General features: G+C 64.8%; 53 protein-coding genes and 2 pseudogenes (2 of these 55 running past the window's edge). 25 read left to right on the top strand and 30 right to left on the bottom strand.

What is annotated here, in order from left to right; all coding sequences use genetic code 11:
* A protein-coding gene (locus tag ACYVF5_RS14640) for a sugar ABC transporter ATP-binding protein (protein ID WP_460947699.1) crosses the window boundary here: on the bottom strand, window positions 1-545 show its 5' portion. It extends 961 nt beyond the left edge of the window; 545 of the gene's 1506 nt are visible here — the first part of the coding sequence; its start codon is at window positions 543-545; its stop codon lies beyond the left edge, outside the window.
* A 3-nt stretch (window positions 546-548) separates the two neighbouring features.
* Window positions 549-1694, bottom strand: a complete 1146-nt coding sequence (locus ACYVF5_RS14635; protein ID WP_460947697.1) for a sugar ABC transporter substrate-binding protein — start codon at window positions 1692-1694, stop codon at window positions 549-551.
* A 360-nt stretch (window positions 1695-2054) separates the two neighbouring features.
* Between ACYVF5_RS14635 and ACYVF5_RS14630 the strand changes: the two genes are divergently transcribed.
* From ACYVF5_RS14630 to ACYVF5_RS14620, 3 genes are all read left to right on the top strand, one after another.
* A complete protein-coding gene (locus ACYVF5_RS14630) occupies window positions 2055-3017 on the top strand; it encodes a cyclase family protein (protein ID WP_460947695.1) in 963 nt (320 codons plus the stop codon).
* A gap of 69 nt (window positions 3018-3086) precedes the next feature.
* Window positions 3087-3743: a GntR family transcriptional regulator gene (locus ACYVF5_RS14625; protein ID WP_460947693.1), complete on the top strand. Its 657-nt coding sequence runs from the start codon at window positions 3087-3089 to the stop codon at window positions 3741-3743.
* Window positions 3744-3816: 73 nt separating this feature from the next.
* Window positions 3817-4341, top strand: a complete 525-nt coding sequence (locus ACYVF5_RS14620; protein WP_460947691.1) for a VOC family protein — start codon at window positions 3817-3819, stop codon at window positions 4339-4341.
* 33 nt (window positions 4342-4374) lie between these two features.
* Here ACYVF5_RS14620 and ACYVF5_RS14615 read toward each other — a convergent pair whose 3' ends face one another.
* Entirely contained in the window at window positions 4375-5391 is a 1017-nt protein-coding gene (locus ACYVF5_RS14615) for a LacI family DNA-binding transcriptional regulator (RefSeq protein WP_460947689.1), read from the bottom strand.
* Window positions 5392-5553: 162 nt separating this feature from the next.
* On the opposite strand from ACYVF5_RS14615, the pseudogene ACYVF5_RS14610 reads away from it, so the two are divergent.
* The 6 genes and pseudogenes from ACYVF5_RS14610 (at window position 5554) to ACYVF5_RS14585 (ending at window position 12610) form a co-directional block, all read left to right on the top strand.
* Window positions 5554-6807, top strand: a pseudogene (locus tag ACYVF5_RS14610) (sugar ABC transporter substrate-binding protein).
* Between the two features lie 101 nt (window positions 6808-6908).
* On the top strand, window positions 6909-8087 hold the full coding sequence (locus ACYVF5_RS14605; RefSeq protein WP_460948400.1) for a carbohydrate ABC transporter permease: 1179 nt from the start codon (window positions 6909-6911) through the stop codon (window positions 8085-8087).
* Window positions 8084-9058, top strand: coding sequence for a carbohydrate ABC transporter permease (locus tag ACYVF5_RS14600; protein WP_460947687.1), 975 nt, complete (start codon window positions 8084-8086; stop codon window positions 9056-9058). Before ACYVF5_RS14605 ends, ACYVF5_RS14600 begins: the two co-directional genes overlap by 4 nt.
* Complete coding sequence (locus ACYVF5_RS14595) at window positions 9055-11046, top strand: glycogen debranching N-terminal domain-containing protein (protein WP_460947685.1); 1992 nt, start codon at window positions 9055-9057, stop codon at window positions 11044-11046. The genes ACYVF5_RS14600 and ACYVF5_RS14595 overlap by 4 nt, the downstream gene beginning before the upstream one ends.
* Window positions 11047-11384: 338 nt before the next feature.
* The gene (locus ACYVF5_RS14590) at window positions 11385-11750 is read left to right on the top strand and encodes a PadR family transcriptional regulator (protein ID WP_460947683.1); all 366 of its coding nucleotides are present in this window, start codon (window positions 11385-11387) and stop codon (window positions 11748-11750) included.
* Complete coding sequence (locus ACYVF5_RS14585; RefSeq protein WP_460947681.1) at window positions 11747-12610, top strand: permease prefix domain 1-containing protein; 864 nt, start codon at window positions 11747-11749, stop codon at window positions 12608-12610. Before ACYVF5_RS14590 ends, ACYVF5_RS14585 begins: the two co-directional genes overlap by 4 nt.
* Window positions 12611-12636: 26 nt before the next feature.
* On the opposite strand, the gene ACYVF5_RS14580 is transcribed toward ACYVF5_RS14585, so the two are convergent.
* The 4 genes from ACYVF5_RS14580 to ACYVF5_RS14565 all read right to left on the bottom strand — a co-directional run bounded on the left by ACYVF5_RS14580 (window position 12637) and on the right by ACYVF5_RS14565 (window position 14845).
* Window positions 12637-13236, bottom strand: coding sequence for a superoxide dismutase (locus tag ACYVF5_RS14580; protein WP_460947679.1), 600 nt, complete (start codon window positions 13234-13236; stop codon window positions 12637-12639).
* Window positions 13237-13275: 39 nt separating this feature from the next.
* Window positions 13276-13821, bottom strand: a complete 546-nt coding sequence (locus tag ACYVF5_RS14575; RefSeq protein WP_460947677.1) for a flavin reductase family protein — start codon at window positions 13819-13821, stop codon at window positions 13276-13278.
* A complete protein-coding gene (fdxA, locus tag ACYVF5_RS14570) occupies window positions 13818-14144 on the bottom strand; it encodes a ferredoxin (RefSeq protein WP_460948398.1) in 327 nt (108 codons plus the stop codon). Before fdxA ends, ACYVF5_RS14575 begins: the two co-directional genes overlap by 4 nt.
* 71 nt (window positions 14145-14215) lie before the next feature.
* The gene (locus tag ACYVF5_RS14565) at window positions 14216-14845 is read right to left on the bottom strand and encodes a helix-turn-helix domain-containing protein (RefSeq protein ID WP_460947675.1); all 630 of its coding nucleotides are present in this window, start codon (window positions 14843-14845) and stop codon (window positions 14216-14218) included.
* A gap of 41 nt (window positions 14846-14886) precedes the next feature.
* Between ACYVF5_RS14565 and ACYVF5_RS14560 the strand changes: the two genes are divergently transcribed.
* Entirely contained in the window at window positions 14887-16023 is a 1137-nt protein-coding gene (locus tag ACYVF5_RS14560) for an NAD(P)/FAD-dependent oxidoreductase (protein ID WP_460947673.1), read from the top strand.
* Window positions 16024-16028: 5 nt separating this feature from the next.
* On the top strand, window positions 16029-16691 hold the full coding sequence (locus ACYVF5_RS14555) for an SAM-dependent methyltransferase (protein ID WP_460947671.1): 663 nt from the start codon (window positions 16029-16031) through the stop codon (window positions 16689-16691).
* Window positions 16692-17041: 350 nt separating this feature from the next.
* Here ACYVF5_RS14555 and ACYVF5_RS14550 read toward each other — a convergent pair whose 3' ends face one another.
* A complete protein-coding gene (locus tag ACYVF5_RS14550; RefSeq protein ID WP_460947669.1) occupies window positions 17042-17248 on the bottom strand; it encodes a hypothetical protein in 207 nt (68 codons plus the stop codon).
* A 335-nt stretch (window positions 17249-17583) separates the two neighbouring features.
* Window positions 17584-19695: a glycoside hydrolase family 36 protein gene (locus tag ACYVF5_RS14545; protein ID WP_460947667.1), complete on the bottom strand. Its 2112-nt coding sequence runs from the start codon at window positions 19693-19695 to the stop codon at window positions 17584-17586.
* A gap of 252 nt (window positions 19696-19947) precedes the next feature.
* On the opposite strand from ACYVF5_RS14545, the gene ACYVF5_RS14540 reads away from it, so the two are divergent.
* The 5 genes from ACYVF5_RS14540 to ACYVF5_RS14520 all read left to right on the top strand — a co-directional run bounded on the left by ACYVF5_RS14540 (window position 19948) and on the right by ACYVF5_RS14520 (window position 24714).
* Window positions 19948-21213, top strand: a complete 1266-nt coding sequence (locus ACYVF5_RS14540; RefSeq protein ID WP_460947665.1) for an ABC transporter substrate-binding protein — start codon at window positions 19948-19950, stop codon at window positions 21211-21213.
* Window positions 21214-21288: 75 nt separating this feature from the next.
* On the top strand, window positions 21289-22152 hold the full coding sequence (locus ACYVF5_RS14535) for a carbohydrate ABC transporter permease (RefSeq protein WP_460947663.1): 864 nt from the start codon (window positions 21289-21291) through the stop codon (window positions 22150-22152).
* Between the two features lie 54 nt (window positions 22153-22206).
* Window positions 22207-23004: a carbohydrate ABC transporter permease gene (locus tag ACYVF5_RS14530; protein ID WP_460947661.1), complete on the top strand. Its 798-nt coding sequence runs from the start codon at window positions 22207-22209 to the stop codon at window positions 23002-23004.
* 46 nt (window positions 23005-23050) lie between these two features.
* The gene (locus tag ACYVF5_RS14525; RefSeq protein WP_460947659.1) at window positions 23051-24079 is read left to right on the top strand and encodes a LacI family DNA-binding transcriptional regulator; all 1029 of its coding nucleotides are present in this window, start codon (window positions 23051-23053) and stop codon (window positions 24077-24079) included.
* An 89-nt stretch (window positions 24080-24168) separates the two neighbouring features.
* A complete protein-coding gene (locus ACYVF5_RS14520; RefSeq protein WP_460947657.1) occupies window positions 24169-24714 on the top strand; it encodes a hypothetical protein in 546 nt (181 codons plus the stop codon).
* A gap of 455 nt (window positions 24715-25169) precedes the next feature.
* On the opposite strand, the gene ACYVF5_RS14515 is transcribed toward ACYVF5_RS14520, so the two are convergent.
* On the bottom strand, window positions 25170-26360 hold the full coding sequence (locus ACYVF5_RS14515) for a Fic family protein (RefSeq protein ID WP_460947655.1): 1191 nt from the start codon (window positions 26358-26360) through the stop codon (window positions 25170-25172).
* A gap of 135 nt (window positions 26361-26495) precedes the next feature.
* On the opposite strand from ACYVF5_RS14515, the gene ACYVF5_RS14510 reads away from it, so the two are divergent.
* The gene (locus ACYVF5_RS14510) at window positions 26496-26993 is read left to right on the top strand and encodes a hypothetical protein (RefSeq protein ID WP_460947653.1); all 498 of its coding nucleotides are present in this window, start codon (window positions 26496-26498) and stop codon (window positions 26991-26993) included.
* Window positions 26994-27003: 10 nt separating this feature from the next.
* On the top strand, window positions 27004-28095 hold the full coding sequence (locus tag ACYVF5_RS14505) for a type I restriction endonuclease (RefSeq protein WP_460947651.1): 1092 nt from the start codon (window positions 27004-27006) through the stop codon (window positions 28093-28095).
* Window positions 28096-28219: 124 nt separating this feature from the next.
* Here ACYVF5_RS14505 and ACYVF5_RS14500 read toward each other — a convergent pair whose 3' ends face one another.
* Entirely contained in the window at window positions 28220-29122 is a 903-nt protein-coding gene (locus ACYVF5_RS14500; RefSeq protein WP_460947649.1) for a G5 domain-containing protein, read from the bottom strand.
* 271 nt (window positions 29123-29393) lie between these two features.
* Here ACYVF5_RS14500 and ACYVF5_RS14495 point away from each other — a divergent pair.
* Window positions 29394-29528 (top strand): annotated as a pseudogene (locus ACYVF5_RS14495) (DUF4236 domain-containing protein); the annotation flags it as partial.
* A 261-nt stretch (window positions 29529-29789) separates the two neighbouring features.
* A complete protein-coding gene (locus ACYVF5_RS14490; RefSeq protein WP_460948413.1) occupies window positions 29790-30503 on the top strand; it encodes a hypothetical protein in 714 nt (237 codons plus the stop codon).
* 208 nt (window positions 30504-30711) lie between these two features.
* Here ACYVF5_RS14490 and ACYVF5_RS14485 read toward each other — a convergent pair whose 3' ends face one another.
* From ACYVF5_RS14485 to ACYVF5_RS14435, 11 genes are all read right to left on the bottom strand, one after another.
* Window positions 30712-31572 (bottom strand): serine hydrolase domain-containing protein, encoded by an 861-nt coding sequence (locus ACYVF5_RS14485; protein WP_460947647.1) that lies wholly within the window; start codon window positions 31570-31572, stop codon window positions 30712-30714.
* Between the two features lie 22 nt (window positions 31573-31594).
* Entirely contained in the window at window positions 31595-32443 is an 849-nt protein-coding gene (locus ACYVF5_RS14480; protein WP_460947645.1) for a M23 family metallopeptidase, read from the bottom strand.
* Window positions 32440-32979 (bottom strand): ArsR/SmtB family transcription factor, encoded by a 540-nt coding sequence (locus ACYVF5_RS14475; RefSeq protein WP_460947643.1) that lies wholly within the window; start codon window positions 32977-32979, stop codon window positions 32440-32442. Before ACYVF5_RS14475 ends, ACYVF5_RS14480 begins: the two co-directional genes overlap by 4 nt.
* A 235-nt stretch (window positions 32980-33214) precedes the next feature.
* Window positions 33215-33745, bottom strand: coding sequence for a hypothetical protein (locus tag ACYVF5_RS14470; RefSeq protein ID WP_460947641.1), 531 nt, complete (start codon window positions 33743-33745; stop codon window positions 33215-33217).
* Window positions 33746-34053: 308 nt separating this feature from the next.
* Complete coding sequence (gene arfA, locus ACYVF5_RS14465) at window positions 34054-35565, bottom strand: arabinosylfuranosidase ArfA (RefSeq protein ID WP_460947639.1); 1512 nt, start codon at window positions 35563-35565, stop codon at window positions 34054-34056.
* 123 nt (window positions 35566-35688) lie between these two features.
* Window positions 35689-37269 carry a CBM35 domain-containing protein gene (locus tag ACYVF5_RS14460; RefSeq protein WP_460947637.1) on the bottom strand — a complete coding sequence of 527 codons (1581 nt, stop codon included), beginning with the start codon at window positions 37267-37269 and terminating at the stop codon, window positions 35689-35691.
* Window positions 37270-37327: 58 nt separating this feature from the next.
* Window positions 37328-38578 (bottom strand): family 1 glycosylhydrolase, encoded by a 1251-nt coding sequence (locus ACYVF5_RS14455; RefSeq protein ID WP_460947635.1) that lies wholly within the window; start codon window positions 38576-38578, stop codon window positions 37328-37330.
* A gap of 18 nt (window positions 38579-38596) precedes the next feature.
* Window positions 38597-39481 (bottom strand): carbohydrate ABC transporter permease, encoded by an 885-nt coding sequence (locus ACYVF5_RS14450; RefSeq protein WP_460947633.1) that lies wholly within the window; start codon window positions 39479-39481, stop codon window positions 38597-38599.
* 2 nt (window positions 39482-39483) lie between these two features.
* Entirely contained in the window at window positions 39484-40413 is a 930-nt protein-coding gene (locus ACYVF5_RS14445) for a carbohydrate ABC transporter permease (protein WP_460947631.1), read from the bottom strand.
* Between the two features lie 17 nt (window positions 40414-40430).
* On the bottom strand, window positions 40431-41696 hold the full coding sequence (locus tag ACYVF5_RS14440) for an ABC transporter substrate-binding protein (protein ID WP_460947629.1): 1266 nt from the start codon (window positions 41694-41696) through the stop codon (window positions 40431-40433).
* A 176-nt stretch (window positions 41697-41872) separates the two neighbouring features.
* Window positions 41873-42889 carry a LacI family DNA-binding transcriptional regulator gene (locus ACYVF5_RS14435; RefSeq protein WP_460947627.1) on the bottom strand — a complete coding sequence of 339 codons (1017 nt, stop codon included), beginning with the start codon at window positions 42887-42889 and terminating at the stop codon, window positions 41873-41875.
* 275 nt (window positions 42890-43164) lie between these two features.
* On the opposite strand from ACYVF5_RS14435, the gene alr reads away from it, so the two are divergent.
* From alr to ACYVF5_RS14415, 4 genes are all read left to right on the top strand, one after another.
* A complete protein-coding gene (gene alr, locus ACYVF5_RS14430; RefSeq protein WP_460947625.1) occupies window positions 43165-44289 on the top strand; it encodes an alanine racemase in 1125 nt (374 codons plus the stop codon).
* 389 nt (window positions 44290-44678) lie between these two features.
* On the top strand, window positions 44679-45707 hold the full coding sequence (locus ACYVF5_RS14425; RefSeq protein ID WP_460947622.1) for a D-alanine--D-alanine ligase family protein: 1029 nt from the start codon (window positions 44679-44681) through the stop codon (window positions 45705-45707).
* A 2-nt stretch (window positions 45708-45709) separates the two neighbouring features.
* Window positions 45710-47047: a sensor histidine kinase gene (locus ACYVF5_RS14420; protein WP_460947620.1), complete on the top strand. Its 1338-nt coding sequence runs from the start codon at window positions 45710-45712 to the stop codon at window positions 47045-47047.
* Entirely contained in the window at window positions 47044-47706 is a 663-nt protein-coding gene (locus ACYVF5_RS14415; RefSeq protein ID WP_460947618.1) for a response regulator, read from the top strand. Before ACYVF5_RS14420 ends, ACYVF5_RS14415 begins: the two co-directional genes overlap by 4 nt.
* Window positions 47707-47791: 85 nt before the next feature.
* Here ACYVF5_RS14415 and ACYVF5_RS14410 read toward each other — a convergent pair whose 3' ends face one another.
* From ACYVF5_RS14410 to ACYVF5_RS14375, 8 genes are all read right to left on the bottom strand, one after another.
* Window positions 47792-48727, bottom strand: coding sequence for a cyclase family protein (locus tag ACYVF5_RS14410; RefSeq protein WP_460947616.1), 936 nt, complete (start codon window positions 48725-48727; stop codon window positions 47792-47794).
* Window positions 48728-48819: 92 nt separating this feature from the next.
* On the bottom strand, window positions 48820-49842 hold the full coding sequence (locus ACYVF5_RS14405) for a substrate-binding domain-containing protein (protein ID WP_460947614.1): 1023 nt from the start codon (window positions 49840-49842) through the stop codon (window positions 48820-48822).
* Window positions 49839-50879: an ABC transporter permease gene (locus ACYVF5_RS14400; protein WP_460947612.1), complete on the bottom strand. Its 1041-nt coding sequence runs from the start codon at window positions 50877-50879 to the stop codon at window positions 49839-49841. The genes ACYVF5_RS14405 and ACYVF5_RS14400 overlap by 4 nt, the downstream gene beginning before the upstream one ends.
* On the bottom strand, window positions 50869-51855 hold the full coding sequence (locus ACYVF5_RS14395; RefSeq protein WP_460947610.1) for an ABC transporter permease: 987 nt from the start codon (window positions 51853-51855) through the stop codon (window positions 50869-50871). Before ACYVF5_RS14395 ends, ACYVF5_RS14400 begins: the two co-directional genes overlap by 11 nt.
* A gap of 2 nt (window positions 51856-51857) precedes the next feature.
* A complete protein-coding gene (locus ACYVF5_RS14390) occupies window positions 51858-53360 on the bottom strand; it encodes a sugar ABC transporter ATP-binding protein (RefSeq protein WP_460947608.1) in 1503 nt (500 codons plus the stop codon).
* 125 nt (window positions 53361-53485) lie between these two features.
* Window positions 53486-54172 carry a GntR family transcriptional regulator gene (locus ACYVF5_RS14385; RefSeq protein ID WP_460947606.1) on the bottom strand — a complete coding sequence of 229 codons (687 nt, stop codon included), beginning with the start codon at window positions 54170-54172 and terminating at the stop codon, window positions 53486-53488.
* 108 nt (window positions 54173-54280) lie between these two features.
* Window positions 54281-55042 carry an SDR family NAD(P)-dependent oxidoreductase gene (locus ACYVF5_RS14380; protein WP_460947604.1) on the bottom strand — a complete coding sequence of 254 codons (762 nt, stop codon included), beginning with the start codon at window positions 55040-55042 and terminating at the stop codon, window positions 54281-54283.
* Between the two features lie 2 nt (window positions 55043-55044).
* Window positions 55045-55863, bottom strand: coding sequence for a sugar phosphate isomerase/epimerase family protein (locus tag ACYVF5_RS14375; protein ID WP_460947602.1), 819 nt, complete (start codon window positions 55861-55863; stop codon window positions 55045-55047).
* A 178-nt stretch (window positions 55864-56041) separates the two neighbouring features.
* Between ACYVF5_RS14375 and ACYVF5_RS14370 the strand changes: the two genes are divergently transcribed.
* A protein-coding gene (locus ACYVF5_RS14370; RefSeq protein WP_460947600.1) for a dihydroxyacetone kinase family protein crosses the window boundary here: on the top strand, window positions 56042-57671 show its 5' portion. The gene runs 101 nt beyond the window's last position; the window shows 1630 of its 1731 coding nt (coding positions 1-1630); the start codon lies at window positions 56042-56044; its stop codon lies beyond the right edge, outside the window.

Below are 57671 nucleotides of genomic sequence, written 5' to 3'. Positions count from 1 at the left end.
GGCATGGATGCGGTGGGCTCGTCCAGGACGATCACGTGGGCTCGCTCGCCGTGATGCAGGGCGCGCGCGACGGCGATGATCGTCTGAGCCGCGAGCGGCAAGTCGCCGACGGGTTCCCTCGGATCGATCTCACCGTGGCCGAACTCTTCCAGGATGGCTCGAGCTCTCTCGTGCTCCTTCCGCCAGGCGATCCGGGCGCCGAAACCGGTGTGGAAGCCCCGTGCGAGCGCGAGATTCTCGGTGACGGAGAGGGTCGAGACGAGTCCGAGGTCCTGGTGGATGAACGCCAGCCCGTTCTTTCGGGCCGCTGTCGGCGGGTACGGAATGACGAGATCGGAACCATCCACGGAGATCCGCGCTCCGGCGTCAGGGGCGTGGTAACCCGAGAGGCACTTGATCAGGGTGGATTTTCCCGAGCCGTTCTCTCCCACCAGGGCGTGGATCTCTCCACGCCGCAGGGAAAGACCGAACCCCGTGAGCGCTTGCTGTCCAGGGAAGGTTTTCGAGAGCGCCTCGATCTGAAGCACGGTCTCCGTGGATGGCATGAGCTACCGGCCCCAGATCTCGAGGTACCGCGGCTTGACGTCGACGTCGCCGTCCCAGGCTTCGCCCGACGTGACGTTCTCCTTCGTCAGCAGCTTGAAGGTCAGACCCTGGTCGACGACCTCCTCGCCTGCCCAGATCCGGTTGAAGTTGTCCACGATGCCGTAGCCGACCCATTCCATCGCCGACCCGACCGACGCCACCTGAGTCTGCCCGTTCGCGATTCGGGTGAGGTTCGCGACGTTGGCGTCGAAGCTGTAGACCGGCATGTCGGTGATGCCAGCTGATTCGAGGCCTTCGACCGCGAAGTTGGCGCCGGCGTCGTAGCCGATCCACAGGGCGTCGGCGTCCGGATGTGAACGCACCAGGCCGGCGGCCTGACTGGGAAGGCTCGTGGTGAGGTCGGTGACGAGGAAGTTCTGTTCCTGCACGATCTCACAGCTGCCGCCGGCGGCAACACAGTCGGCGACGAAGGCTTTTGTTCCCTCGAGTCGAGCACGGATGCTTCCGAACTCCGTGCCGGTGAGCATCAGGATCTTCATGTCTGGGCCGTGGTCGAGGAACATCTGAGCGCCCATGGTGTAGCCAGCATTGTAGAAATCGTCGATCGACGGCACGTTGGTGTCCAGGATGGGCTCGCCACCGTCCTCGACATCGGTCGCCGCGAAATCGGCGATGAGCAGGCCCGCGTCCTTGGCCTGCTGCAAGGAGCCCTGGATGGTCGCCGCGTCGATCGCGGTCAGGACGATCCCGTTATACCCCGAGCTGATCGCCTGACTCACGGCGTTCGCCATCTTCGACGGGTCTCCGCCGGGATCGTTGATCGTGGCTTCCCATCCGATCGCCTCCGCCGCCGCCACTGTCGCGTTCGCCGGGCGCGCGCATCCCTCTGCCGCCATCGAGCACGGGATCACCATGATCTTCTTGCCTTCGACGGCCCGTGGGCCCTCAGCGGGAGGAGAGACGGTCTGCGCCGCACTCGCGGCGTCAACCAGCTCCTGAGCTTTTGTTGTGAGCTCTTGGAGCTCGGCGCTGTCGGCAGAACGTGTGGAGGCGCCCGTGGAGCCGCCACCTGAACAGGCAGACAGCATCACGGCGACCGCGATCGCAGAGACACCGATCGAGAGGCGGCGAAGTGGAACGTGATTCATAACTTTCTCCTCGTCATTGAAGCAGAAGTACCTGGTGTGAGCTGTGCAGAAAACCGATGATTGTGGACATTGTTGATCGCAATGAGTCCAATTACGGCGAGCACCGACATACTCTCAGAACACGAAACACGTGTCAATACGCACTCAAGAAATCACTCCAATCCTCTTCAATACTGGTGAATCGCGGGTCATGGCGCCGCGCCCATCCCTGAGTGACGTGATTTTCTGGAGATTCGTTCTGTGTCCAATTTTGAACTGAATGTATCCATTGGGCTTGAAAACTCGCCGGGTGGCTGAGTAAGCTCTCACCACGGCCATCGAGACCATCGACGACGGCTTTGCTTTCAAAGGAGACAGCTGATGAATGACAGTCACGTACCCCACCTGACCGAGTTGTTGAAGGATGCACCGAGCAACTGGGGGCGGTGGGGGTCCGGCGATGAGGTGGGCGCCCTCAACTTCTTGACCCAGGACGAAGTGCGTCGAGGTACGGCAGCCGTGAGATCTGGGAAGACCTTCACACTGGGGGTTCCGATAGCTCACCCGGACGGCGATCCCATCTGGCCGGGGCGCCGCACCGCACAGCGCTTCAACATCCGCGACAGAGGCGACTTTCTCGCCGGCCACGGAATCGACTACGCTGGCGGGCTCCAGGACGCCGACGACATGATCATCATGTACCTGCAGGGCAGCACTCAGTACGACGCGCTCGGCCACGTCTGGTACGGCGATCACATCTGGAACGGCTATCCTGCGGAAGAGACGGCCGGATCACTTCACAAGGCCAGTGTCTTCCCTCTCGCTCAACGGGGCATCGTCGGACATGCGGTTCTGATCGACATGGCCCGCCACCGCGGCAAGGAGGTCCTCGCCCGGGGTGAGACCTTCACCCACAAGGACCTCCTCGACGCCGCGGCCGCCCAAGGGACCGAGATTCGAAAGCACGACATCCTCATCATCCGAACCGGCTGGATAGGCTCTTACTACAAACAGACAGAAGCCGAGTTCTATCGCGACTTCCTCGAGCCGGGCCTCACCTACTCTCCCGACCTGCTTCACTGGTTCCACGAGATGGAGATTCCCAACCTCGCCACGGACACCTTCGCAAACGAAGTCACCGTCGACCCCGAATCCGGCGTCGTTCTCCCGCTCCACGTCGCCCTGATGCGCAACATGGGAATCACGCTCGCCGAGATCCTGCTGCTCGACGAACTTGCCGCCGACTGCGCCGCCGACGGTCAGTGGGACTTTCTCTACACGGCCGGCCCGCTCAAGGTGTATGGAGGAACAGGCGCCCCCGTGAATCCGATCGCCATCAAGTAGGGATGCTCACCCTGCCGCGGGCGCTATCAGCCGTCTATGTCGTCGAGCTCCGCGATAGACTCTCACGACATGAGTAGAGCAGTAAGCCGGCGGATCGCAGAGAGTCTGTCTGACTCGATCCTGGCCGGCGAGATGCGCCCAGGTGATCGGATCCGCCAGGAAGAGCTTGCGGAATCGTTCGGCACGAGCAGGGTCCCCATCCGTGAGGCGCTCTACATGCTGCAATCCGAAAGCCTGGTTCGGCTTGTCTCAAACACCGGCGCCTGGGTCGCCGAGTTGACACAGGCCGAGTGCGTCGAGGCCTATCAGGTACGGGAGCTCGTCGAACCCCTGATTCTGGAGAAGAGCCTTCGACGGCTGCCGAAGAGTGTCGACTCAGAGCTCGAGCGGCTAGCAGATGAAATCGATCAGACCGAGAACCTCACGCGCTTTCTCAAACTCGATCGGGACTTCCACTGGCTCACGTACTCCGGGTGCGAGCCCGGATTCCTGTTCGACACGGTTCGCAAACTCTGGAACATCACTCAGTACTACCGGAGTGCTTTCGTGAAACTGCAGGGCTCACACGGCCGCGAGGTGATCCACCATGAGCACGCATTGATCATCGACGCCGTGAGGCGGCGAGACAGCTCCGATGCCGGCAGGCTCATGGCGCTCCATATCCGGCGCACTCGACTCAGCCTGGCTGAGCACCCCGAACTGTTCGACATCGATTCCCGCGTCTAGCTGCCGCACACGCCGTGGGTGGGCCTCACGGTGAGACGAGAGCGCTGCCCCATACACGAGTGAGGAAAGAGCCATGCCTTTACCCGGAGTGCGCGGAGCCGACCACATCGGCTTCACCGTGCCCGACATCGAACAAGCACACGAGTTCTTGACGGAGATCGTCGGTTGCGAGCACATCTACTCACTGCCCGGCGTGAGCAAAGACGACGACTGGATGCACACGCACCTGAACGTCGATCCGCGCTCCGAAATCGACGAGATTCGTTTCTACCGCTGCGGCTTTGGGACCAACTTCGAGGTCTTCCAGTATTCCAGCGCGTCCCCTCAGGGTCCCCAGCCGAGGAACGACGACATCGGAGGTCACCACATCGCCTTCTACGTCGACGATCTGGACGAGGCGATCGACTTTCTCATCGCAAACAACGTACAGGTCCTCGGCTCCCCCACCAGCAGCGGCAATGCATCGGCTGGTCAAAGGTGGGTCTATTTCCTGGCTCCGTGGGGCATGCAGTTCGAACTGGTTTGTTTTCCCGAGGGGAAGGCATATGAAGCGTCTTCGACGCGGCATCTCTGGCATCCCGCGTCTCCCGGCCGCTGACCCATACGCAGCCGGCGGCGTTCCGTGACGCCCTCAGCGCCTCACGAGCCGCGGCGTCACGAGCACGTGCGCAGAGCCCGACTGCACGCGCCGGCTGTCGATCGACGTGCCCTCCTGGCCCATCAGCAGTTCGAGGGTTCCGGCCGCCACCTTCTCGGGCATCTGCTCCACACTCGCGAAGCCGAGGGCCTCTGCCACCGGGGTGTTGTCGAAGCCGACGATGAGCAGCTCGTGCTGCCCCAGATCGGCGGCGGCCAGATGAGCGCCGAAGGCGAGGGAATCGCTGACGCAGACGAGAGCATCCGGCCGGCTCTCGCCCGCCAGCACGCGGGCCATCGCCCGCCGTGCCTGGGGCACGGAGTCTTCGACCGTGTAGCGCAGTCCCTCGGCTGACAGGCCGTGCACGGCCAGGGCAGAGCGCCATCCGCGCTCGCGGTCGTCGCCGGTGCCAGAGGTTCTCGGCCAGCCGAGAAAACCCACCCGCCTCGCGCCCTGCTCGAGCGCGTGTTCGGTGGCCGTGGCGGTTCCGGCAGCACCGTCGACATCCACCCACAGGTGCTGCGGGTCGTCGAGATCGTCTTCGCCCCACGGCCGCCCGAAGGTCGCGAACGGCACGTTGTGCTCGATCAGCCAGCCGGTTCGCGGGTCACCGTAATACGTCGAGGTGAGCACAAAGGCGTCGACGTCCGCGCCCTCGGTGAGACTGCGGAACTGGGCGATCTCGTCGTCTGGAGTGCGCGCCGTGTAGAGCAGGATCCGCATCCCGCGGGCCGCAGCCTGCTCGGTGAGCGCGTGCACATAACGATCGAGCACCGCTCCAGAGATGCCATCGGCGACGGGGTCGAGGCGGATGCCGATGGTCGAGCTGCGCCGGGTTCTCAACCGTCTCGCAGAGGCGTGCGGCCGGTAGCCGAGCTCTTCGATGGCCCGCTCGACGCGCTGGCGGGTGTCTGACTTCACGACGTGCGGCGAGTTGAGCACGTTCGACACGGTCTGGCGTGAGACGCCGGCCGCGCTCGCCACGTCGCTCACCGTCGGCATCCCGGCCATCGCTCACCACTTTCACGTCGCAGTATGAACGTTCCAACTGTTATCCGAGCGTAGTCCCACTCGCCTTGACAGTACTTGCAGAAGCGTTTTACCGTAAAGGTCTAGAAGCAATTTGATCGATCAAATAGCGGTTCGCACACCGCGCTATCGAAGGAGATAGGGATGCTACGACGAACAACGCGCAGGCTCGGGCTGGTGGCCGCCGCCTCTGCCCTCGGACTGATCCTCACCGGCTGCGGCTCGGGGTTCGACGACACGGACGGCGGCACGGGGGACGGGGGCGAGCTCACCTCGTCTGACGACGCGCTCTCTGTTCTCATCGGGTCGAGCGGCGACGCCGAGACGGCTGCCGTCGAAGACGCGGTCGCAGCGTGGTCGGAGGAATCCGGCATCGATGCGGACGTCACGGTCGCGAACGACCTGCCCCAGCAGCTGTCACAGGGTTTCGCCGCCGGCACCCCCGCCGACGTCTTCTATCTCTCGAGCGACAACCTCGCCGGTTATGCCGACAACGGCTCCCTTCTCGCCTATGGCGACCAGCTCTCGAACGCAGACGACTTCTATCCGACCCTCGTCGAGAACTTCACCTACGACGATCAGTTCTATTGCGCGCCGAAAGACTTCTCCACTCTCGCGCTCGTGATCAACACCCGCCTCTGGAACGAGGCCGGGCTCACGGAGGCCGACATCCCCACCACCTGGGACGAACTCGCGAGCGTGGCAGAGACCCTCACCACCGACGGCCGTGTCGGGCTCGGCCTCAGCTCGGAGTACCAGCGCCTCGGCGTCTTTATGGCGCAAGCCGGTGGCGGACTCGTCGACGACGACGGTGAGCCCATCGCCTCGAGCGACGAGAACGTCGAGGGCCTCGAATACGCGCAACAGCTGATCAACGACGGTTCGATGGCCTTCGCCCCCGAGCTCGGTGCCGGGTGAGGCGGTGAGGCGTTCGGCAAAGAGCTCTCGGCCATGACGATCGAGGGCAACTGGATCACCGGCGCGATGACCAGCGACTTTCCCGACGTCGACTACCAGGTCGTCGAGCTGCCAGAGAGCCCGGCCGGCCCAGGAACCCTGCAGTTCACCAACTGCTGGGGCATCGCCGCCGACAGCCCGAACCAGCAGGGCGCGCTCGAGCTGGTGGAGTACCTGACGAGCACCGAACAGCAGCTCGCGTTCTCAGAGGCGTTCGGCCCGATGCCGTCGATCGAGTCGGCGGCGGATTCCTGGAGGGACGTCAACCCGGACCTGGTCGCGTTTCTCGACGGCGCCGACTACGCGAGCGGTGTACCCACGCTGGACGGCGCTGTCGACGTGATCGCCGACTTCAACGCGCAGCTCGAGCAGCTCGGCTCGGCAGACGTCCGGGGCATGCTCGACTCGGTGCAGGCCAACCTCGAAGCGATCACCGGCTGACGATGCCCGCCTCGACCAGAACGCCCCGGCGCGGCGACAGGAGTGGCGACGGCGACACAGGCGACTCCGGCGGCAGCGTCCGCCGGAGCAGCACCGCACGGATGCCGGGGGGCGGCTCCCGCACACGGCCCTCCGGCATCCGTCGCGGTGAGTCGCTCGCCGGCTGGGTCTTCACCGCACCCGTTGTGCTGATTCTCGGCGTCTTTCTCGCCGTGCCGGTGCTGATGGCGCTCTGGGTGAGCTTCTCGGACTGGAGCGGTCGCGGCAGCCCGTTCTCGTCGAACGTCTCCTTCGTCGGCGTCGACAACTATGCGACCATCCTCGCGGGCGGCGGGCTCGCCGAGCGGAACTTCGGCATCGCCCTGCGCAACAACGCCTGGTACGTGGTGCTGGTCGTTCCCCTGCAGACCGCGCTGTCGTTGTTTCTCGCGGTGCTCGTGAACCGCGCGATCCTGCGCGGGCGTGGCTTCTTTCGCACGGCGTTCTATTTTCCGTCTGTGACGAGCTCGGTGGCGATCACCGTGCTCTGGCTTTTTCTCTTCTCGGCGACGGGCGTGGTGAACAAGGTGCTCGCGGCGTTCGGAATCGGCGGACCGAACTGGTTCAACGACCCGAGCGGCGTCCTGCACAACGTGCTCGCCGCCGTCGGGGTGACCTCTGGCCCCGCCCTGCTCACCGAGAACTCGGCTCTCGGGGTGTCGTGGTGGGACTGGCTGGCCGGCCCCTCCGTCGCGATGAGCGCCTTCATTCTGATGGCTGTCTTCACCACAAGCGGCACGTTTATGCTGCTGTTCCTCGCCGCCCTGCAGAACATCGGCGGCGACGTCAGCGAGGCGGCCATGATGGACGGCGCCAACGGCTGGCAGCGGTTCTGGCGGGTGACGCTTCCGCAGCTGCGCCCGACCCTGTTCACCGTGCTCACCCTCGGGCTGATCGGATGCTGGCAGGTCTTCGACCAGATCTACACCGGCACACAGGGAGGGCCGAGCAAGACCACCCTCACTCCCGCCTATCTCTCGTATCAGTCGGCGTTCAACCTGCAGGACTGGGGCGAGGGCGCGGCCATCGCGTTCATCCTGTTCCTCATCATCGTGGCCTTCACCCTGCTGCAGCGCTGGGCGCTGCGCGAGCGGCCCGTGTCGAAACGGCGGGCGCGCATGTACCAGGTGGCCGCGGGCGGCTCGTCGACCCAGGCGCCGAATGCACAGGTGTCGAAGGACTCCGCTGACGGCGAACCCCCGCCGTCCGCACCGTCTTCGCCGAGAGGGGGACCGCGATGAGCGCGACGGATGCCTCGGCCACGCCGACACCCGCGTCGAACGGCGCGTCGATCGGACGCGACGGCGCGACCGCCTCGACCGGGCGGCCGGCCACGACTGGCCGGTCGAGAGCATCCGCACGCCGACCACGTCGCCGCAAACCGACAGGTGTGATCGTTGGACAGTCGATCCTCTATGCGGTGCTCGTCGCTCTCGCCGTCGTCTATGTCTTTCCGTTCCTGGTGCAGGTGGCGACGTCGTTCAAGACCGACGCAGAGGCGGCGGCAGACCCGATCTCGCTTCTGCCGACCATCTGGTCGACGGCCGCCTATGAGCGGCTGTTCCTGAACTCCGACTTTCCGCAGTGGTTCGCGAACTCGGCAGTCGTGACGGTGCTGGTCACGCTCGGGCGTGTGTTCTTCGCCTCGCTCGCCGGTTTCGCGCTCGCACGCCTGCAGTTCCGTGGGCGGGCGGTGATCTTCGCGGCGATCGTCGCGGTGATGTCTGTGCCGATGGTGGTGCTGCTGATCCCCAAGTTTCTCGTGATCAACCAGCTCGGCATCTATGACTCGTATGCCGGCATGGTGCTGCCACTGCTCGTCGATGCCGCCGGGGTGTTCATCATGAAGAACTTCTTCGAGTCGATCCCGGCAAGCGTCGAAGAGCAGGCGCGCATCGACGGGGCCGGGACGTTCCGTGTGTTCTGGTCTGTGGTGCTGCCGATGGCGAGGCCGGCGCTGATCACGATAGTGATCCTGTCTTTTCAGGGATCGTGGAACGAGCTCGCGCACTTCATCGTCGCGACACAGTCTCCGGAACTGACCACGCTCACAAAGGGTGTCGCCTCGTTGGCCTCCGGGCAGCTGAGCCAGGGAACACAGTATCCGCTCAAGCTGGCGGCCGCGGCGATCATGACCATCCCGGTCGCCGTGATGTTCTTCATCTTTCAACGTCGCATCATGAACGCCAGTGAAGGAGCAGTAAAAGAATGACGGATGCCTCACCGCACCCCGCACACGAACCGGAGCCGACGGCGGCCGCGCAAGGGCCCGCAACAGAGCCGGCCGCAGCGCCGGCAGCGGCAGCAGCGGCTCACCCCGTCCCTCTGCAGCCGCTCCTGCATGATTCGGTTGTGGTGTTCCGCGCGCCGACCCAGTCATGGTCGGCGGCGGACGGCGACATGGGGACCTCGAGCATCCACGGGGTCTATCACGGCGACACCCGGGTGCTGCGCGCGGCACGGCTGCGGGTCGACGGCCTCGTGCCAGAGGCGATCTCGGTGTCGCGCGGCGGTGCGTCTGAGGCGACGTTCGTCTCGCTGCTGCGTCACCTCGACGACGCCGGCGCAGACCCGAGGGTGCGTCTCGACAGGCAGCGCGTTGTTGTGGACGGCTCGCTCAGTGAGTCCCTGACCGTGCAGTCGCGGGTTGAGCACGCGATCGGCGCCACCGTCACCCTGGAGCTCGAGCCGGATTTCAGCTCGATGCACGATGTGAAGGCTGGACTGCGCGAGCCGCTCGGCTGGCGGGCCGAGGTGGCGGGCGAGGGTGTCATCGTGCGGGCCGGTGAGGCGGTCGCGACGGTGATCAGCAATGGAGACATCACCATCGACGACGAGGTGCTTCGAATCACCTGGCACCTCGACGTCGCCCCGAACGGCGCGGCGACGATGACCTGGGGTGTGGCCGTCGACGACCCGACGCTCGTGGTGGCCTCTGCCCTCGAGCCGCCGGAGTGGGTGGACTTCAGCCCGTCGGGTCGGGATTCCCGGTTGAACAGCTGGCTCGAGCTCGCTCTCGACGACCTGGACGCACTGCGCCTGGCTCGCCCGGGGCATCCGCACGACGAGTTTCTCGCGGCAGGAGCGCCCTGGTTCCTGACCCTGTTCGGGCGGGACTCCCTGTGGTCCGCGCGTTTTCTGCTGCCGCTCGGCACACGCATCGCGGCCTCGACCCTGCGGGTGCTCGCGCGGTTGCAGGGCGAGTCAGACGATGTTGCGTCTGCAGAGCAGCCGGGCAAGATCATGCATGAGCTGCGGTCGGCGACGCTCACGATCCCGGGCGAAGGGGTGGCGCTGCCCCCGGTGTATTACGGCACCGTGGACGCCACCGCATTGTGGGTGTGCCTGCTCGCGGAGGCGTGGGACCACGGCATGCCAGAGGCCGAGGTTCGCGAGCTGCTGCCGACGATGCGGGCCTGCCTGGAATGGATCATGGGCCCGGGCGACAGTGACGGTGACGGGTTTCTCGACTACGTCGATCTCTCGGGGCACGGCCTGTCGAACCAGGGTTGGAAGGACTCGGGCGACTCGATCCAGTGGCGAGGCGGTGCGATCGCCGAGGGCCCGATCGCGCTCTGCGAGGTGCAGGGTTATGCCTATGAGGCGGCACTGGCCGGCGCGAGGCTGCTCGATCATTTCGACGAGGGCGGCGATGGGCCGGGTGCCGGCGAGCTGCGGTCGTGGGCGGCGGACCTGAAGCGGCGCTTCGCCGAGGCGTACTGGGTCGAGACGCCAGAGGGCAGGTACCCCGCTGTGGCCCTGGATGCCGACAAGAAACCGGTCGACTCGCTCACCAGCAACATCGGGCACCTGCTCGGAACCGGCATCCTTGAGCCGCACGAAGAGAAGCAGGTGGCGTCGCTGCTCGTCTCGGATTCGATGTCGTCTGGATTCGGGCTGCGCACGATGTCAGCGGAGTCCGCAGGGTATTGGCCGCTCAGCTATCACGGGGGAAGCGTGTGGGCGCATGACACGGCGATCGTGATGCTCGGCATGCGCAAGGCCGGCCTGCACAACGAGGCTGCCGTCTTGGCGGAGGGACTGTTGGCGGCGGCCGAGGCGTTTCAGTTCCGGATGCCTGAGCTGCACTCGGGCGATGCCCGATCTCGGTTCCTCGTGCCGACGCCCTATCCGGCGGCCTGCCGCCCTCAAGGGTGGTCGGCGGCCGCTGCAGTTGCGGTGCTGGGCACGCTCGGCTGATCGGGCTCCCGCCCCCGGTGGTCGAGCCCGTCGAGCCCCATCGGTGGTCGAGCCTCCCGTGTGACACGAAACCCGGTTCGTGGTTCGAGAGTGACCTGCCGATCTCACTGTTTTCCTCGTAGTAGACCCGCTGCGCGCACGCAACTTCGGAGAATTTTCGTTTCTGGGGTCATCCCACCGTTGGGCAGACGCTTCACAGCCCGATCTCCGAAGTTGTGCACAGGATACGAAACCGCCCCCATCAGTGGTCGAGCCTGTCGAGACCCCTCCCTCGTCAAAACCACCACCCACCGGTTACGAAGACGTTACCCCTTTTGCCGTACTACGCTGAACGTAGTATGTTCAACGTAGGGAATGAAGAGGGGGCGGGCATGATCAGCGCAGACGCAATTCGCGGGTACGTCGATCTCATGGTGCTCTCGCTGCTGCGCAAAGGCCCGTCGTACGCCTACCAACTCGTGCAGCAGATCAGCACCGTGACGGGAGCGGACTACACGATCAAGCAGACCACCCTCTACTCGGCGGTCAAGCGCCTCGAAGCATCCGGGCTCGTCACCTCGTTCCCTGGCACCTCCGATTCGGGCAAGCCCCGCACCTACTACCGCATCACCGAAACGGGCCTGACCCACCTCGACCAGAAGATCGTCGAGTGGCGTGACACCAAAGTTGTGGTCGATCGATTCGTGGAAGGAATCAGCACATGAACGTGATCATTGCCTACCTGGAGACGATGTTCAGCGCGTATCCACAGACGCCCCGCCTGCTGGATGCGAAAGCGGAGCTGCAGACGATGATGGAAGACGCCTACGCGGGTCTCATCGCTGAGGGAGCAACGCAGAACGAGGCTGTGGGACAGGTCATCACGGACTTCGGAAACCTCGACGATCTGGCTCCCGTGCTCGGGATCTCGGCCGAGATCGCCCCCGCCAACGGCGACACGGGACAGGGGGGATCGGGGCTTGCGCAGCCAGCCTCCGCCGGTTCAGCCCGGGAGCCCGCGCACCCGCCTGTGACGATGGAAGAGGCCGAGGGATTCGCCGAGGTGCAGCGCCGCACTCGCTTCCGTCTCGGGGCGGCAGTGGCACTGTCTGTTATTTCTCCGATCCCGTTGATCATGCTGATCACCGCCGCCGACGTGCGTGAGCTCGACGTGAATGCGGGGGTCGCAATGGCGCTCGGCATTGTGCTGCTGCTGCTCGGCACAGGCGCAGGAGTGTTGATCATCGTGGGCATTTCGGGCGAGTTCGCACCCTTCACCAGACTGCAAAGGGGGCGTTTCACCCGGAATCCCATCGTCACTCAGTGGGCTGACGAACTTGCGCGAACCCATGAGCGCAGTCGCATCACCGCGATCAAGATCGCGGTATCGCTCTGGATACTCTCCCCCGTGCCGATCCTGATAGCGACACTCGCGCAGCCGTCACCCCAGCAAGGCCTCTGGATCGCCGGCAGTGTCGCCCTTACTCTGCTCGTCGTCGCGGCTGGCCTGCTCATCCTTCTGCCTGCGGCCTGGGCGCACAGCGTCGCCGACACAATGAACCGCGCGGGCTCCCGAGACCACTGAGCTGCAGCTCACGCGGTCACGACCGTCTAGGCTCGTGCGGCGGCGAAGCGGCGCTGCACGTCGGCCCAGTTGACGATCTGCCAGAACGCCTTCACGTAGTCGGCCCGCACGTTCTTGTAGTCGAGGTAGTAGGCGTGCTCCCAGACGTCGAGCTGCAGCAGCGGCGTCACGCCGAGCGGCACGTTGCCCTGCTGGTCGAAGAGCTGGAAGATGACCGGCTGGTCACCGAGGTCGTCCCACGCGAGCACGGCCCAACCCGAGCCCTGCACCCCGAGCGCGGTCGCCGTGAAGTGGGCGCGGAACGCGTCGATCGAGCCGAAGGAGTCATCGATCGCCGCGGCGAGCTCGCCCTCGGGGTCGCCTCCGCCCTGGGGCGACAGGTTCTGCCAGAACACGCTGTGGTTGACGTGCCCGCCGAGGTTGAAGGCGAGGTCTTTCTCGAGTTTGTTGACGTTCGCGAGGTTGCCGGTCTCGCGAGCCTCTGCGAGCTGCTCGTGTGCCGTGTTGGCTCCGGTCACATAGGCCTGGTGGTGCTTGGAGTGGTGGAGCTCCATGATGGTCGCCGAGATGTGCGGCTCGAGAGCTGCATAGTCGTATGGCAGCTCGGGAAGGGTGTAGACGGACATGCGGATGATTCCTTTCGTGGGTGGCGGACAGATCCTTCGTCAGAGTTCAGAGCCACTGACGTCGAGGGAGTAGAACCGGCGGTCGTGGTAGACGAGCGGTGCACCGTCACGGCCGTCGAGCACATCCAGAACCTCCGCGACGACAAGCGTCGAGTCGCCGACCGGCACAGCGTGCAGCGGCCGGCATCGGAACGCGGCCAGGGCGTCGGCGAGGTGCGGCTCGCCCGTGTCGAGCCGCGACCACCCCTGCTCGGGGGTGAAACGCGGCGCGCCACTGCGGGCGAACGATAGCGCGACGTCGGCATGTCGGTCCGTGAGCAGATGCACCACAAAGGTCTCGGCATCCAGCAGCGCCCCCGCGCTCCCGGCCGCACGCGTGACCGAGAAGACCAGGGCGAGCGGGTCGAGACCGACAGACGCGACACTCGAAGCGGTGAGCCCGACCGGTCCGTTCTCGGACTGCGCCGCGATGATCGCCACACCGGTCGGATGCTGTCTGAACGCGTTCTTGAACGCCTCGACCCGGTTGTCGGCGGGCCGCGCGGATGCCGCCGGCAGATCGGCCGACGTCGTCACGTCGGTCATACGGCGGGCTCCTGCGGGGGCAGCGCCGCGACGACGGGATGGTCTCGCGGAATCATTCCGACTTTCGCCGCCCCTCCCGGTGAGCCGAGCTCGTCGAAGAACTCGACGTTCGCCGTGTAGTAGTCCGACCATTCCTCGGGAAGATCGTCTTCGTAGAAGATGGCCTCGACCGGGCAGACAGGTTCGCATGCGCCGCAGTCCACGCACTCATCCGGGTGGATGTAGAGCGACCGTTCACCCTCATAGATGCAGTCCACCGGGCATTCATCGATGCATGCCCGGTCTTTGAGGTCGACGCAGGGCAGAGCGATCACGTAGGTCATACGGCGAGAGCCGATCGGTTGTTGCACATGGTGCCACCGTAAGACCTCAACCTAGGTTGAGGTCAAGTGGCTCACGCGTCGGCGTCGTCGGTATGCGAGCGCGCTGCAGGGCGGGCCCGCAAGTGGATGCGCTTGCCCTCTTTGCTGAAGATCGACAGCATCTCGACGGGACCAGCTCCGGTCGCCGACAGCCAGTGCGGAATGCGCGTGTCGAACTCGGCGGCCTCCCCCGGGCCGAGCGTCACCTCTTGCTCGCCGAGCACGAGCCGCAGTCGCCCGGAGAGCACATAGAGCCACTCGTGACCGTCGTGCACCTTCGGCTCGGGAACCGCGGCCACCCCTGCCGGGTTCGCAGGGAACGTGACCTTGTAGGTCTGCACGGGGCTCGATTCGGGCGAGAGGGTCTCGAACTGGATCTCGCCGATGCGCTTCTTCGTGCGCGACACACGCGGGTCGGGCGCGACGCGAGGCACGATGTCATCGAGCTCAAGCCTCAGTGCCCGCGCGATGGGCACCACGAGCTCGAGGTTCGGTGCACGCTTGCCCGCCTCGAGGCGCGAGAGTGTGCTCGATGAGATGCCCGTGGTCTCCGAGAGCTCGGCGAGGGTCATGCTGCGCTTCTCGCGCCAGCTTTTGAGACGGGGGCCGATGAGGGCGAGAGAGTCGTCTTGCACGGTGCTCCGATCTTGCTGATTCGGCATCAATAGTTGCTTAAAGGGTAGCAGCTGGGCACGCTGGTCACATGACGAACGACGCACATCTCTCCGCAGCATCCTCATCCGATTCCGGCGCTCCCGGCGCCCCCGGTTCCTCGACCTCCTCGGCCTCCTCGATCTCCTCGATCTCCTCGATCTCTGACGAGCGCTGGGACGTCGTCATCATCGGCGGCGGTGCCGCCGGGCTGAGCGCCGCACTCATCCTCGCCCGCGCCCGTCGCCGTGTGCTCGTGCTCGACGCGCAGGAGCCCCGCAACAGGTTCGCGCCCCACATGCACGGTGTGCTGAGCCGCGACGGCTACTCGCCGCTCGACCTCGTGGCCGACGGCCACCGCGAGGTGCGGGCCGTCGGCGGTGTGATCGAGAACGCCCGCGTCACGCAGGCGCGTGCCACCGCAGACGGATTCGAGATCGTGACCGACAGCGGCGCCCGTGCCACCGCGCGGCGCCTCATCGTCGCGACCGGAGCCCGAGACCAGTTGCCCGACATCCCCGGCCTCGCCGGGCAGTGGGGTCTGGGAGTCGTGGCGTGCCCGTATTGCGACGGCTATGAGGCGACCGGTCGCGCCATCGGGGTTCTCGCCGGGTCGGTGATAGGCCTGCACAAGGCGCACATGCTGCGCTCGTATTCGAGCGACATCACCGTGTTCACCGCCCTCGCGGGGCCGATCCCTGAGACCGACAGGCTTGTGCTCGAAGAGCGGGGAATGCGCGTGGAAGACCGCGCCGTCACACACGTCATCACAGACGGCGGCACAATCACGGGGCTCGGCCTCGCCGACGGGACTGTCGCGCCGGTCGACGTGGTGTTCGCCGAGCCCACACCCGTCGCGCTCGACGAGCCGCTGAGGCAGCTGGGCGTCGAACAAACCGACACGCACTTCGGTTTGTGGACAGCCGTCGACGCGTTCGGCAAGACGAGCGTCGACGGCGTCTGGGCCGTCGGAAACGCCGCCAATCCGGCAGCACTCGTTCCCATCGCGGCCGGTTCTGGCGCGACCGCGGCCCTCGCCATCAACGGCGAGTTGGTGGCCGAAGACGTCGCGGCGGCATCCGAACGGGTCGCCACGGCATCCGCCGGCGAGGCGAGTGACCCCGCGAGTGACCCCCTCGCCGACAACGACCTCGCATCCGTGCAACCCATCGGCCGGACGGGAGACTGATCGCCGTGGCTCACGCGAAGAACAACGAGATCACCGACCCGGCCGAGTTCTGGGAGGCGCGCTACATCACCAACCGTGACGAGAGCGGGCGGGTGTGGAGCGGACGCGTCAACGCGACGGTCGAGCGCGAGGTGACCGGGTTGACCCCGGGCACCGCGCTCGAACTCGGGTGCGGCGAGGGCGCAGACGCGCTGTGGCTCGCCGCCAGGGGCTGGACGGTGACGGCTGTCGACATCTCGTCGACCGCGCTGGCCGTCGGAGCAGCGAGGGCGGCCGAAGACGGGCTCGCCGATCGCATCGACTGGGTGCAGGCCGATCTCGCGACCTGGCATCCGTCTGCCGAGTTCGACCTCGTGACCGCAGCGTTCCTGCACTCCCCCGTCGAGCTTCCGCGTGACGAGATCCTGCGGCGTGCGGCCTCGGCGGTCGCACCCGGCGGGCGGCTGCTCGTCGTCGGGCACGGAGCGTTTCCGCCCGGGTCGGGCCACAGCGAAGACGACCACAACGCGCCGCCCCTGCCGACGCCGGACGAGGTGCTCGCATCCCTCGACCTGCCAGACGGCTGGGTGGTCGAGAACAACACGCTCGTCGACAGGCCCGTCACCTGGCGGGACGGCACGGCCGTGACCCTCGTCGACACCGTGCTGCGGGTGCGGCGGGAGCGGTAGTGCGGGGTAGTAGCGGTAGGGGTAAGGCGGTAGCGGTAGGGCGGTAGCGCAAGCAGCCGAGGTACTCGCCGCGAGCGTGAGTGCGGCTGCAAAGCTTGCGTTTTCACACGTCGATGACACAACCGCGTGCACAACTTCGGAGAACTCGACTGCATCCGCGCTTTTCGCCCCCGAACAAGGCGCAGCGCGGCGAATCTCCGAAGTTGTGCACTATCGGACGAGGTGCTGGCGCGGGCGATCTAGCGGAGCGCCTGAAAGTCGAAACCGTTGAGCCCCATAGAGAGCCAGCGATGCGCTCGTGTGTCGTCGTTGAAGAGGCACCGCCAGGTCTCGCGACCCACTCGCGTCGCCTAACGAAGAGCTTCGCGGGCGAACATCGCGAGTTCTGGGTCGCTGAGGCCGCGGCTCCCCGGTCTGCGAGACGACATCGCCGTGCCGAGCGTGTCGAGCACATCCTGCACGCGTGCCGTGGTGGCGGCGACATCGCGCGCCGTGAGATGGTAGCCGTCAGACGTCTGCCAGCCGAGGAGTTCCAGGCCGAACGCGACCGCGTCCACTCGGTCGCCCTCTGCCGTTCCGTCGCAGAGCGCGAGCAGATGGAGTACCCCGGTATCCGCCTCTGCATCACCGAGCCGATGCAGGATGCGTCGGGCAATCAGACGCCTTCACAAGACCGGACATGTCGTATGGATCGGTGCCCGCGCCGGCGGGATTGAAGAGCAGGTTGAGATCCGACTGCACGCCGATCGGATCGAAGAAGTCCCCGGCGGCCGGTATGCAAGCACGTTCGCGGGGTCGAGGCGACGCGCCTCTGCCAGGTAGGCGGTGGCTCCGGTAGCCGTTTGCCCGACGCACGCGGATACCGCTTAGCCCTCTCATATCGCGAATGAAACTATGCGCGCCGTATCCGCAGAACTCGGGCCGACTCCCCCGCACTCGCCAAATCGACAGACAGCACACCGGAGTCGATGTTCCACGCGGTCGGCCAGACTGGCAGCGCCGAAGGGAAAATCGTGTCGATCGTGACTTCTGTGTGCTTGAACGGCGCGAGGTCGAGGTCGATTGAGACAGCTTCCACGTCACGATTCCACAGAAAAACGAGGGTCTCGTCCGACGTTGAGCTTGCGAGCGCCACCTGGGGGTCGTCCCACGCGGGAAGGCCGAGCGGCCACGATGGTAGGGCCCTGGAGTGATGTTCGATGACGCGCGGGTAAGCGTTCGCGGCTTCTTGGACGATCGCGAGCTGTCGTTCGTCAAGGCGATCGATGTTGCCAGACAGGTACAGTCGCCCTGAGAGTCCGGTTACGAGCGTGAACGCGATCTGCTCGTCGGTCCATTCAGACTGCGGATAAGCCCAGTTGCCGGCCATCTCGAGCGGCATCGACATGGGAGCCGCTGCGGCGATGGTGGGATAGAGGCGATAGTCCTGCTGGTCAGAAGTCGATTGCAGGTCGTAGCGCGCCAACGTGGCCGAATCCATCCGCTGGGCACCCGAGGAGCACGCCTCGAGAATGACCTGCGGGTATCGTCCGCGGAGTGCCTCGACCCAGGCGAGAACTGCCTGAGAGTGCTGCAGCAGACCTTCGCCAGGGGAGAAGGCATCCGTATCGGGACCGGATCCGGGCGTGACGTTGTAATCCCATTTGAAGTAACAGGCCCCGTACTCCTCGATGAGGCGTTTGAACACACCGTCGAGGTAGTCGCGGGCCGCTGCATTGCGGAAATCGAGAAAGTACCGGTCATGTTCAACGATTCGGATTCCTGCGCGATGCATGAATGCGTCATCAGGCAGTTGCTGGGCGATGGGGGAGCGAACACCGATCACCTCTGGCTCAACCCAGAGTCCAGGTGTCATACCCCGCTCACGGATGTATTGCAGTACCCCGACAAGCCCACGCTCGCCGAATCGAACGCTCGAGGGCTCCCACGCTCCGACGCTGGGCCACCAGTCGCCGTCGTCGTCATACCAGCCGGCGTCGATGCAGAAGTAGTTCGCACCTGCGGTCGCCGCCGCGTCGATGAGCGAGAGCAATTTCTCGGTTGTGGGATCGCCCATCAGCGCGTTCATGTAGTCGTTGTAGATCAGTGGTCTGGTCGTGACTGCGTTCACGGAGCGGTGCGAGCGCCGTCTGTGATTCGTCAGCGTGCCGATCGCTCCGGTAATTCCGCTGCCGGCCAGAGCGAATGACACCGGCACCGTGGTGAACCCGGTGCCGGGATCCAGACGAGTGGTCCATGCGTGATCGATATCAGTCGGTCCGAGCAATGCGAGAGCCAACGCCTCGGACGAGTCGAACAATGTGTCGAGCTCCCACTTCCAAGGGCCGTTGTTCTCGACCTCCCAGACGAGGGATCGACCACTTTCGCGGTTCTCGACGCCCGCAGTGGGGACGAACTCGCCAGACGACCAGGTCGAGTTGCTGGTGAGGGCGATGGTTCCGCGAGCAAAATGGCCGTGTATCGGGGTGTTGATGTCTGCGAGCCCCGCGGCTCCTCCGAGGTCAGTCGAGAACCAGCGACTCTCGGCGCACCATTCGCTGCGCGCAGTCCAGAGGTCCAGGTCTTGGTGCGAACCGAGGTGCCCCGTAAGCCCGATAAGTGTCGCGGAAGTGACCTGCTGGAGCACGATCCCAGCGGAACCCTCGTTCACGATTGTTGTCTGGACACGATAGGCGTCGACCCCCATGAACTGCACAATGGTGGTCGTCGCTACGAGACCCGTGACTTCGTCATGTTGGCGGATCACCAAGCTCTGGCCGCCGAGTTCGTGACGCTCGACATGCTCGATGTATCGGAGTCGATCCCCGATGCTCGTGCGGATCGCGCGCGTGTTGTTCAGGCCGCGCCCCTCTCCAACCGCGAGTATCTCTACCAGTGCCGGACGCGCACGATGCTCGGGCTCGTCCGCGTTAACCCCGTGCGCGATCGACAGCATCACCGGGGTGGAGCCGGTCGCAACGATTCGCAGCGGGTAGGCGCCTTCGCCCCAGACGAAATCGATCATTTGTACGTGTTCCCCTCGGCTTGTTTGTGCTCACGAACGGTCAGCTTCTTCAGCCGATCGTCACCATGAGTAACCTATATCATCCAAGGATTGAAGAAGTCGATTTGACGCGGAAGCCTAAGCGGTCTAAGACTGATAAAGGTTAATCATTCACGGCTGGTTCGTGCCGGGTATATGCACAAATGAGTCACCCCAAGGGTGGCGGCCGGCACCCGTCCGCAATTCAACGAAGAATCAAGGAGACACAGTTCAATGAGGAGAAAATTGGCTTTCGTGGCGGCCGTCGGTGTCACCGCGCTCGCGCTCACCGGATGCACCGCTTCTCCCGGGGGAGATTCGAAGACGATCGAACTCTGGACATCGTGGAGCGAGGGTGAGGCCACGGCCACAGCTCTGGAACCGCTCATCCAGGAATGGGCTGATGCCAACGACTACACCGTCAATCAATCGAACTTCACGTATGACCAGATCCATCAGAAACTCATCGCTTCAGCCGCGGGTGGCAATCTTCCCGACGTCGTCTGGGGGCTGCCCGAATATGTCGGGGAGTTCTCGAAGTTGGGCATCCTCGCCGATGTGTCGGATGCGTGGGACTCATGGGATGACGCAGATCAAGTCAGCGACTCGGTGAAGGGCGCGATGACAGTCAATGGTGAAGTCGTCGGTTTTCCGTATGAGACCACAGCTCGCGCATATCTTGTGCACGATGATCTGCTGGCGAATGCAGACGTCGTCGTTCCGAAGACATGGGACGAGGTGCTTGCCGTGGGCTCAAAGGTTCAGGATGCGACAGGCAGCTCTTTCTACGGCTTGACCGGTGCGGGGGTTCGGGAGCCGCAGGAGCTGCTCGTCTACCTGGCGCAGAAAGGTCTGAGTATCGCAGCTGAGCAGGAAGGCGGAGGGTTCGCGAACACGTGGAACGACAACCCGGACGAGCTGACGAAAGCAACCGAGGTATTCCAGTTCTACGCGGATCTCATGGCGAGCGGAGCGGTTAACCCGAATTCGGCGACCTACGGTTGGGAAGACACCGACGAGAACTTCGCGACAGGTCTCACCGCGTCCTTCGTCACGGGCAACTGGCTCGCGGAACGCGAGACCACAAACGTCGACACGATGAGTGACGTGAGCGTGCACCCGATTCCCTATCCAAAAGATGGGGAGCCCGCGACCTACATCGAGTCGAAGCCGGTCTTCACGATGGCGAACTCCGACAGTCTCGAAGCCTCGATTGAACTCGCTGAGCAGTTCGCGAGTCAGGAATGGCAGGAAGCAGCGTTCGCCGATCGCTCCGCCCTCAGCTCCGTTTCGACCGACAGCAAGTGGAGCAAGGATTTTGCGGCTCTCATCGACACCGGAGTGACCTATCCACCGATTTCGCTCGGCGAGGTCACCCAAAACATGATCGATGCGCTCGCGATGGTGCTCCAGAACGGCGACACTCCCAAGGCCGCAGCGGCGTGGCTGAGTGACGCCATCAATTCCGCGCTCGAGACCTCCGGCGACGCCGGCATCTGATTGCCGCGTCCAGAGAGAGGCAGGAAGAAGATGCGAGTCGGAGCCGTTTCGCGCAAGCGTTCACATAAGCGCTTCGTGATCTTGGCCCTGAGCCCGGCGCTGATATTTCTCGTCGTACTCATCGGGTATCCACTGGTCACAGTTCTGACGGATGCGTTCGAGCACGCGCACCTCGTCAACCCAGGCGTCGGCGGTTTCGCCGGTCTTGAAAATTTCGACAAGGTCGTCTCCGACCCGCACTTCCTTCCCTCTGTCAGCAACACCTTGATCTGGACTGTCGGCTCAGTTGTCGGAGAGTTCGTGGTAGGCCTTGGCGCTGCGACTCTCCTCAACCGCAAGATCCGTGGCCAGGGTTTGTTCCGCGTCGCAACGTTCATCCCGTGGCTGGTTCCGATCGTCGTGGCCGGAATGACCTGGGAATGGATGCTCAACCCGGACTTCGGCATCGTCAACAGCGTCCTCACCTCCTCGGGACTCGTCGATACTCCAATCAACTTTCTCGGCGACAAGGATTGGGCCATGTCCACGGTCATCTTCGTGAACGTCTGGCGGAGCTTTCCGTACTACACCATCTCGTTCCTCGCGGCGATGCAGGCCATTCCCGACGAGCTCTATGAAGCTGCCGCCCTCGATGGGGCGAATGCCCTCCGGCGCTTTTGGAGCATCACACTCCCTCAGCTGCGCAGCGTCGCCCTGATCATCGTGTTCATCCACCTCATCTGGACGGCTGTCAACTTTGATTTCATCTGGGTGCTCACCCAAGGTGGACCGAACTACGCCACGATGACGTTGCCGGTCCTCATCTACCGCTACTCGTTACAGCAGTTCGACGTCGGCGCAGCCTCGGCACTGTCAACTCTCATGTTCCTCGGCACGTCGTTGCTCTTCGTCGTGTACTACCGCTACCGCCGTCGCCTGAGCGACGAGATCGTCGGATAGGACCACATAATGTCGACCACATCCCGCCGCCGCTCGGCCAATGCGATCACCTACGTGCTTCTCGGCATCCTCACCGTGTACACGCTGTTCCCGTTCGTGTGGATGGTGATCTCATCCCTCAAGCCCCGTGACGAGATCCGTGCAAGAACGCCCTCCTTCTTCATCAGCTCTCCCACGTTGGATAATTTCGTGAGCGTGTTGGTGCAGCACAACTTTCTCGAGTACCTCCGGAACAGTCTGATCGTCTCGATTGCCGCCTGCGTGCTCTCACTTGTGATCTCGCTGCTGGCCGGGTATGTGTTCAGTCGCAACTACCGCATGCGCCTGGTGCAGGGAACCAACTTCGGCATGCTCGTGTCGCAGATGATTCCCGGAGTGCTGCTACTCGTACCGCTGTATATCACCATGCGCAATCTCGGCCTGCTCGACACCTATGCAGCACTGATCCTGGCGTATACGACCTTCGTGATACCGCTCTCCACCTTCATGCTGTCCAGCGCGTACGACAGCATTCCCATGTCTTTGGAGGAAGCGGCAGAAATTGACGGCGCCTCCCGGCTGAAGATCCTGACGAGTGTGGTTCTCCCGGTGATGGTTCCCTCTATTGTCTCGGTCGGCCTCTACGCCTTCATCACCGCCTGGAACGAGTTCATGTTCGGCTACATCTTCATCACAACCGATTCGCTGCGCACTATCACCCCCGCGCTGATGCTCTTCAAGGGCGCGAACTCCGTGGATTGGGGTGGTCTTATGGCCGGTTCGGTGATCGCCGTTCTGCCTGTCGCGATCATCTTCCTCTTCCTGCAGCGCTACTTCATTTCGGGTCTCATGAGCGGTGCGGTCAAGGGTTGACCCTGCGCAACGTGTCACCTCAGCACCGGATGTCTAGGATTCAAGCGTGAGGGCATTTCCGCAGCGACCGACGCTCGCCGACGTGGCAACACACGCGGGTGTCTCGACAGTGACCGTGTCACGGGTCTTGGAAGGGTCTCCCAAGGTCTCAGACAAGACACGTGAGCGCGTGCAAGAGGCGATGGAGCAGATCGGCTACTTCGGAAACGCGGCGGCGAGCCAGCTGGTCTCGGGTCGTGCCACCACCATCGGCATCGTCACGTCAAACACGGCCGACTACGGCTATGCAGCGACGATCCACGGGATCGAGAAACGCGCTCGCGAAGTCGACATGTCTGTGCTCATCAGTGTCATCGAAGGCTCAGACCCCGTGAGCATCCGGAAGACAGTGGGCACGGTCGCCTCCCACGCTCTGGGCGGCGTGGTAGTCATAGATTATGATGCGGGCGCGCAAGCCGTGCTACCGTCTCTTCCCGACTATCTGCCTGTGGTCTCAGCGACCACCCAGTCTGGAGGAAGCGGCGTCGCCCGGCCGTTCAGCCTCATCGATGAATACGACGGCTCCGCTTTGGCTGCCCGGCACCTCATCGAACTCGGACACCGGTCGATCTTCATCCTCGCGCCTCACGACCCACGGCCGACAGAACGACGTTCGCTCGCTATCCTCGATGCGCTCACCGCCGCCAGGCTCCCCCATTACCCTGTCATCCGATGCGCGGACTGGCGTCCGAGCTCCGGTTATGACGCAGCAACTGAACTGCTAGACAACTACGGGGATCAGGTCACCTCAATCGCCTGCGCCAATGACGAGGTCGCGCTCGGAGCCATCCGTGCTGTGCTCGACCGAGGTCTGCGGGTTCCAGAGGACATCTCGGTCATCGGCTTTGATGACCACCCGCTTGCCGCATTCGCTTCGCCACGGCTCACAACCATCCGCCAAGATTTCGAAGAAGTGGGCGCACACGCTTTCTCCCTTCTTCACTCGCTGATCGACGGGCGCGCTGTGCCGAACAATCAGGCAGTCCAGCCCGAGCTCATCGTCCGCGGGTCGACCGCGGCCCCCCGCCGGCGCTGAACCACGTTTCACCTTCATCGCCCCTCGCTACGGGGACGGCTACCATCGAAGTCGTGTGGCGATTCGCCTGTCGCACCGAGGTTGGGGGAATGATGAAACGTGCACGTGTCGGCCTGGCGATCCTGTGCGCGCTCGCTCTCAGCGGATGTGCCGGGCAATCAGGCGTCGGAGCCCAGCCGGGAGACGTGGGCGCGCAGACATCCGGGACCAGCTCTCCATCGCCCGAACCCACAGCAGCGTGTCCGATCATGGAGGGCCAGCCGAACGACAACCCGGGGTGCGCGTACTACGATCCGGATAAGGCGATGGCCGAGAATGAGCGCTACCGCGAGCGCATCCCGCTCACCGACGAGATCGCGGCCAGTCTGGCTCCGCTCGTCGACGAGATGACAGCCGCGCTGCAGCCGATAGTCCAGGGTCAGGTCGAGCTCACTAAGCAGAACGTGAGCCAGGCGCTCGCCCTCGATGAGATCTCGGGAACACTGGCGATCGGGCAGAACGACGCGGGTGTCTCGTTCATCGCCGCAGTCGAAACCGGTGGATGCATCCTCGGCGAGGTCGCCGTTGGGTCGCTGTCCGTCGAGCCGGCCGGCGTCACCATGGACGGCGGATGCGTCGCCCAATCCGGTCACTGACACGCGAGCGTCTCGCACGCCGTCTAGACCTGCGCCCAGCGGCGTTCGATCGGGACACCGTGCTGTCAGGTGTGGGCGTATGATGGCGCTTTCCCACGCATCGATAGCACAACCGCGTACACAACGTCGGAGAAGTCGAGCGCAACCGCGCTTTTCGCCCCCGAACAAGGCTCGGCGCGGCGAATCTCCGAAGTTGTGCACGGCATATCGGACGAGGTGCTGACGCAGGCGAGCCGGCCCCAGTCATACAGCAGTGCGTACGACAAACAAGGTCACGGCTTCCGCCCCAGCCCGCAGGGCGCGGGCCTTCCATATCTGGCAGCGTTTGCAGCCCCTGCTCATCGGTCGGACGTGTGGCACTGAACGATATGAGCGGCAGGGATCCGATGATCGTGCCAGGCTGACCGCCATTAGCGTTGCTCGGCGAATTGACACATCGGGCCGACCGGCGGCCCTCACCATCTCCGTACGGCGCGTGCCGCGAATGCGTCGAGGGCGTCGAGGATCGACGGCGCGATCCACACCCGATTGCGGCGGTTCGCGCTCGCCGGCTCCAGAATGCCACGCTCGACGAGCTCGGTAAGCGCGGTGTTCGCGGCAGTCGACGACACTCCGAGCTCCCGCGAGAGGAGCTGGACGTTGACGACCGGATGAGCGAGCACAACCGGCAGTGCACGCCGTGCGGAGCTGTCGGATCTCAGACCTGCGCTCGCTTCTTTCCAAGCATCCGACACCTGATCGATGTCGGCCACGAGCATCCGCCCGTTGGCGATGGCCGCGTGCGCCGCGTTGACGAACGAGCGGATGATCGGGGTCGCGTCACCCTCGCGATAGGCCGAGAGAGCATCGAAGTACCCCCTCGTGTCGGAGAGCAGGCCTGCGGAGACCGGTACGGTGACGTTCTCGGTGACCCCCGCGTGGCGCAGCATGGCGTGCACGAGTGCTCGCCCCGTGCGACCGTTGCCGTCTGGGAACGGATGGATCGTCTCGAACTGAGCGTGGGCGATCGCGACGTGCACGAGTGGAGGCACATCTGTGCGGTTGGCGTAGTGGACGAGATCCGTCATGGCGTCCGGCACCCGCGCATCGCTCGGCGGCACGAACTGCGCATCATGTGGACCAAGAGGCGTGCCACCTATCCAGACCTGCTGATCGCGATAGCGTCCGACAAAGTCTGGATTCGTCCGCTCGAGCAGAGCGCGTTGCATCGTGAGGATCGCGCTCTCGCTGAGTTCGTCGGCGAGAGCGATGGCCGCCTCCATCGCCCGAACGTTCGCGACGATCAGCTCGGCATTGGGCGCTGCGTTCTTCTCGCCGAGTTCTGCGAGCCCGATCGCTTTCGCATGACTCGTGAGGTTCTCGATCTGCGAACTCGATGCGCTCTCCGATCGGAGCAGAATCGACGCGAACGGCGCAGCAAGGTGCCTGAACTCCGCGTCGAAGCGGGTGAGTGCAAGCGCGGCGTCCGTCGCATCGGCCATCAGCGCAGATACCAGGGAGATGTCGAGATCGGCGACAGGTGGAGTGACTGCGGCCTGGTACGGTCCACGGTGCCGCAGCGCCTGACGGCGGCTCCCATCCGCCACGCTGCTCGACCAAGGCAGCGTCTCCCAGGTAACGGGAGGGACGGGCGTGGGGACGATCATGGTGGATCCTCAACGTTGGAATTGGGATGTCTTTGTCCAAGGTTAGCCATTAACCTTGGATAGAGGTACTGGGACTGACCGCGCAGCCCGTGCTACAACTCTCTGGTTCTGGAACACACCGGTGCGCCCATTGATGTGGCTGAGAACGTGTGGATCGGTGCCGGCGCGATGATCCTGCCATGTGTCAGCATCGGTCGCGATGCCGTTGTCGCAGCCGGCGCAATCGTGGCCGATGACGTGCCAGCGGCGAGTCCGGTAGCCGGACCGAAGGGCACCGTGCGTCGGCGTTGGCGGTGCCGTGTCGCGACGGTGCCGGCTTTCACCCCGCTAGACGCCAGTCCTCGCCACTCCCAGCGGGCAGCGCCTGCCACGGTCGTTGACGGCCATGTGGTGAGTGTCCAAAGAGCAGTCAAACAGGCCGGATCAGGTGGGTATGGATATGTTCAGACACCCGCTGCACCTGACGGTTACGTCAGTCGCCGGGTCGCCGCAGAAGCCCACCGACATTGTTGGGCGTCATGGTGTATTCAAGTCCCCCACACCCCCAGTTCGGGGTCTCTGCGCCGTGCCGCGGTTCCCATCCGCATCCCGATACGAAAGACTGCACGAATCCCATCGGCAACATCTTCGTAAGCCAGTCACCATGGATTTCTCCGCTCGAGTCGCAGCGCTGGCAGCGAAACTACGTCAACAACGTGATTCGATCGAGACGGAGGAAGCCGCCAAGAACGCCTTCGTCATGCCCTTCATCTCAACCATCCTCGGCTACGACGTGTTCGACCCGATGGAGGTCATCCCCGAGTTCACAGCCGACGTCGGAGTGAAGAAGGGCGAGAAAGTCGATTATGCGATAAAGCACAACGACGTCGTGCAGATCCTCATCGAGTGCAAACGCACCAAGGATGCCCTCAAAATCGAGCACGCATCGCAGCTGTTCCGATACTTCGCCGTCACGAACACTCGCATCGCGATCCTCACCAACGGCGAGGTCTACCAGTTCTACACGGACCTCGATGCACCCAATCGGATGGATGCGAAGCCGTTCCTCGTGCTCGATCTCAACGACATCGATGAGACCCTCATCCCAGAGCTGCGGAAGCTCTCAAAAGAGGTCTTCGATCTCGACTCGATCATCAGCGCCGCCGGTGAGCTCAAGTACATCGGTCAGATCAAGCGCACATTGGCGGCCCAGTTCAAGGATCCCGAGGACGAGTGGGTCAAGTTCTTCACATCGCGGGTATACGAAGGTGCTTTCACACAACGTGTGCGGGAACAGTTCACCGGTCTCGTCAGCAAGGCAAGCAAACAGTTCTTGAATGAACAGGTCAATGAGCGGCTGAAGACTGCCCTCGGCGCCCCCAACTTTCCGCAGGGCGACGACGCTGAATTGGCGTCGAACATCACGAGCGAAGAAGTTGTCGAAGACGACCTTGCTCGCGAAGACGGTATTGAGACGACGTTGGAGGAAATCGAGGGGTACCAGATCGTCCGCGCCATCGTCTGTAGCGAAATAGAGATCACGCGAGTTGTCCATCGCGATTCGAAGTCTTACCTCGCTGTCCTCGCCGACGACAACAACCGGAAGTCGATTGCTCGCCTTCATTTCAATCGCAGCCAGAAGTACATTGGGTTATTTGACGAAGACAAAAACGAGACACGAATCCCCATCTCGAGCATCGACGAGATCTACGAGCACGCTGGTGTGCTGAGGGAAACAGCACGTCGATACGCTTAGCGCGACGGCGTATCGCGCGACACATCGAACAGAGCGTTCGCTAGGCATCATCACCGTGAGTCAAGCGGACCGGAACCGAACGCTCACTGCCTACCCTGGTCACGGTCCGTCGACCGATATCCACTCAGTCGCAGGCGATCCCGTCACCGTCACGATCGAGATCATAGACGTCAGTGCCCACGACCTGCAGCGGACCACGCACATACTCCGGCCCGTTACCACTCCCGCCTGCGCAGTCGACATCACTGGCGATCGGTACGCACACCCCGGCATAGCTGGCGTGACAGCCCCCAGCGTCCGGTGCCGGCGGCGGAGGCGCCGGCTGTCGCGTGCCCTGAGAGGTGACTTCAGTGACAGGCTGCACCGTGACGACTTCTTCTGCCACCACTCGCGATATCTCAACTCCGTCTCGAGAGGTGATCCTGTACGTCGTCACCTTCTCGCCACTCACACCGGGAGTTGTGATCGCCGTCGTCCCGATATCGAGATTCGGGTCTTCGACCGTCGTCTGCTGATACGGAATCGAGGTAACCTCTTGAACTTCGGAAACGGTGACAGTTGGCGTGGGCGTGGGTGAGGGGGTATGAGTCCGTTCCGGACTTGACCGGTGCGCCAGGTCACTGCTCCGGTCGACGGGCTGCTGCACCACCGCATTGGCAACGCCACCGACGAGTATCAGAGCGAATCCCACTCCGAGAACCGCCGCGCCTGCAGCGCGTGACCGCAATCGGAGACGCGACGCAGATCCGACGATGAACACGTAGATCGCGATGCCGAGTCCGGTCAGACCCAGAAACACAAGAAGGCCAGGAAGGATGCCGGTCGCCGCAGCGATGAGGAGGACGACTCCGCCGGAGATGACGAAGGCGAGCAACCGAGGCGATGTCCAATTGATCCGCGCATTTGTCACACCAGCGGCGGGGGCGACTTTCGGTTTCGTCTGGGCGGTCCAATAGCTCCCGTCCCACCATCGCAGCATGGTGGAGTCGTTCGGATCGTCGTACCAGCCACGGGTTGGATCGGACATTCATACCTCCAAGCGTTCCGGCACCACGCCGGACGCGGCCAGTCAAGTGTGCGCGCGTACCGCCTTGCCGCGCTATACCCAAAGCGAGGGGTGCGTGGATGTGGGTCTGCGTCGTTGCCCGCATTCTGCAGAAAAAGAAGCTGTCCTGAGCGAGCGTCCCCTCATCGGCGATATCCATGACCCCTATTGAGGTGATAGCGATACACGCATCCACACGCAAGACTGAAGCGATGTCCACCATCCGCAACAGCACGCGAACCAGGGACGGATAGTGGCGCGCCGACGGGTGAGCTTCAAGGTTGCACCGGGCGTGCGGATCAGCGCTTCCAGTCGAGGTGTTCGCACGAGTGTGGGCAACGGCTCTGCTCGGGTGTCCTTCGGCGCCAGCGGCACATACACCTCCGCGAAGGTCGGCGGCGTGCGAGTCTCCCAGCGACACTCCAGCGGTGTCTCCTCGACGGCAGGGATGTCTCGCGCGAGCATTGCACAACTCGAGCGGGGGCAGAAAGCGGCTGCGCTCACAGCTCAGATCGATGAGTTGGCCGGGATAGAGCGTGAGCTTGTCAGACGGCATCTCGAGGTGTTCCCGTCGGCTGCACTACCGAGAATCACTCCTCCAGCACCTCTCGATGCAGACTCTCTCTCTGAGAAGAAACAGCGTGAGGCAGTGAACGCCATCAGCTTCTTCAAGCGTGCTGAACGACGTACTGCACGAGCTGAAGCCGTTGAGTCAGCTCGCAACGAAGCCGCCACGATCGATCTCGCAAATCGCGAGGTGTTCGAGCGTCGTCAGGCGGACGCCGATGCGCAGTGGCAGCTATTGCTCTCCCACGATCCCGACACCGTCATCTCGACACTCGATGGCGCCTTTTTCGACAATGCCGAAGAAGCCACCTGTGTCGATGCCGGCGTTGAAGATGGCAGACGCTACGCGACAGTCGTCATCCTCTTCTCCCCCGTCTCCGCGATTCCGGAACGCACTCCGTCGCTCACACCGACCGGCAAGCCAACAACGAAGAAACGGACCAAGACGGACCGGAACGCGCTTTACGTCCAAGCCCTCGGCTCCACAGTCCTCGCGACTGTCAAAGAGGCGTTCGCCGTAGCACCGTCTCTTGACGAGGTACGAGTACTTGTGTTGCGCCAGGACACCGACGCGCCGACATCAGCCGATCATCTCACCGCGATCTACAGCGCCGAGTTCGAGCGTGAGCGTACCAACGCATTGCCGTGGGCTCGGATGGATCCGGGATCGGAGCTCCTTGCCGCCGACGACGCCCAGTTCGAACGCAAGGGGGTGGCCGGGGATATCATCGCCATCCACGTCGATCCTGAACTCGACAACCTCATCAAAACGTTTACGGGGGCTCTGCGCGCGTAACTCACGACCGTCGGCATGCACAGTCCGATAGCATGACTCGTCGCATGAAGGACCCTGAGTTTCGACGAGCGCAGTTGCAACGAATACGTGAACCTCGCGTTGCCGAGGTTCCGCAAACACACTCACCTGTGAACGTGCGCGTGTGCGCGGTTCCAGCCTACCCGCGGCTCGGGAATCATGGCGGAGGGTCTGAGCCACCGTTGAGACGTCAGGTGCGGGGGTGTCGTCGTTCGAGTCTGGCGGCGATCTTGTCGGCTCGACCGGCGTTGTATCCGAGGGTGTGCACGGTCACGACCCGTGATCCATCGTGCGAGACTTCGACGAGTGCTCCGTGGTCCCGGTTGTGGCCGTTGTGCCACCACAGCGTGGGGTCGTCCATCCATCCCAAGGGCTTCGCGCCAGGGGTTTGTCGCGCTATTGCGGTGGCGTACTGTTCAAGTGCATCGAACGTTCCATGCACGCCGCCCGCGCCGATGAACGGACCGGTGTCTGTCCACTGCTTGCGGATGCTGCCAGCCCAGGTGCGCAGCACCGGTACGCGCTCGGAGTCGGGGTGTATCGATACCTCGGTGATGCCGAGCGGAGCGAATACCTCCTGAGTGGCGAGGGTCCACCAGCCGCATCCGGTGACGCCTTCGAGCAGCCGTGTCAGCACCGCGTATCCCAGGTTCGAGTAGTCGAACGATCCCACGGTGCCACCGTGTTGATCCGCGAGTGCCGGCAGCACCTCGGTATCGAAGTACGCGGTGGTGTACTTCGCGTAAGGGTCGCGTACCTCTGCCACGTTCGTGATGATGCCCTCGGGAAGTCGTGGCAAGCCGGAGGTGTGCGTCACGAGCGAACGAACATCGACCGCTCGCGGCAGCTTCGCCTCCGGCAGATACTCGCTGACCGGCGTGGACAGATCGATGGTGCCCGCGTGGTCGAGTTGCTCGGCGATCCGGGCGGTCACCGTCTTGGTGATCGATCCCCATTCGAGCATCGGAGAACCCTGATGCAGCGGTCCGACATGCTCGGCAGTGATCCTGTCACCGTCGCGGAGCCGGTACGCCTGGCTTTTCTGACCCACCAACCAACTCACGGCCTCGGCCCTATAGAGCTGTCATGTGCTGGTCGTTGGCGGGGAGCACTTCTTGTCTCTCGTCCTCGTCGTCGAGCGTGATCCCTGCGAAGGTCATCGGGAGGCCTTGAGCGGTCCAGAACGAGGCGCGGTCCATGAGTTGCGCGTGTACATGCGGCTCGCTGGTGTTGCCCGAGTTGCCGCATTGCCCAATGATCGAGCCTGCTGTCACGCGGTCACCGACCTTCACGGTCAATGATCCCTGTCGGAGATGCGCGACGGTCGCGTAGACGCCGTCGTCGCTGCGAATCGTGACGTGGTTGCCGACAACGAATCCCGGCCCGCCAATCTCGCGGATCATGCCCTCGGCCATCATGTAGAAGATGCCCCACGCGTTCGAGCGGGCGCGGTGATCCCTGCGCCATCCCGAGGCGCGTACGACCTCACCGTCGAGCATCGCGAACACGGGCACTCCGAATGCCGGATACTCACTCACGTCCCGCATCATTCCTCCACCGAACTCCGGTCGCGGAGTATCGACCGGATCGGCGACAACATCGATCGCATACGCCTGCCCGTACGCTCGCACACCGTGGCTGGGCACCTTCGAAGCCGGGCTGTTCACCCCCACCCATCGGCCTCGCACCGGAGAGGTGACGACTCGGACAGGGTGCTCCGGGAGCAGCCGGGGTGCCAGGAACGCGAGCGCCAAGCAGACAGCGGCGACACCGAGCGCTGCAAAGACCACAACGAGGCGCACCTCGCGAACGCCGCTCGTGCTCAGCAACCGCCCCAGAAGGGCATTGCCGATGAGGATGACTGCGGCGATGTAATAGAGCGGTATCCGCGCCCGGTACAGTGCTAGCGTCACCGGCTTCATCGCTCAGCTCCCACTATGCACACCAGCAGCGGCACGATGCGAGCCGCGGGAACCTCGTAGCTCCCGCGACCGCTCTGCTTCACCCAGCCAGCAGCGACAAGCTGCCGCAAATGGTGGTGCAACTGCCCGGTCGTCCCCAGCGACGCAATCTCCGCAAGCTCGGCAGTCGCATGCACACCCGAGAGAATCTGGCGCAGGAGTTCCAGCCGCACCGGATGCCCGAGCGCGGAGAACGTTGCGGCCTGATCAGACCAGTCCGTCTCCCACATGCCAGACGTGCCCGCGCCCTGCTGCCAGGCCACCGGTGCGCCGTCGGGCAGCGTCAGCGAACCCACAAGCATCACCGCTCCATCCACCGTCGCGGGATGATCGCCCAGCCGAGACTGCAACCCCGTCAGCGCCCAAAACTGTTCCTCATCCACAACAGCCGAGGCTGAACGCTCGACTCCGGGCTCGCCAGCCATCGCCTCCAATCGACTCACGCGCTCCGACAGCGCCGCCATCTCGCGTCGCAGGTCATCATCGTTCTCTGCCATGAGTCCAATAATACGTTAAATCGTTGTTTCGTACTATCGACGCTCTCCGCTGGCCCTACGCCCTATCCGTTGTCCACACACTCTGCCACGAGCTTTCGGAGGAGGTCTGGTTCACCGACGAAGATGCCATGCCCTGGAATGCCTACCCCTGGTATGTCCACAGCTCGCACCCCAACGCACCACGAACGCGAGGCTTCCACGGTAGCCAGCTGGCCCACACAGAGCCGAGCATTGCTTACGATGCCGTTACTGACTCAAGCGAGCCGCTATCGGAACGCAACCACCGACGGTCGGCTGAATCGCGGAACTCCAACCGTTTGATGCCCATCGCAGCCGATTTCGTCACCGGCCGGATCTCCATACCTGTTGCCGACACGGCACTCGGGAAACCCCAGGCGAATTTCGCCCCGGGCTGGTACTCCGCGTAGTACTCGCCCGGAGGAACGACATGGAGCTTGAGCAGTTCGAGCTCCCCTCCACCTTTCCGTGTCGCTCGCACGGATACGTCGTAGATCACCGCACTCGATGAGTTATGGATGACGACACCATACGAATCCGGCGCGTCACCGCCGTCGATGGCAGCTGCAACCCATGCCGCCACGTTCTGCGCTTGGCGCCGGCTCCTCTCTTCAGCGCCGAGACGATCTCTCTCGCTCTCAATCAGATAGAGACGACGTGTTGTCAGACCGGCACCGACAGCAGCCGCCAACGCCCCCAGCGTCACCAGTGCCGTAACCCACTCCGCCACCGAACCCCAAACATCCATGTGGCAACGCTACCTGTTTGGCGCATGAGAAAGCTGCTGACCAGGGTGGACAAGGAAAGGACGTTGAGGCGGCCCTGTGCTCGAATTCGCGGTCAGCACGCCGACGGCCGAGGTCGTTGAGCGCGAAGGATTGAGTGCGCATCTCACGGGAGATTTCGACACGGTCAGCTCACCCCTGACCGGCCTGCTCTCACCTCCCGCGGATGTTCCTCATCGGACCAGGCGGGCGCACTGAGGTGTCCCGCTCTGCACCGGATGGCGGGCCACCGAATCCTCACGAGGGCCACAGCACCCCGGCGCTCTCCGCCTCACCCCAGCGCGATCGCCGACCACGACACGGGCGGCAGCGTGACGGTGAGCCGTCCACCGTCGACCGTCACCGTGTCGTTGCCGTGCACAGTGACGCGCTCCGGGTCATCGAGAGTGTTCTTGGCGTAGACGTCGTCGTCGCTCAGGGTGTGAGCTTCGAGCACAGAGACGTCGCCGAGACCGGCGATCTCGACGGTGACGGTGATCGCCTCGGTCTGGCTCCGGTTGACGAGGAACACCGCAGACCTGCCGGCGTCGGCATCGTGGGTGGCCACGGCATCCACCAGCGGCACCTCGCCATAGGCCGTCGTCTCGTAGGTTGGGGCGTCGAGTTTGAGCTCCAGCGCCTCGCCCTGCGCGAGGCGCGAGGTGATCGAGAACGGGTAGAACGTCGTCTGCCGCCACGCCGGGCCGCCCGGCTCGGTCATGATCGGCGCGATCACGTTGACGAGCTGTGCGAGCGAGGCGCTGGTGACGCGGTCGGCGTGCTTGAGCAACGAGATCATCAGGTTGCCGAAGACAACGGCATCGGCGACGGAATAGACGTCTTCGAGCAGACGCGGGGCGATCGGCCAGTTTTCGATCCCCTCGATCTTGTCAACGCCGTGGAAGCGGTCGATGTACCAGACGTTCCACTCGTCAAAAGAGATGTCGATCCTCTTCGTGCTGCCGCGCACGGCGCCGACGTGATCGGCGGTGGCGACGACGGTGTCGATGAAACGGTCCATGTCGACGGCCGAGGCCAGAAAGGAGCCGAGGTCCCCACCGCGCTCCTCATAGTAGGCGTGGCACGAGATGTAGTCGACGTCGTCGTAGGCGTGGGTGAGCACAACCCGCTCCCACTCGCCAAAGGTCGGCATGTGAGCGCTCGACGAGCCGCAGACGACGAGCCTCACACTCGGGTCGAGCTGGCGCATCGCTCTCGCGGTCTGCGAGGCGATCTTGCCGTAGTCGTCTGCGGAGCGGTGACCCAGCTGCCACGGACCGTCCATCTCGTTTCCCAGACACCACATCTCAACCGCGAACGGCTCGTCCCTGCCGTTCGCCCGCCGCCGCTCACTGAGCTCGGTGCCACCGGCGACGTTCGCGTACTCGAGAAGGTCGAGCGCCTCCATCGTGCCCCGGGTGCCGAGGTTGACGGCCAGCATCAGATCGCTGCCGACCTTCTCCAGCCAGGACGAGAACTCGTGCAGACCCACCTCGTTCGTCTCTGTCGAGTGCCACGCGAGGTCGAGCCGGCGCGGTCGCTCTGCGCGCGGGCCGACCGAGTCCTCCCACCGAAAGCCCGAGACGAAGTTGCCCCCGGGGTAACGGATGGTGGAGACGCCGAGTTCGCGGACGAGTTCGATGACGTCGTGGCGAAAACCCTCAGCATCCGCCAGCGGGTGGCCGGGCTCATAGATGCCGTCGTAGACGTGGCGGCCGAGATGCTCGACGAAGCCGCCGAACAGGCGGCGCTGGATGCGTCCGGTGACGAAGTGCGGGTCGATGGTCAGACGTGCGGTGGGCATGCGGTCCTTCTGGTCGAGCTGATGGCGCCTCAAGCGACGAACGCCGCTTGTGGTGCGTGTGCGGATGAGTATGCGGCGTTCGGGGACTCCGCCGCGGCGAGCGCCGGAGCCCCCGAATGCCGGCTACCGGTAGATCTCGATCTGGTCGAGTTCGGCGAATCCGGTGTCGTGGGCGAACACGATGGTGTTCGCCCCGGCATTCAACGACACCGTGACGGTTTCGAACAGGAACGAGTTCCAGTCGACGGTCGGGTCGTACGACGCGATGACCGGGGCCCCGCCGTTGACGGTGACCGCATGGGTCGCCGGCGCCGCCAGGCCGCTGGAGTACCGGATGCGCAGCTCATAGGTCCCCGCTGTCGGCACGGTGACATTCGAGAACGTGACGGTGCTCGCCGCGTCATTGATGTAACCGGCATCCGCTCCCGCGACGGAAGCGGAACGCGGCACGAGGGCGGCTCCGCCGGCGAGCGTCGCGTCGGCAGCCGCGTACCGTGTCGAGTTCAGCGGCATGGTCGCCGACACAACGTCGTGCATCCCCACGCTGTTGTTCACGCTGGTGATCTGGATCAGCTTGGAGTTGTCGAGCGTGGCCGTCGTGCTCTGGCTGAACCCGGCCATCGTGACGATGTCTCCCGTGATCTGCACCGGTTGCGGCACCGGGGTCCAATCACCGACCCCCAGGGTCGTGTTCGTGAGCAGCATCGACTTCGTCGATCCGGCGGCGGTGACATAGCGCTGGCCGTTGACGACAAGCATCCCGTTCGGGCCGCCGGCATCGACCCAGATCACCTGTGGTGAGCCGAACAAGAAGTTGCCGTCCGGGGTGGCGAGCAGGTCCCCGATGTCCACCGGATCGCCCCAGTCCTGACCGTCGTCAGAGAAACGGCCGTAGACGGGCACCTCGGGAAGGCCGACGATCTCGTAGGCGCCGAAGTAACGGCCGTCCGGCAGCTTGGTGACCGTCATCATCCCCGGTCGCGTCGAGCGGTCAGGCACGGCGATGTCGTTGACGACCGGCCCCCACGTGAGGCCGCCGTCTGTGGATGTGCGGTGAACGATCGCCTGGAGGATGTCGTTGGCCTTCTGCCGCTCGTCTGAGTACGACACAACGATGTCGCCGTTCGCGTCGAGGTAGATCTCCGGCTCCCAGATCGCGGTGGTGGTCGACGTTGGACTCGGGTCGTAGACCGCTGGGCCGCCGACGTCGATCGTCGAGAGATAAGTCCAGCTCGCCCCGTGGTCCGAGCTCTTGTACAGGACGAGGGTGGTGGAGCTCTGGTCCACCGGCTGCACCGACCCGGCGAGCAGGATGGTCCCCGCGGGCATCGTGCCGACGGCCTGTGGCAGCTCGAACAGGTCGGGCTGGCCGCGAAGGCCACGGTTGTAGGTTGTGTCCTCCACGTCGGTGAGGTGGGTCCAGGTGGTGCCTTCGTCGGTGCTCCTGTAGATCGGGAAGGACATCGGATCGGTGTAGATGTCGTGCTCGAACGTCGCGAGCACGGTGCCGTTGGCTGCTCCGCTGTGACGCAGCGTGATTCCGTGGGTGTACACCGGGGCGGATGAGCTGGTCGCCGGCTCCGAATAGATGACGGACGGCGGTGCATCCGTCGCATGGGCGGGTGCGGCTGTGAGCGTCGACGCCAGCACCAGAACGGATGCTGCCGTCACGATGGATCGGGCGGCGAATCTTCGTTGTTTCATCGTGTTCCCTCTCTCTTTCGTTTGTGCACGGTCGTGCACGTCTTCTCTGATGCGATGCTCAGGCGATCTCGCCCAGTGCGTGAGCGCGGAACCGGTCGGCGAGCTCGGTCCGTTCCCGCCGGAGCCTGCCGTCGGATTCGCGGACGAGGCGCCACAGGCCCATCGGGATCTGGTAGTCGTCCAGCTCACCGCCGTCGTGCCGGTAGCCCCACTCATACATGTCGATCAGCGACCACCAGGTGTAGCCGACGACGTCGCGCCCGCGTTCCCGCATCGCACGGACCGCGGCGACCGAGGCATCGAGCCAGTCGATGCCTTCCCTGCCCGGCCCGGTGAACGCCGTCTCTGTGAGAAACACGGGGCGGCCATACCGGTCGGCGAACGTCTCGAGCACCCGCTCGAGGCCGTCCGTCCAGGCGTTGCGCCGACGACGGAAGTCGCCAGGGCCGCCGTGGTGCGGATCGGTGACCGAGACGATCTCGGTCTGCCCGGCGGGGTAGTAGTTGACACCCATCACATCCGGCTGCACGGCGTTGTCCGCCGCCCAGGCGATCACGTCGTCGTCCATGCCGTTGCGGTTCAGGAATCCGAGCAGCTGATGATCGGCGCCGACCTTGCCGGTGACGAGATCCTGGATGATGAACGCGCGCTCGCGCAGGAATCCCGCCTCGTCTTCGGCTTCGGGTGCGTCGGCCTCGAAGGGGAACGACGCCTCCACGTGCACGAACGTCGCCTCGTCTCCGACGGCGTCGACGATCTGACGCTGAGCCAGGACGATTCCGCGGCTGAGGGCAGAGATCAACGAGACGAGGCCCGTGTCGCCCTCTGCATACGGCGGCCAGTAGCCGTACAGCCCGCAGTAGATCGCGTTGAGCATCGGCTCGTTCAGCGGCGTGAAGCAGGTGAACCGGCCGCGATAGCGTTCCGCGACCATCGCGGAGTACTCCGCGACCCTGGCCGGGTAGTCGGGGTTCAGGAACTCGCGCTCGAGCCATCGGGGAGTCCCGTAGTGCATCAGATCGACGATCGGGGTCACGCCGACCTCTTCGAACCGATCGGCGACCCGGTCGATCCACGCCCAGTCCCATTTTCCCTCAGCCGGATTCACGCGATGCCACGGGATGCCCCACCGCGCCATCGAGGCGCCTGCCTCTCGCATCAGCCCGAGATCGGCGTGCCACTGGTCGTAGTGCTGTGTGAGCTCGTATTCGTCGAGTTCGCGCTCGCCGGGCCTGGTCTGGGTGATGAACGTGTCCTCCAGCCCCACGGCGAACAGAAGATCGTCGGTGCGCCACCATTCACGGGTCATTCGTTTTTCCCTTTCATCTCACTTCATTCCGCTCGTCGCGATGCCTTCGATGAACCGGCGCTGCACAACGAGGAAGGCGATCACCATCGGCAGCAGGGCGAGCACACTGCCGGCCATGAGCAAGCCGTAGTCGGTGACGTGCTCGCCCCTGAAGAGGGCGAGTCCGGCCGGCAGCGTCTGCATGTCGGGTGTGGTCGTGACCATAAGCGGCCAGAGCAGGTCGTTCCAGTTGGCGATGAGGTTGAACATCGCGATCGTGAGCACCGCGGGCGAGGCGAGCGGAAGCATGATCCGCGCGAAGATGCGCAGCTCGCCGGCTCCGTCGATGCGCGCCGCGTCTTCGAGGTCTTTCGGCAGCCCGATGAAGAACTGCCGAAAGAAGAAGATCCCGAAGGCGTCGGCCACGCGCGGGATGATCAGGCCGTGAAAGGTGTTCACCCAGCCGAGCTCGACGAGCAGGGAGTAGAGCGGGATGAAGGTCACCTGGATCGGCACCATCAGGGTGACGAGCACCACAACGAACAGGATGTTCTTGCCCGGAAAGTCGAAACGCGCGAAGGCGTAGCCGGCCATCGCATCGAGGACGACGGAGACGGCGGTGACGACCCCGGCGAACAGCACGGTGTTCATCAGCTGACGCCCGAAGGGGATCCGTTCCCAGACGTGCACGTAGTTCTCGAACGTGAACGCCTGCGGCACCAGGCTGAGCGGCGCGGACGCCAGGTCCCCCTGTGTGCGGAACGACGTGGTGAGCATCCAGACGAACGGCAGCAGGAAGGCCACCGAGACGACCGCGAGCACGAGAACGGTCAGGACCGTGCCCACGGGGCGACGCGAACGCCTGTGGGGAGCCGGGGTCCGCGCGGACGAACGCAGGGCGGGACGGATCAGCGCGTCGGTCATCATCAGTACTGCACGGTCCTCTTCTGAAAATACCTCAGCTGCACGAGGCTGATGACGAGCACCAGGGCGACGAGCACCCACGACATCGCCGAGGCGTATCCGATCTCGAACTGCTCGATCCCCGTCTTGAAGATCAGCATCACAAGCGTCTCGGTGCGAAAGTAGGGCCCGCCCCCGGTCATCACATAGATCTGGTCGAAGGCCTGCAGCGAGAAGATGACGGCGATGATCGAGACGAACATGGTTGTGTTCGACAGCAACGGCCAGGTGACGCTCGTGAACATCCGGATCGGTCCGGCACCGTCGATCCTGGCCGCCTCTTTCACATCGCCCGGGATCGACTGGAGACCCGCGAGATACATCACCATAAAGAACCCGACATTGCGCCAGATGCCCACAAGGATGACGGCAGGCATCGCCAGCTCCGGGTCGCGGATGCCGTTGCCGATCGGCATCCCCAGTTCGGAGAGCCACGCGGCGACGAAGCCGATCTGCGGGTCGAGCATGTATGACCAGGCGATGGAGATGATCCCGAGCGAGGCGATGAAGGGGAGGAAGATGGCCGCGCGGAAGAATCCGCGCAACGGCAGACGCCGGTTCAGCACGATGGCGAGCAGGAGCGCCGCCGCTATCGACGCCGGGGCCGTGCCCACCGTGTAGACGAGGGTGTTCAGCAGGGCGTTCCCGAACCTCTCGTCCGAGACCACCCGGGCGAAATTGTCGAGCCCGACGAACTCGGCGCTCCCGAAACCCGTGTCGTCGGTGAGCGAGACCCAGGTCGACCGGAGAACCGGCCAGATCACGAACACGCCGAGCACGATCAGCGCCGGGGCGAGGAACAGCAGCGCCGTGGTGGTGCGGCGGCGGTCGAGCCGCCGCACCACCCGCCCGCGTCGGGGCGCGCTCGTCGCAGGAGCGGAGAGAACCATCATGACCCGTCGATCGATGTCTATGGGAGGAGCGCGTCGATCTGATCGGATGCCGATGGCAGGACGTCGGCAGGAGCGCCTTCGCCGTTCGTCATCTTCTGCAGTGCGGGGATGAAGATGTCGTCGAACACCTTCGCGAAGTCGACCACCGGCCCCCCGGGGAAGAACGCGGCGTCCTGCGGTTGCGCGAAGGCCACCGCTGTCGGGTTCTCGCTGATGTCCGCGGGATCGATGTCGGTGCGGTTCGGCGGGTACGACGTCTCGATCGACCAGTACGTCTGGGATTCGACGGAGTTCCAGAAGGCCATGAAGTCGTAGGCCGCATCGCGTTCCGCATCGTTGACGTCACTGTTCAGCGTCATGGAGGCCCCGACGGCGACCGACGACTGCTCGGCAGGCCCCTCCGGCACCGTGGCCACCCCGAAGTCGACCCCCGCGTCGCGATATCCGGTCGCCGCCCATGGCCCCTCGATCACATACGCGGCCCGGCCGGCTTGGAAGATCGCACCGGCGTCCACTCCGCTGAGGCCGACGGGGGAGATGTGCTGGTTGCGGATGAGATCGACCCAGTACTCGGCCGCCGCGATCGACTCGGACGAACCCAGCAGCGATTCGGTCCCGTCGGCAGAGACGACACCACCGCCCCACGACCACAGGAGCGAAGCCCACACCGGCACGGCCGCATGATCGGCGATCACGAACCCGTACTGGTTGGTGGTGTCCTTCCCCTCCACGTACTCGGTGAGGGCGACCGCCTGATCCGCGAGCTCCTCCAGCGTCTTCGCCGGCTCGGGGATCCCGGCGGCAGAGAGAAGGGTCTTGTTGTAATAGAGCATCGCCGTCGCCGCGCTCATCGGCACCCCGTAGCGCTCGTCGTTCCATGTGGTCGCGGCGATCTGCGCCTCGGGAAGCTGCGAGGGATCGAGATGCCCGTCCTCGTACAGCGCGTCGACCGGCTGGATGACCTTCTTCTCCGCGAAGCCAGGCACCTGAGACGGATCGACCGCCACGATCGTCGGGCCGGTGCCCGACTGGAACGCCGGCAGCAGCTTCTGCCCCATAACGTCGCCTGGCATGATGTTCAACTCGACGACGACGTCGTCTTGCGACTCGTTGTAACGCTCGACCAGCGCCTCGACGGCCGGACGGTCGTCAGCCGTGAAGCTGTTCCAGAACGTGATGGTGGTGGGTCCGTCCGCGGTGTTCTCACCCGGACCGGAGCATGCGGCCAATGCCGTCGCCGCGACGGCCACAATGCCGGCCGCGGCAAAGATCTTTCTCTTCATCGCTGTTTCCTCTCACGGTGCGTGGGACACCCTTGTCACTGGGAAGGCGAGCTCGAGCCACCCAGATCCCGCAGAGGAACCTCGTTGAACCCAAGTCTCTACAACGTTAGAATGTAAACGTTGTAGAACAATAGTGGCCAGGAGCAATGGTCCTGTCAAGTAGTGAGCAGAACCATTCAGCGAACGCGGGGAGCCGACTCGCGTTCGACGATGCGAAAGTCGGCGAGCAGCTCACGCGGACCCCCGAGAGCGTCACCCTGCGCGATGCGCTCCAGCAACGTCGACACGGCGGTTCTCGCAATCCAGGAGCGCCCCGGATCGACGGTCGTCAGCGAGGGGATCGAATACTCAGCCTCGTCGAGCTCATCGAACCCCACAACGTCGACATCGTCGGGAACCCGCAAACCGGCCTCCTGCAGAACCCTCATCGCCCCGAGAGCCAGCGTGTCGTTCAGACCGAAGACCGCATCGAACGACGCGCTCCGCGCGAGCACCTCCCGCATCGAACGGGCACCGTTGGCCCGATGCCACAACGTCGTATATCCGACGATCGACTCGTCGAACTCGATGCCGGCGGCGTCGAGCGCCTGTCGATACCCGCGCAGCCGCAGACCGGCAGAGCCGATCACCTCACCGGCGTGCGCGCCGATGACGGCGATCCGCCGGCGCCCCGAACCGATGAGATACTCCGTCGCCGCACGCGCAGCGTCGATGTTCCGCATCGTCACATGATCGGTCGGGCCGTGGAAGATGCGCTCGCCGAGCAACACAAGCGGATACGCGACATCCAGCGCCGAGGCATCCTCTTGACCCATTCCCAAGGGGCTGAAGATCAGTCCGTCTGTGAGCTTCAAACGCGGGCTGCGCAACAGCTCAAGCTCGCGATCCCGGTCGCCACCCGTTTGCTGGACCAGGACGACGACGCCAGCCTCTTCGGCCTCGTGGATCACCTGCGCCGTGAGCTCGGCGAAATACGCCAGGCTGAGGTCGGGGACGGCGAGCGTGATCGCCCCCGTGCTGCCCGACCGGAGGTTGCGCGCCGTGAGATTCGGTGTGTATCCCAGCTCCGCGACCGCGACCTCGACCTTGTCGCGTGTGGCGGGTCGGATGTGCGGATACCCGTTGATGACGTTCGAGACCGTCTTGATCGAGACTCCCGCGAGTCTCGCCACGTCATGCAGCGTCACAGCCATGAAACAGGCCCCTTTCTCCGCCCACTGTACAACGTTGTACCGACGAGAGCGTGCACATCAGCGAGGCTGCACATCACCCGGCTGTCCACGATCAGAGGATGCATCCGATCGCTCGAGTCTTGCAAGGCGCCACACGGGCGTCTGGTTCCGTTGGCTGCCTCGTCGACACTCAGGGCACGCGGACCAAGGGGTCGGACCACAATCATCCTCCAGCCGCAGCATCCGGCACCTTCGGCTGAGGCGGAGACACCACCGGTCGCCATAACGTCGAAAACATGACCACCCTGCTCTCCGCAGCTCGCACCTCGGCGGGCCCGCTGCTCACGACCGACCTCGACGCGGTCGCCGCCAACACCCGGTTCTTCGCTCAACGAGCAAGCGGTGAGCTCATCGCCGTGGTCAAGGCCGACGGCTACGGCCACGGCGCCGCGGACGTCGCCCGCACCGCCCTCGCCAACGGGGCCACGCGACTCGGCGTCACCACCATCGACGAAGCACTCGCGCTCAGAGAAGCCGGCATCTCCGACCCGATCCTCAGCTGGCTCAACCACATCGACGCCCACTTTCAACAGGCCGTCGACGCAGGCGTCGACCTCGCCGTGCCGAGCATCGAACACCTGCGGGCCGTCACCGCCACAACGGGCGTCACGCGCGTGCACCTGCACCTCGACACCGGCATGGCACGCGACGGCGCGGAGCCGACCAGCTGGATCACCCTCTGCCGCGCCGCCCGCGAGGCCGAGCAGAACGGCCAGATCGAGGTCGTCGGACTCATGGGCCACCTCGGCGACGCCGAAGACCCGGGCGCACCGCGCAACAGCACCGGCCGGGCCGTGTTCGAGTGGGGGCTCGACGTGGCACAGCTCACCGGCCTGCACCCGAGCATCCTGCACCTGGCCGCCACCTCGGCCACGCTCACACTCCCGGGAACGCACTACACGGCATCCCGCGTCGGAGCCGGGCTCGTGGGCATCGACCTGTCACACACCGCGACGCTCGTCCAGCCGATGACCCTGACCGCACCGATCCTGAGTGTGCGAACGGTGCCAGGCGGCACGACCGTCGGTTACGGCCACGACTGGGTGAGCCCACACAGCACACGGCTGGGGCTCGTCGGCCTCGGCTACGCAGACGGCCTGCCCCGAAGCTCGACCGGCCAGGCCGAGGTGCTCGTGCGCGGCCGGCGGATGCCCGTGGTCGGCCGGATGTCGATGGACCAGTTCGTGATCGACCTCGGTGACAGCGGTGTCGCCATCGGCGAGACGGTGACCGTGTTCGGCCCGGGCGCCGCGGGGGAGCCGACGATAGCGGAATGGGCAGAGTGGGCGGCGACGATCCCGCACGAGATCGTGACGCGTGTGGGTGCGCGGGTGCGGCGGCGAGTTGTCGGTGGAGCGTAGTCGTTCTTGCCCGCACACGACTTCGGAGAACTTTCGTTCTGGGCTCTCGTGCCACGGTGGGGTGGACGCTCCACAGCCCTGATCTCCGAAGCTGTGCACATCACTCCGGAGCGACTGCCCGCGCGGTGCGCTCCGGTGTCGAGCCTGTCGAGCGGTGAGGGCGCGCGCCGCAGTGGGATACGAAGATCCTGCGTCGGGCGAACCGCGACCGGCACGGGAAGAGGCTATGAGCGCGAGCGAAGGCCAGTCTGGGCGGTAGTGACCTTTTCTCGTGCTGATTGCCTTCTGTCGTGCCGCCTCGACGTGGAAGCCCAATATCATCCTCTCGGCGAAGGCATCGGTACGTGCGACGGAGGACTCGGCGGCGCGGGTTCCGTATCGTCGAGGGCATGACCACGCTGCACCCCCTCGCGCGCCTCGGCACGATGAGCCGCCTGCGCGTCGCCGTGATCGGCGGCGGGCGCAACACCGAGCACAACGTCTCGCTCGCATCGGCGGCATCCGTGGTGCGGGCGCTCGATCCGACCCGCTACGAGGTGGTGCCCCTCACGATCGACACCATCGGTGTCTGGCACGATGCCGCCGGCGCCGCGATGGGCATCGGCCGGGCGATCGAGACCCTGAGCGGATGCGACGTGGCGATTCCCATGGTCCACGGCCGCCACGGAGAAGACGGCACCCTCGCGGGCCTGTGCGAGATGGCGGGGGTTCCCTATGTCGGCTCGGGGGTCGGCGCGGGCGCCGTCGCGATGGACAAGCACACCACCAAACTGCTCGCCGCCGCGGCCGGGATTCCCACGGCCCCCGGGGTGGTGCTCGACCGCTCGACGGCGCACGCCTATCGCTACAGGCATCCGGTGGTCGTCAAACCCGTTGCGGGCGGCTCGAGCATCGGGGTGTCGCTCGTGACGGATGCCGCCGCCCTGACCACCGCGATCGACACGGCCCTGGCCTCAGACGACCGTGTGCTCGTCGAAGACGTGATCACCGGCCGCGAGATCGACATCGCGGTGCTACGCCGCGCCGACGGCTCCGTGCTGGTGTCGCCGACGCTCGAGATCGAGATCGACGGCCTGTTCGACCACACCACCAAGTACGACGGCGGTGCGGTGTTCCGGGTTCCGGCGGCGCTCGACGACGACACACGCGCGGAGCTCGAGAGTGCCGCCGTGCGTGTGTACAACACGCTCGGGTGCTCGGGCGTCGCGCGCATCGACTTCTTCGTGACCGCGAACGGGCCCGTGCTCAACGAGGTGAACACCACACCCGGGTTCACCGCGCAGTCACAGGTGCCGCGGATGTTCGCGGCCGCAGGCATCGGCTATGCAGAGCTGCTCGACCTTCTCGTCGACGATGTCCTCGAGGTCGCCGGCACCTCAGGCGCACGAGAATCGAACCGAACTCCGGCGATAATGTGAGCATGCATCCGTCACCCGCACGCCCGTGGGCATCCGAGGTGGGCGCGGGCGTCGTTGTTGCGGTCATGGGTCTGCTCGAAGCGTGGTTCACCGCGGCATCCGGCTATGGCGGCAGCGTTGTGCCCTATGCCATCGCACTCGCCATGGGCTTGGCGACCGGTCTTGTGCGGCAGGCAGGATGGGCGTCGTTCGTCATCGTGTGGGTGGCCTTCGCCGTGCAGGTCGCGAGCGTCACCGACATCATGGTCATCGAGCTCGCCGTCATCGCCATCGCCTTCGGCTTCGGCCGGTGGGGATCGAAGCCTCTGCTCTGGGCGAGCGGCCTGTCGATTCCGGTCGCGACGTTCCTCGCCCTGGGTTACGTCGCGGTCCTGGCCGATGGGATCTGGGCCACCCGCATCGCGCGCAACCTCATCGTGCCACTCGACGATGGCGGTGTCTACTGGCCGATCGTGGTGCTGCCGATGATCGCCGGTGTGCTCGCCGTGCCCTGGCTGGCCGGCCTCGTCGTGCGCTACTCCGGTGCAGCTCGGGCCTCACGAGAATCGCAGTCCCGTGCAGAGGCCGAAGCGCTCACGGCGCAGAGGGAGAGCGCGCAGATGCACGAGATCGCGACGTTGCGCGAGGGCCAGGCCCGGCTCGCGCGCGACGTGCACGACGTGGTCGGGCACTCGCTCACGGTGATTCTCGCCCAGGCTGAATCCGCCCAGTTTCTCGACCGCGCAGACACCGCAGCGCTCAAGCGCACCATGTCGAACATCGCCACATCGGCCCGTTCGTCGCTGCACGAGGTGCGGGCGGTGCTCGCCTCGCCAGACGGGGCCGCCGGGTACCACAGCGATCTCGACACCCTCATCGAGGGCACACGCGCGAGCGGCAGCGAGATCGCGGTGACCGACACCGGCACTCCGCGCCCGCTGCCGCCGGAACTGGCGACAGTCGCCTTCCGTGTGCTGCAAGAGATGCTCACCAATGCGATCAAACACGGCCGGCGCGGTGGCTCCATCGCCGTCGCGCGCGACTGGGGCGACACGTTGCGCATCACCGTCACCAACGACGTCGACGACGGCGCCGATGCCTCTGCAGCGCTGACCATGCACGGCGGCGGGAACGGGATCGAGGGCATGCGGCGACGACTCGAGTCCGTCGGCGGGAGGCTCGACGTGCTGCAGACCGGCGGGGCGGCGAACGCCGATGCCACGAGGAGCGATGCCACGAGCGGCGATGCACAGGCCGCGGATGCCTCGCCCGCTTCGTCGCTCGCTGACGGCGCAACCGTCACGGCATCCGCCTGGCTGCCGGTCCGATCCAGCCGCATAACGGGAACGGTGATGCGATGACCGAGGCCATCCGGGTGCTGCTCGTCGACGACCAAGACCTCTTTCGCGAGGGCATGCGCGTGATCATCGACGCGCAAGAGGGTATGGAGGTGGTGGGCTCTGCGGGCGACGGCGCTGAGGCGGTCGAGCTGGTCGACTCGCTCTCGCCCGATGTCGTTCTGATGGACATCCGTATGCCGGAGCTCGACGGGGTCGAGGCGACGCGGCAGATCTTTCACCCGGAGCGCGCCCGCCAGCGGACGCAGCCCGTGCGGGTGCTCGTGCTCACGACGTTCGACCTCGACGACCGCGCGGCCACGGCCATCCGCTATGGAGCGAGCGGGTTCATTCTCAAAGACACAACACCGGCGATGCTCATCGACGCGATCCGCACGGTGCACGCGGGCAACGCGGTGCTCGCGCCGCAGGATCTCTCGACTCTGCTCGACGGTCAGTTCCGCGCGCGGACGGCGGCGCCGGATGCCTTCGGCCTGCTCACCGAGAAGGAGCGCGACGTGTTCCAGGCGGTCGCACGTGGCGCCTCGAACGCCGAGGTCGCGTCGACGCTGTTCACGAGCGAGTCGACGGTGAAGACGCATGTCGGTTCGATTCTGCGCAAGCTCTCGCTGCGCGACCGGGTGCAGATCGTGGTGTTCGCCTACGAGTACGGGTTGATCTGAGGCGCTCCGCGGGGCAGGCGCCGGCGCAGCCGACCGCGTCGGCACGGCTCTGGCCCCAGCGGGCGAGTGTCCGAAGAAGAAGCGACTAGAAGATCGCCACCGGATTCACCGGCGAGCCCGTGCCGCCAGGGATGTTGAGCGGCGTGACGGCGAGCGCAAAGGTGTAACGGCCGGTCTCACGGCACACCCGTCCGAGCTCGTCGAGGTCGAGGTTGTCGAGCAATGGCACCCCGGCCATCGTGAGCGCGAGCACATGGATCGGAAGAGTGACCAGCTCGACCGGGCTCGGTCGCACGTCGGTCTCACCATCGGCGCCGAGCATGGCGACACCGCTGGCGAACAACCACGGAACAGCCTCGACGTGCACACCGGCGCCAGCGGCATCCGGATCCCATGGGCCGAGCTCGCGGCGCCGACGGTCATGCCCGGACCTGAAGAGAACAGCGTCGCCGTTCTGCAGCTCCACACCCTGCGCGTCGAGCACTCGGCGGATGTCGCTCAACGACCACGCCGTGCCGGGTTCGGTCCACGATGCTCCGCCGGCCGCCGCCATGTCGACGAGCACACCACGGGTGACCAGCGCGCCGAAGTCGGTGACGTCGCCCGATGCCATGCCCTCGGCAGTGAGCGAGCCCGTCGCCGACACGCCGCCGAAGATCTGGTCGTCGTATGCGATGTGCGAGAAGGCGTCGATGTGGCTCATCGTCTTGCCGTGATAGTCGACGCCGATGAAATCCTTGTAGCACGTCGGCTCTGTGTCGCCATCGGCGAGGATGCTGCCGATGTCGCTCATGTAGTGAAGCGCGGGGCGGTGGTTGTCGACGGCGGGCTGCACCGGCCAGGGTCGCCCGAGCGAAATGACCCGGCCAGAGGTCACTCCGGCCAGCGCGGCGACCGTCCGCTCCGGCGTGATGCGCGTGAACAACGCCGGCTCATCGGCGACGCCGGGTCGTCCCCACACTCTGACCGCTTCAACGATCTCGTCGAAGCGGGCTTTGCTCACGGTGTTGCGTCTCTCCATGTTTCCTCGTCTGGTCGACCCCGCAGGCCGGTGAGCGGCGCGAGGCGCGTGCGGGGTTCCCGGCGTCGTATGACGGCGGGAACCCCGACCTTCTAGAAGTCGTACTCCTCGATGTTCTCGGGCGTGAACACAAGCGGATCGCTCAGGGTGACGAACAGGCTGACATCGTCTGTCTCAGGAGAGTACTCGCCCAGGCGGCCCGCGTCGAACGGCTCCCCTTCGGCGACGTCGCCCTCAGCGAGCGCATACGCGGCGAAGACCGTGAGATATCCGTGATCGATCGGGTTCCACAGAACCGCTGACGTGAGGGTTCCCGTCTCGAAGTACTGCTTGATCGCGTTCGGGGTGGAGTTTCCGATGACAGCGATCTCGCCGGACAGTCCGAGTGACTCGACGGCCTGCGCTGCGCCGGGCAGAGCAGCGGTTGTGATGGCGAAGATTCCTTTCACGTCGGGATATGCCCTGAGGATGTCTTTGGTCTGGTTCATCGCGAGCTCTTGGTCTTCGCCGCTCTCGGTCGTTGTGATGATGTTGAGACCGGGGTGCGCCTCGGCGATGCGGGCTTGGATCCCCTCCAGCCAGGCCGACTGGTTCGGTGCGGTCAGTGTCGACGTCACCACGGCGACATCCCCTTCTTCACCGACCTGCTCCGCCATCTGGTCGGCGAGCTCAGCGCCGAACGCCTGCGCGTCGACGAGCTGGACGAACAGCTCGCGAACGTCTGCATCCCCGTCCCATGACATCACCTTGATTCCGGCGTCTTCCGCCTGTTGCAGCGCGGGCGCGACGGCGGCCGGGTCATTCGCGGCGATCGCGATCACGTCGACCTTGGCGTTCACCATGTTCTGGATGATCTGCACCTGAGCGCTGGCCTCTGCCGTGCTCGGACCGTTCCAGATGACCTCGACCGCGTCGCCGAGTTCGGCCGCCGCCTCTTCGACCCCCTCCTGCACCGCCTGATAGTAGGGGATGCCGTTGATCTTGGGGATGATAGCGATCTGCAGGGTGTCGGCGTCTGCATCGCCGCCGGCCGTCGGGGCGGCGCCCATGCTGCATCCGGTGAGGGTGAGTGCAAAAGCGGCCGCCGTGGCCGCGATGACTTTTCTGAGCTTCATTGCTGGTCTCCTTGTTCGTGTGAGTGCACAGGGGTGGGTGGGACGGCTGGGGCGGGTGGGACGGATGGCGTCGATGCGGGCCGCGCCTCTGGCCTCTCACGGATGAGGACCGGCAGCCAGCGGTAGATGATCGCCGTCAGAACAAGCGCGGCACCGACGAACATCGTCTGGATCTCGGTCGGCACAAAAGCGATCGAGAATCCGTTCTGCATCAGGGCGATCACAACGGTCGCGAGAAGGGTTCCCCAGAGAGTGCCCCTGCCGCCCGTGAGCGCAGCGCCGCCGACGACGACGATGGTGACGGCCGCAAGCTCGTAGCCGCTGCCGAAGTTCGCCTTCGCGCTGGACACCATCGAGCAGAAGACGAGTGCGGCGACGGCGCTGAGAAACCCCGACACGACATAGGCGGACAGTGCCATCGTGTTCGATCGACGGCCGGCGAAGCGCAGCGCGGTGGCGTTCGTGCCGAGGGCGTAGAGCATGTCGCCGTATGCCGTGCGGGTGAGAACGACGTATGCGACGACGAACAGCAGGAGCAGACAGATCAGTGGCATCGGAATCCCCGCGACGTAGCCCCGCCCGAGGAACGCCAGGTCTGCGGGTATCGGGAACGACCGGCCACCGGACAGAGCGAGGGCCAGCCCTGCGTATACCGCCATCGTCGCGATGGTGACGACGATCGAGGGAAGACCGAGACGGCTGATCAGGATGCCGTTGACGAGGCCGCTCAGCGTGCCCACGACGAGCCCGAGTACGGCCGCGATGACGAGGGGAACACCGAGCTCGACAAGCAGGCCGACTGTGACGGAGGTCAGGGCGAGCATTGAGCCGACGGACAGGTCGATGCCTCCGATCAGAATGACGAAGGTCATCCCGATGGCGAGGATTCCGAGGGGGGTGGCGAGCGCGAGAGCGCTGAGCAGGTTCCCGATGTCGAGAAAGTGCGACGACATCATGCTCATCGTGACGAGAACGACGAGCAGCAACACGGTCAGCACGACCGCGGGCAGAGAACGGGCGGCGGCTTTACGCAGCACGGCGGTTTCCCTTCGAAAGAGCGGCGGGCAGGCGAAGCGGCATACCGTCACCGCGCCGTTTGATGACGGAGAGCGTCAGCGCAGCGAGGATGAACAGACCCTGAAGCGTCTGCGACCACAGCGGGTCCAGGTGCAGAAAGGTGAGGGCGGAGCTTGTGCCCTCGACCAGCAGTGATGCGAGGACGATGCCCAAGACGGTGCCCGTGCCACCGAAGACGCTGGTGCCGCCGACCACCGCGATCGTGATCGCAGCGATCGTGATCGATGAGCCCAGATTGGTTTGCGCCTGACCGAGCCGTGCGACGGTCAGCGATGCGGCCAGCGCGAGGAGCATCCCGTTGACGACGAAGACCGACCCTTCGACGACGCGCACCCTGATGCCGGCGAGCCGTGCCGCCTCGACGTTCGAGCCCACGGCGAAGATGCTCCGCCCACCACGGGTCTGATTGAACAGAAACCACGCGACCGCGAGCACAACCAACGCGATATAGATAGGCACGCCGACACCGGCGAGGGAACCCTGCCCGATCCAGGTGAAGTCCTCTGGCAGTCCAACGATCCACAGCCCGCCGTTGGTGAGAAAGATGAGTCCTCCCGAGAAGAGGCTCGACGTGCCGAGGGTCGCGATGATCGAGGGGATCTGCAGAACCGTGATGAGGATCGCGTTGATGAGACCGAGCAGCGCCCCGACGCCGACGGCTATCGCTATCGACGCGACCGGGCCCGTGTCGGAGGCCGCGGCAGACGCACCAGCGATGCCCGAGATGGCGAAGATCGCACCCGCGCTCACGTCGATGTGCCCTGTCGCGATGACGGCGAGCGCACCGATTCCGACGATGGCCGAGATGGCGACGTTGATGCCGAGGTCACCGAGGTTGGCCGCGTCGAAGAACCTCGGTGCGAGCACAAAAAGCACCACGAAGACCACCACCAGAAACCCAGCGATGGAGTAGTGCGAGGAACGATCCGTGTACATCGTCAACCTTTCACGGGCGCAGAGCTGAATGCGGCGGCCATCACGTCTTCTGGATCGGCGCCGCGCGCGAACTCAGCAGCGATTCGCCCTTCCCGCATCACGAGGGTGCGGTCTGCCATGCCGACCAGTTCGGGAAGGTCCGACGAGATGAGGAGCACACCGATGCCCTCGGTCATCAGCCGGTCGATGAGGTGATGGATCTCTTCTTTGGCGCCGATGTCGACACCGCTCGTCGGCTCTTCGAGCACCAGCACCGACGGGTTCGTCGAGAGCACACGCGCGATCAGGGCCTTCTGCTGATTGCCGCCCGAGAGGTTTCCGATGGCAAGTTCGGGCAGCAGAGGCTTGACGTTCAGTTGCTTCATCGCCCTGAGCGCCGCGGCCTTCTGCGCCGACCGACGGACGAACCCGAGCGACGAGTAGCGCTTCACCGTGTTCACCGTGATGTTCGCGATGAGACTGCGGAAGGCGAAGATACCCTGACCACCGCGGTCGCCCGGCAGATAGCCGATGCCCGCGCGCTGTCTGGCCCACGGTGTGGGCTTCACGGTCTTTCCGCCGACGGTGAGCTGGCCGCTTGTCTGCGGGTGCAGCCCGGCGATGCACTGGGCCAGCTCAGACCGACCGGCACCGACAAGACCTGCGAGTCCGACGATCTCGCCCGCGGCCACCGTGAGGTCGATATCGCTGAAGGCGTCGCCACCCGAGACACCCCGCAGCGTGAGCACCGGGTCACCGGCGTCTGTGGGCGTTCGCGCATAGAGGCTTTCGACGTCACGCCCCACCATGTGACGGATGACCCACGACTCATCGACCTCGGCCGTCGGGGCGACGGCGGCGGTCACCCCATCACGCAGCACAGTGATGTGGTCGGCGAGACGGAACACCTCTTCGAGACGATGGGTGATGTACACAACGGCGACGCCGCTCTGCTTCGACTCGACCAACAACCGATGAAGGCTTCTGAGCTCTTGATCGTTCAGCACCGACCCGGGCTCGTCGAGAATCAGGATGCGAGCGTCACGAAGCAGGGCGCGGGCGATCTCGACCTGCTGGGCGGTGGCCTTGCTCAGCGAGCCGAGCCGGGCGCCGAGCGGTATCGACATGTTGAGCCGCGCGAACAACGCTTCGGCCTCGGCACGCATGCCCCGCCAGTCGATGGTCGCTCCGTTGCGCTTCCACGCTCCGAGGTAAAGATTCTCGAGCACTGAGAGGTCGCCGGCGAGGCTCGTCTCCTGATAGACGACGGCGATGCCCGCCTTTGTCGCTGCGTTGGGGTTGCGGAACCGAATGGGAGTGCTGCCGAGAACGATTTCGCCGCCGCTGGGTTGGTGGGCACCCGCGATGATCTTGATCAACGTCGATTTTCCGGCGCCGTTCTCGCCCAGCAGGGCATTGATCTCTCCCGCGAAGAGCGAGAAGTCCACCGAGCGCAACGCCTGCACTCCACCGAAGTTCTTCGCGATGCCTGTCATCGAAAGAACGGGCTCCTGGGTATCTCTCACGGGATACACCTCCTTGTGTGCTGTATAGACAATCACGGCGGATCATCCGTTGTCAACAATAGATCAGTAGTACTGTCAACGCTGATTTTCGAGCGCGCACAACGACCTCGACGGCGCGGATGGCGTCAGCCGGCCTCGGGAAGATCCGCAATGATGCGGTCGGCGGCTTCTCGCATGTGGTTCTTGAGAAAGAGGCGACCTGCTTCGGCATCTCCTTGCTCAAGCAGGTCCACGATCGGAGCATGTCGTGAATGCGCCATGTTGGTCAATGCGCGGTCAGGGCCCGCGGCGGTCATCGCTGCCCGCGCCAGCCCGCTCACCCCGATCCATGACTTATAGAGCGTCTCGTTTCCGCTCAGCCGGCACATGGTGGCGTGGAACTCCAGATCGGCCTCGAGGCGGTCGTTCAACGTTCCGCCCTCGCTGCGAAGCGGCTCGAGCTTCGCCCGCAGCTCGTCGACGATCCGCTGACGTTCGTCGCTCTGACAGATCTGCTCGAACGCCAAGGCCTCGAGCGCGCTGCGCACGGCGAAGATGTCGTACACCTCGCTCTTCGAAACGACCCGGACCGATAGGCGACCTCTCGCATCCGTGCTGAGCAGACCTTCTTGCTGCAAGTGCCTGAGAGCCTCGCGCAACGTGCCGCGACTGATCGACAGCGCCTCGCTCAGCTCGATCTCGGCTAGGTGAGTGCCAGGGGGCAGCTCACCGCTGCTGATCGCCTCACGCAGCCGCGCCAGGCTCAGCTCACGCAGATTCTTGCGGTCGATCCCGCCGAGTGACCTCAGCTTCGCCTGTCTTTCGATAGTCATCTGGCCTGCCTCCACGAAGACACAACACCACGTCGTGATCTCACATGAATGCTACGGCAACGTGCAGGGCCGGCCCATGCGGCGGGTGACAGGCGCGACCACACGGCGTCAGTAGATATGTGAGCCTCCGTTGATGTCGTAGGTCGCACCGGTGAGGTATCCGGCGTCATCGCTCAGCAGGAACGCGAACAGCGCAGCCACTTCGCCGGCCGTCGCTTGGCGACCGAGCGGAACATCCGCCGAGAGCTTTGCTTCGAGCTCGGGTGACGTGGCGCCGGCACGGATGTCGGTGTTCACCACTCCCGGCGCGACGGCGTTCACGGTGACACCTTGCGGCCCCAGCTCACGGGCGAGTGCTCGCGTGAAACCGAGGATCGCGGCCTTTGCTGCGGAATACGGCACACCGCCGAAGACCCCGCCGCCCCGTATAGCCGAGACCGACGACATGTTCGCGATTCGCCCGTAACCACGTTCGGCCATTCCTCGTGCGACGCGCTTCGTGACGATGTATGTGCCGCCAGCGTTGATCGACAGCACGCGATTCCACTCGTCGAGGGTGGTGTCGAAGAATCGGTTGGGTGATGTGATGCCGGCGATGTTCGCGAGAGCACCGATCTCGGGCATGGCCGACTCCACGGCCGAGATCGCCTCGTCCACTGAGTTCTCGGCTGTCACGTCCGCGGGCAGGCCGATGGTCTGTACGCCGAACTCTTCGGTGATCTCTGCCGCCACCTCGGCCGCCGCGGCCCCGTCAAGATCGAGCACCGCGACACTCCAGCCGTCTCTGGCCAGACGACGAGCCGTCGCCCTGCCGATTCCGCGTTTCGAGCCCGCACCCGTTACGACGGCTGTCTTGTTCTTCTTGGTCATTGTCATCTTTCTGTGTGGTGAGAGAGAGGCGCAGACGCCACAGAGCCGAGGAGTCCGCTGATGTATTCGCCGGCGGCTTGTGCCGCGGCGGGGCGCTGGTCGTCGGCGACGTCCCGGGTCTCGAGCTCGAGGGCGAGGGCACCTGTGTATCGATGCTCTGCCAGTGCCGCGACCAGGTCTTCGAAGTCGACCACACCGTTCCCGATGCTGTGGTGGATGTGCCCGGGCTCGGCATCGCGCAGATGCACATGGCGAGTGCGCTGCCCCGCCAGAGCGAGAAATTCACGCGGCGTCGCTCCGGAGGCCGTGATGTGGCTCACGTCGCACACCACGCCGATCTGCGGCGGCAACAGCTCGAGCAACGCCCGCGTACGATCCAGGTCGAAGCACAGCCTGAAGAAGTGCGGCGCCTCGACCCAGAGCTCTAGCGAATGGCGCGCGGCTCGCTCGGCGATCCAGGTCAGCTCGCCGACGACCCTGTGCAGATCAGCGTCGAGGTCATCGTTCGGGGTGTGGGATGAGCGCCCGTTCGGAAGCACCAGCGCGTGAGCGCCGGTCGCCACACAGAGCTCGATGAGCCGGTCGACGTGCCGAGAGCGCTCGGCCGCCCCGACCGCGCTGAGCGGCACGTTGAGGTCACCGACATCCGCGTTGATCGACCGCACCCGGAGCTTCGACGCCTTCACCACGGCGGCCACGTCGCCAACCGCTTCGCGATCGAGCTCATACGGAACGTGATCGCACACGCCGGGCAGGGCACCGAGGTCGATGGCCGTGAACCCCAGTTCGGATATGGTGTCGAGCGCTTCGTCGAGCGGCAAGTGCCGAAGCGTAATCGTCGAGCAGATAACTCGCTCGGTCTCCACGGTTCCTCCTCGTCCATGAGTACACAGGGATGCTACTTGTTATATTGTTGACAGTCAAATAGTCAGCAACGGTATAGTCCTTCACAAGGCCTCACACCGACACGACAGTTGTTTCGATCCCAGGAGTTCAACGATGACCCGTCTGTTCAACGACCCCGCAGCGTTTCCCGCTGAACTCGTCGAGGGCTTCGCAGCCGCACATCCCGACCTCGTCCTGCAGGTGCCTGGCGGGGTGGTCCGCAGCACCGCATACGACTCGGTCGCTGTGGTGGTGGGCGGCGGTGCCGGTCACTATCCGACGTTCTGCGGCCTCGTCGGGCAGGGCCTTGCTCATGGGGCCGCGATGGGCAACATCTTCTCATCACCTTCTGCGCAGCAGATCTACAACGTGGCCAGGGCGGCGAATCGTGGTCACGGCGTGGTCTTCTCGTTCGGGAACTATGCAGGCGATGTGCTCCACTTCGGTGAAGCCGCTGACCGGCTGCGCGCAGACGGCATTCCTGTCGAGATCGTTCTCGTCACCGACGACATCGCGAGCGCCGCCCCCGATGAGGCCCACAAGAGACGCGGCATCGCGGGGGACCTGACGGTTTTCAAGGTGGCCGGGGCAGCAGCTGACGCCGGATACTCGTTCGACGAGGTGGTCAGGGTTGCGCATCTCGCCAACGAGCGAACGCGTTCGATCGGTGTCGCGTTCGCCGGCTGCACACTGCCCGGCGGTGAAGAGCCCCTGTTCACCGTTCCGCAGGGCATGATGTCACTCGGGCTCGGCATCCACGGCGAACCGGGCATCGCCGACCAGCCCGTTCCCTCTGCGAACGGACTCGCGGAGCTCCTCGTCGAGAGGCTCCTCGCCGAGATTCCGGCGGGAGCATCCGACCGCATCGCCGTTCTCTTGAACGGACTCGGAGCAGTCACGTACGAGGAGCTTTTCGTCGTGTACCGCCGCGTGCGCGAGCTGCTCGTGCAACGGGGGCTGACCGTCGTCTCTCCCGATGTGGGAGAGCTCTGCACCAGCCTCGACATGGCGGGCGCCTCGTTGACGCTGTTCTGGCTCGACGATGAGCTGGAGCCGCTCTGGACGTCGCCGAGCAACACCCCCGCATACCGAAAAGGCGGCGCTGCTCGCGTGCGCAGCATCAGCGACGAAGAGCGTTCGACGATGCTGGATGCCGCCACCGCTGCGAAGAGCGAGGTCGCACAGGGCACGCCGGAGTCACGACAACTGGCGGCCCGTGTCGTCGATGCACTCCAGCTGATGAGCGCGACCATGGCGGAGCACGCGCCCGAGCTGGGCCGTGTCGACGGGATCGCCGGTGATGGCGATCACGGCATCGGCATGGAGCGCGGGACTTCTGCTGCTCTCGCCGCGGCTCGAACCGCTGCCGCCCAGGGCGCGGGCGCAGCGTCTGTGTTGCGGGCAGCGGGCGACGCCTGGTCCGATGAGGCAGGCGGAACGTCCGGAGCGCTCTGGGGGGCCGCGCTCAAGAGCATCGGGGAGCAGTTCGGCGACTCCGACGCATTCAGCGCGGCGCAGATGGTCAGCGCTGTCGAGCGGGCGCGCGACCGGATCATGCAGCTCGGCAAGGCTCAGCTCGGGGACAAGACGATGGTCGACGTGCTCATTCCCTATGCCGCAGCGCTGGCATCCGAAGCGTCGGCCGGCTCACCGTCTGCCGCGACGTTCATCGATGCCGCACGGGTGGCACACGAATCGGCCGATGCGACGGCCGGCCTCGTTCCGCGGCTCGGTCGGGCGAGGC

Source organism: Okibacterium endophyticum, assembly GCF_054780075.1.
This window is presented reverse-complemented; position numbering and strand designations above follow the sequence as displayed.

Coding starts and splice junctions, on each gene's coding strand:
- ACYVF5_RS14635 (WP_460947697.1), bottom strand. CDS start 1,694: ATGAATCACGTTCCACTTCGCCGCCTCTCGATCGGTGTCTCTGCGATC.
- ACYVF5_RS14630 (WP_460947695.1), top strand. CDS start 2,055: ATGAATGACAGTCACGTACCCCACCTGACCGAGTTGTTGAAGGATGCA.
- ACYVF5_RS14625 (WP_460947693.1), top strand. CDS start 3,087: ATGAGTAGAGCAGTAAGCCGGCGGATCGCAGAGAGTCTGTCTGACTCG.
- ACYVF5_RS14620 (WP_460947691.1), top strand. CDS start 3,817: ATGCCTTTACCCGGAGTGCGCGGAGCCGACCACATCGGCTTCACCGTG.
- ACYVF5_RS14615 (WP_460947689.1), bottom strand. CDS start 5,391: ATGGCCGGGATGCCGACGGTGAGCGACGTGGCGAGCGCGGCCGGCGTC.
- ACYVF5_RS14605 (WP_460948400.1), top strand. CDS start 6,909: ATGCCGGGGGGCGGCTCCCGCACACGGCCCTCCGGCATCCGTCGCGGT.
- ACYVF5_RS14600 (WP_460947687.1), top strand. CDS start 8,084: ATGAGCGCGACGGATGCCTCGGCCACGCCGACACCCGCGTCGAACGGC.
- ACYVF5_RS14595 (WP_460947685.1), top strand. CDS start 9,055: ATGACGGATGCCTCACCGCACCCCGCACACGAACCGGAGCCGACGGCG.
- ACYVF5_RS14590 (WP_460947683.1), top strand. CDS start 11,385: ATGTTCAACGTAGGGAATGAAGAGGGGGCGGGCATGATCAGCGCAGAC.
- ACYVF5_RS14585 (WP_460947681.1), top strand. CDS start 11,747: ATGAACGTGATCATTGCCTACCTGGAGACGATGTTCAGCGCGTATCCA.
- ACYVF5_RS14580 (WP_460947679.1), bottom strand. CDS start 13,236: ATGTCCGTCTACACCCTTCCCGAGCTGCCATACGACTATGCAGCTCTC.
- ACYVF5_RS14575 (WP_460947677.1), bottom strand. CDS start 13,821: ATGACCGACGTGACGACGTCGGCCGATCTGCCGGCGGCATCCGCGCGG.
- fdxA (WP_460948398.1), bottom strand. CDS start 14,144: ATGACCTACGTGATCGCTCTGCCCTGCGTCGACCTCAAAGACCGGGCA.
- ACYVF5_RS14565 (WP_460947675.1), bottom strand. CDS start 14,845: ATGCCGAATCAGCAAGATCGGAGCACCGTGCAAGACGACTCTCTCGCC.
- ACYVF5_RS14560 (WP_460947673.1), top strand. CDS start 14,887: ATGACGAACGACGCACATCTCTCCGCAGCATCCTCATCCGATTCCGGC.
- ACYVF5_RS14545 (WP_460947667.1), bottom strand. CDS start 19,695: ATGATCGATTTCGTCTGGGGCGAAGGCGCCTACCCGCTGCGAATCGTT.
- ACYVF5_RS14540 (WP_460947665.1), top strand. CDS start 19,948: ATGAGGAGAAAATTGGCTTTCGTGGCGGCCGTCGGTGTCACCGCGCTC.
- ACYVF5_RS14520 (WP_460947657.1), top strand. CDS start 24,169: ATGATGAAACGTGCACGTGTCGGCCTGGCGATCCTGTGCGCGCTCGCT.
- ACYVF5_RS14515 (WP_460947655.1), bottom strand. CDS start 26,360: ATGATCGTCCCCACGCCCGTCCCTCCCGTTACCTGGGAGACGCTGCCT.
- ACYVF5_RS14505 (WP_460947651.1), top strand. CDS start 27,004: ATGGATTTCTCCGCTCGAGTCGCAGCGCTGGCAGCGAAACTACGTCAA.
- ACYVF5_RS14500 (WP_460947649.1), bottom strand. CDS start 29,122: ATGTCCGATCCAACCCGTGGCTGGTACGACGATCCGAACGACTCCACC.
- ACYVF5_RS14480 (WP_460947645.1), bottom strand. CDS start 32,443: ATGAAGCCGGTGACGCTAGCACTGTACCGGGCGCGGATACCGCTCTAT.
- ACYVF5_RS14475 (WP_460947643.1), bottom strand. CDS start 32,979: ATGGCAGAGAACGATGATGACCTGCGACGCGAGATGGCGGCGCTGTCG.
- ACYVF5_RS14470 (WP_460947641.1), bottom strand. CDS start 33,745: ATGGATGTTTGGGGTTCGGTGGCGGAGTGGGTTACGGCACTGGTGACG.
- arfA (WP_460947639.1), bottom strand. CDS start 35,565: ATGCCCACCGCACGTCTGACCATCGACCCGCACTTCGTCACCGGACGC.
- ACYVF5_RS14460 (WP_460947637.1), bottom strand. CDS start 37,269: ATGAAACAACGAAGATTCGCCGCCCGATCCATCGTGACGGCAGCATCC.
- ACYVF5_RS14455 (WP_460947635.1), bottom strand. CDS start 38,578: ATGACCCGTGAATGGTGGCGCACCGACGATCTTCTGTTCGCCGTGGGG.
- ACYVF5_RS14450 (WP_460947633.1), bottom strand. CDS start 39,481: ATGACCGACGCGCTGATCCGTCCCGCCCTGCGTTCGTCCGCGCGGACC.
- ACYVF5_RS14445 (WP_460947631.1), bottom strand. CDS start 40,413: ATGATGGTTCTCTCCGCTCCTGCGACGAGCGCGCCCCGACGCGGGCGG.
- ACYVF5_RS14440 (WP_460947629.1), bottom strand. CDS start 41,696: ATGAAGAGAAAGATCTTTGCCGCGGCCGGCATTGTGGCCGTCGCGGCG.
- ACYVF5_RS14435 (WP_460947627.1), bottom strand. CDS start 42,889: ATGGCTGTGACGCTGCATGACGTGGCGAGACTCGCGGGAGTCTCGATC.
- alr (WP_460947625.1), top strand. CDS start 43,165: ATGACCACCCTGCTCTCCGCAGCTCGCACCTCGGCGGGCCCGCTGCTC.
- ACYVF5_RS14425 (WP_460947622.1), top strand. CDS start 44,679: ATGACCACGCTGCACCCCCTCGCGCGCCTCGGCACGATGAGCCGCCTG.
- ACYVF5_RS14420 (WP_460947620.1), top strand. CDS start 45,710: ATGCATCCGTCACCCGCACGCCCGTGGGCATCCGAGGTGGGCGCGGGC.
- ACYVF5_RS14415 (WP_460947618.1), top strand. CDS start 47,044: ATGACCGAGGCCATCCGGGTGCTGCTCGTCGACGACCAAGACCTCTTT.
- ACYVF5_RS14410 (WP_460947616.1), bottom strand. CDS start 48,727: ATGGAGAGACGCAACACCGTGAGCAAAGCCCGCTTCGACGAGATCGTT.
- ACYVF5_RS14405 (WP_460947614.1), bottom strand. CDS start 49,842: ATGAAGCTCAGAAAAGTCATCGCGGCCACGGCGGCCGCTTTTGCACTC.
- ACYVF5_RS14395 (WP_460947610.1), bottom strand. CDS start 51,855: ATGTACACGGATCGTTCCTCGCACTACTCCATCGCTGGGTTTCTGGTG.
- ACYVF5_RS14385 (WP_460947606.1), bottom strand. CDS start 54,172: ATGACTATCGAAAGACAGGCGAAGCTGAGGTCACTCGGCGGGATCGAC.
- ACYVF5_RS14380 (WP_460947604.1), bottom strand. CDS start 55,042: ATGACCAAGAAGAACAAGACAGCCGTCGTAACGGGTGCGGGCTCGAAA.